The organism is Paenibacillus kyungheensis (assembly GCF_028606985.1).
Lineage (GTDB): Bacteria > Bacillota > Bacilli > Paenibacillales > Paenibacillaceae > Saccharibacillus > Saccharibacillus kyungheensis.
On the sequence record NZ_CP117416.1, the window covers coordinates 242,844 to 300,514 of the forward strand.

Annotated in this window: 47 protein-coding genes and 1 pseudogene (2 of these 48 cut by a window edge); 34 read left to right on the top strand and 14 right to left on the bottom strand. The window is 38.5% G+C overall.

Features of this window, described 5'->3' with window-relative positions:
• Positions 1-707 carry the 5' portion of an HD-GYP domain-containing protein gene (locus PQ456_RS01055; RefSeq protein WP_273614452.1) on the bottom strand. Its footprint begins 394 nt before the window's first position, so the window shows 707 of its 1,101 coding nt (coding positions 1-707); the start codon lies at positions 705-707; its stop codon lies beyond the left edge, outside the window.
• A gap of 450 nt (positions 708-1,157) precedes the next feature.
• Here PQ456_RS01055 and PQ456_RS01060 point away from each other — a divergent pair, with 450 nt between their 5' ends.
• Entirely contained in the window at positions 1,158-1,946 is a 789-nt protein-coding gene (locus PQ456_RS01060; RefSeq protein WP_273614453.1) for an SDR family oxidoreductase, read from the top strand.
• A 2-nt stretch (positions 1,947-1,948) separates the two neighbouring features.
• Here PQ456_RS01060 and PQ456_RS01065 read toward each other — a convergent pair whose 3' ends face one another.
• Complete coding sequence (locus tag PQ456_RS01065; protein WP_273614454.1) at positions 1,949-2,281, bottom strand: MGMT family protein; 333 nt, start codon at positions 2,279-2,281, stop codon at positions 1,949-1,951.
• 297 nt (positions 2,282-2,578) lie between these two features.
• Here PQ456_RS01065 and PQ456_RS01070 point away from each other — a divergent pair, with 297 nt between their 5' ends.
• Positions 2,579-4,090 (top strand): methyl-accepting chemotaxis protein, encoded by a 1,512-nt coding sequence (locus PQ456_RS01070; protein ID WP_420540656.1) that lies wholly within the window; start codon positions 2,579-2,581, stop codon positions 4,088-4,090.
• A gap of 98 nt (positions 4,091-4,188) precedes the next feature.
• On the opposite strand, the gene PQ456_RS01075 is transcribed toward PQ456_RS01070, so the two are convergent.
• Together PQ456_RS01075 and pyk are read right to left on the bottom strand one after the other, a co-directional pair.
• Positions 4,189-4,707, bottom strand: a complete 519-nt coding sequence (locus PQ456_RS01075) for a hypothetical protein (RefSeq protein ID WP_273614456.1) — start codon at positions 4,705-4,707, stop codon at positions 4,189-4,191.
• 184 nt (positions 4,708-4,891) lie between these two features.
• Positions 4,892-6,307 (bottom strand): pyruvate kinase, encoded by a 1,416-nt coding sequence (pyk, locus tag PQ456_RS01080; protein ID WP_273614457.1) that lies wholly within the window; start codon positions 6,305-6,307, stop codon positions 4,892-4,894.
• 293 nt (positions 6,308-6,600) lie between these two features.
• Here pyk and PQ456_RS01085 point away from each other — a divergent pair, with 293 nt between their 5' ends.
• Positions 6,601-7,383 (top strand): helix-turn-helix transcriptional regulator, encoded by a 783-nt coding sequence (locus PQ456_RS01085; RefSeq protein ID WP_273614458.1) that lies wholly within the window; start codon positions 6,601-6,603, stop codon positions 7,381-7,383.
• A 15-nt stretch (positions 7,384-7,398) separates the two neighbouring features.
• On the opposite strand, the gene PQ456_RS01090 is transcribed toward PQ456_RS01085, so the two are convergent.
• Positions 7,399-8,238 carry an AraC family transcriptional regulator gene (locus PQ456_RS01090; protein WP_273614459.1) on the bottom strand — a complete coding sequence of 280 codons (840 nt, stop codon included), beginning with the start codon at positions 8,236-8,238 and terminating at the stop codon, positions 7,399-7,401.
• A gap of 200 nt (positions 8,239-8,438) precedes the next feature.
• Between PQ456_RS01090 and melA the strand changes: the two genes are divergently transcribed.
• From melA to PQ456_RS01105, 3 genes are all read left to right on the top strand, one after another.
• On the top strand, positions 8,439-9,737 hold the full coding sequence (melA, locus tag PQ456_RS01095) for an alpha-glucosidase/alpha-galactosidase (protein WP_273614460.1): 1,299 nt from the start codon (positions 8,439-8,441) through the stop codon (positions 9,735-9,737).
• Between the two features lie 105 nt (positions 9,738-9,842).
• Entirely contained in the window at positions 9,843-10,883 is a 1,041-nt protein-coding gene (locus PQ456_RS01100; RefSeq protein ID WP_273614461.1) for a C40 family peptidase, read from the top strand.
• 286 nt (positions 10,884-11,169) lie between these two features.
• On the top strand, positions 11,170-13,575 hold the full coding sequence (locus PQ456_RS01105) for an arabinan endo-1,5-alpha-L-arabinosidase AbnB (RefSeq protein WP_273614462.1): 2,406 nt from the start codon (positions 11,170-11,172) through the stop codon (positions 13,573-13,575).
• 178 nt (positions 13,576-13,753) lie between these two features.
• On the opposite strand, the gene PQ456_RS01110 is transcribed toward PQ456_RS01105, so the two are convergent.
• A complete protein-coding gene (locus PQ456_RS01110; protein ID WP_273614463.1) occupies positions 13,754-15,382 on the bottom strand; it encodes a tetratricopeptide repeat protein in 1,629 nt (542 codons plus the stop codon).
• A gap of 199 nt (positions 15,383-15,581) precedes the next feature.
• On the opposite strand from PQ456_RS01110, the gene PQ456_RS01115 reads away from it, so the two are divergent.
• The 6 genes and pseudogenes from PQ456_RS01115 to PQ456_RS01140 all read left to right on the top strand — a co-directional run bounded on the left by PQ456_RS01115 (position 15,582) and on the right by PQ456_RS01140 (position 22,148).
• Positions 15,582-16,250, top strand: a complete 669-nt coding sequence (locus PQ456_RS01115; protein WP_273614464.1) for a TetR/AcrR family transcriptional regulator — start codon at positions 15,582-15,584, stop codon at positions 16,248-16,250.
• 30 nt (positions 16,251-16,280) lie between these two features.
• Positions 16,281-17,756: an efflux RND transporter periplasmic adaptor subunit gene (locus PQ456_RS01120; protein WP_273614465.1), complete on the top strand. Its 1,476-nt coding sequence runs from the start codon at positions 16,281-16,283 to the stop codon at positions 17,754-17,756.
• A gap of 1 nt (position 17,757) precedes the next feature.
• Complete coding sequence (locus PQ456_RS01125; RefSeq protein WP_273614466.1) at positions 17,758-20,853, top strand: efflux RND transporter permease subunit; 3,096 nt, start codon at positions 17,758-17,760, stop codon at positions 20,851-20,853.
• A gap of 140 nt (positions 20,854-20,993) precedes the next feature.
• Positions 20,994-21,236, top strand: coding sequence for an AbrB/MazE/SpoVT family DNA-binding domain-containing protein (locus PQ456_RS01130; protein ID WP_273614467.1), 243 nt, complete (start codon positions 20,994-20,996; stop codon positions 21,234-21,236).
• A gap of 111 nt (positions 21,237-21,347) precedes the next feature.
• Positions 21,348-21,623 (top strand): annotated as a pseudogene (locus tag PQ456_RS01135) (type II toxin-antitoxin system PemK/MazF family toxin); the annotation flags it as partial.
• A gap of 192 nt (positions 21,624-21,815) precedes the next feature.
• A complete protein-coding gene (locus PQ456_RS01140; protein WP_273614468.1) occupies positions 21,816-22,148 on the top strand; it encodes a magnetosome magnetite crystal formation protein family in 333 nt (110 codons plus the stop codon).
• A 235-nt stretch (positions 22,149-22,383) separates the two neighbouring features.
• Here PQ456_RS01140 and PQ456_RS01145 read toward each other — a convergent pair whose 3' ends face one another.
• Positions 22,384-22,827 (bottom strand): DUF6376 family protein, encoded by a 444-nt coding sequence (locus PQ456_RS01145; protein WP_273614469.1) that lies wholly within the window; start codon positions 22,825-22,827, stop codon positions 22,384-22,386.
• A gap of 138 nt (positions 22,828-22,965) precedes the next feature.
• Here PQ456_RS01145 and PQ456_RS01150 point away from each other — a divergent pair, with 138 nt between their 5' ends.
• The 3 genes from PQ456_RS01150 (at position 22,966) to PQ456_RS01160 (ending at position 24,160) form a co-directional block, all read left to right on the top strand.
• Complete coding sequence (locus PQ456_RS01150) at positions 22,966-23,211, top strand: DUF6953 family protein (protein ID WP_204826981.1); 246 nt, start codon at positions 22,966-22,968, stop codon at positions 23,209-23,211.
• Positions 23,212-23,443: 232 nt separating this feature from the next.
• On the top strand, positions 23,444-23,617 hold the full coding sequence (locus tag PQ456_RS01155) for a hypothetical protein (protein ID WP_273614470.1): 174 nt from the start codon (positions 23,444-23,446) through the stop codon (positions 23,615-23,617).
• A gap of 198 nt (positions 23,618-23,815) precedes the next feature.
• Entirely contained in the window at positions 23,816-24,160 is a 345-nt protein-coding gene (locus PQ456_RS01160; RefSeq protein WP_273614471.1) for a hypothetical protein, read from the top strand.
• A gap of 145 nt (positions 24,161-24,305) precedes the next feature.
• Here the strand turns inward: PQ456_RS01160 and PQ456_RS01165 are convergent, their stop codons facing one another.
• Together PQ456_RS01165 and pbp4 are read right to left on the bottom strand one after the other, a co-directional pair.
• Positions 24,306-24,530 carry a hypothetical protein gene (locus PQ456_RS01165; protein WP_069329692.1) on the bottom strand — a complete coding sequence of 75 codons (225 nt, stop codon included), beginning with the start codon at positions 24,528-24,530 and terminating at the stop codon, positions 24,306-24,308.
• A 183-nt stretch (positions 24,531-24,713) separates the two neighbouring features.
• Positions 24,714-26,765 (bottom strand): penicillin-binding protein PBP4(5), encoded by a 2,052-nt coding sequence (pbp4, locus tag PQ456_RS01170; protein ID WP_273614472.1) that lies wholly within the window; start codon positions 26,763-26,765, stop codon positions 24,714-24,716.
• Between the two features lie 194 nt (positions 26,766-26,959).
• On the opposite strand from pbp4, the gene PQ456_RS01175 reads away from it, so the two are divergent.
• The 3 genes from PQ456_RS01175 to PQ456_RS01185 are packed head-to-tail and all read left to right on the top strand — an operon-like array spanning position 26,960 to position 31,324.
• A complete protein-coding gene (locus tag PQ456_RS01175; RefSeq protein ID WP_273614473.1) occupies positions 26,960-27,646 on the top strand; it encodes an FHA domain-containing protein in 687 nt (228 codons plus the stop codon).
• A gap of 47 nt (positions 27,647-27,693) precedes the next feature.
• Positions 27,694-29,475 (top strand): ABC transporter ATP-binding protein, encoded by a 1,782-nt coding sequence (locus tag PQ456_RS01180; protein ID WP_273614474.1) that lies wholly within the window; start codon positions 27,694-27,696, stop codon positions 29,473-29,475.
• Between the two features lie 28 nt (positions 29,476-29,503).
• Positions 29,504-31,324 carry an ABC transporter ATP-binding protein gene (locus PQ456_RS01185; protein ID WP_420540657.1) on the top strand — a complete coding sequence of 607 codons (1,821 nt, stop codon included), beginning with the start codon at positions 29,504-29,506 and terminating at the stop codon, positions 31,322-31,324.
• 23 nt (positions 31,325-31,347) lie between these two features.
• On the opposite strand, the gene PQ456_RS01190 is transcribed toward PQ456_RS01185, so the two are convergent.
• Both PQ456_RS01190 and PQ456_RS01195 read right to left on the bottom strand, forming a co-directional pair.
• Positions 31,348-31,710: a DUF1304 domain-containing protein gene (locus PQ456_RS01190; RefSeq protein WP_273614476.1), complete on the bottom strand. Its 363-nt coding sequence runs from the start codon at positions 31,708-31,710 to the stop codon at positions 31,348-31,350.
• A gap of 155 nt (positions 31,711-31,865) precedes the next feature.
• On the bottom strand, positions 31,866-32,225 hold the full coding sequence (locus tag PQ456_RS01195) for a TM2 domain-containing protein (RefSeq protein ID WP_273614477.1): 360 nt from the start codon (positions 32,223-32,225) through the stop codon (positions 31,866-31,868).
• A gap of 288 nt (positions 32,226-32,513) precedes the next feature.
• Here PQ456_RS01195 and PQ456_RS01200 point away from each other — a divergent pair, with 288 nt between their 5' ends.
• Both PQ456_RS01200 and PQ456_RS01205 read left to right on the top strand, forming a co-directional pair.
• Positions 32,514-33,296 (top strand): hypothetical protein, encoded by a 783-nt coding sequence (locus PQ456_RS01200; RefSeq protein ID WP_273614478.1) that lies wholly within the window; start codon positions 32,514-32,516, stop codon positions 33,294-33,296.
• A gap of 59 nt (positions 33,297-33,355) precedes the next feature.
• On the top strand, positions 33,356-35,263 hold the full coding sequence (locus PQ456_RS01205; protein ID WP_273614479.1) for a TcaA NTF2-like domain-containing protein: 1,908 nt from the start codon (positions 33,356-33,358) through the stop codon (positions 35,261-35,263).
• Between the two features lie 58 nt (positions 35,264-35,321).
• Here the strand turns inward: PQ456_RS01205 and PQ456_RS01210 are convergent, their stop codons facing one another.
• Positions 35,322-35,825, bottom strand: coding sequence for an antibiotic biosynthesis monooxygenase family protein (locus tag PQ456_RS01210; RefSeq protein WP_273614480.1), 504 nt, complete (start codon positions 35,823-35,825; stop codon positions 35,322-35,324).
• Positions 35,826-35,983: 158 nt separating this feature from the next.
• Between PQ456_RS01210 and PQ456_RS01215 the strand changes: the two genes are divergently transcribed.
• From PQ456_RS01215 to PQ456_RS01270, 12 genes are all read left to right on the top strand, one after another.
• The gene (locus PQ456_RS01215; protein WP_273614481.1) at positions 35,984-39,070 is read left to right on the top strand and encodes a lantibiotic dehydratase; all 3,087 of its coding nucleotides are present in this window, start codon (positions 35,984-35,986) and stop codon (positions 39,068-39,070) included.
• Complete coding sequence (locus PQ456_RS01220; protein WP_273614482.1) at positions 39,061-40,899, top strand: ABC transporter ATP-binding protein; 1,839 nt, start codon at positions 39,061-39,063, stop codon at positions 40,897-40,899. The genes PQ456_RS01215 and PQ456_RS01220 overlap by 10 nt, the downstream gene beginning before the upstream one ends.
• Complete coding sequence (locus PQ456_RS01225) at positions 40,881-42,215, top strand: lanthionine synthetase C family protein (RefSeq protein WP_273614483.1); 1,335 nt, start codon at positions 40,881-40,883, stop codon at positions 42,213-42,215. The genes PQ456_RS01220 and PQ456_RS01225 overlap by 19 nt, the downstream gene beginning before the upstream one ends.
• Positions 42,216-42,305: 90 nt before the next feature.
• A complete protein-coding gene (locus tag PQ456_RS01230) occupies positions 42,306-42,476 on the top strand; it encodes a gallidermin/nisin family lantibiotic (protein WP_273614484.1) in 171 nt (56 codons plus the stop codon).
• A 177-nt stretch (positions 42,477-42,653) separates the two neighbouring features.
• Entirely contained in the window at positions 42,654-43,139 is a 486-nt protein-coding gene (locus tag PQ456_RS01235) for a NisI/SpaI family lantibiotic immunity lipoprotein (RefSeq protein WP_273614485.1), read from the top strand.
• Positions 43,140-43,185: 46 nt separating this feature from the next.
• Complete coding sequence (locus tag PQ456_RS01240; protein ID WP_273614486.1) at positions 43,186-43,902, top strand: lantibiotic protection ABC transporter ATP-binding protein; 717 nt, start codon at positions 43,186-43,188, stop codon at positions 43,900-43,902.
• Complete coding sequence (locus PQ456_RS01245) at positions 43,899-44,654, top strand: lantibiotic immunity ABC transporter MutE/EpiE family permease subunit (RefSeq protein ID WP_273614487.1); 756 nt, start codon at positions 43,899-43,901, stop codon at positions 44,652-44,654. Before PQ456_RS01240 ends, PQ456_RS01245 begins: the two co-directional genes overlap by 4 nt.
• Position 44,655: 1 nt before the next feature.
• Positions 44,656-45,423: a lantibiotic immunity ABC transporter MutG family permease subunit gene (locus tag PQ456_RS01250; RefSeq protein WP_273614488.1), complete on the top strand. Its 768-nt coding sequence runs from the start codon at positions 44,656-44,658 to the stop codon at positions 45,421-45,423.
• Positions 45,424-45,438: 15 nt separating this feature from the next.
• Positions 45,439-46,101 carry a response regulator transcription factor gene (locus PQ456_RS01255; protein ID WP_273614489.1) on the top strand — a complete coding sequence of 221 codons (663 nt, stop codon included), beginning with the start codon at positions 45,439-45,441 and terminating at the stop codon, positions 46,099-46,101.
• Positions 46,092-47,489, top strand: coding sequence for a sensor histidine kinase (locus tag PQ456_RS01260; RefSeq protein WP_273614490.1), 1,398 nt, complete (start codon positions 46,092-46,094; stop codon positions 47,487-47,489). The genes PQ456_RS01255 and PQ456_RS01260 overlap by 10 nt, the downstream gene beginning before the upstream one ends.
• A 182-nt stretch (positions 47,490-47,671) precedes the next feature.
• Positions 47,672-47,863 carry a PspC domain-containing protein gene (locus tag PQ456_RS01265; protein ID WP_273614491.1) on the top strand — a complete coding sequence of 64 codons (192 nt, stop codon included), beginning with the start codon at positions 47,672-47,674 and terminating at the stop codon, positions 47,861-47,863.
• A 253-nt stretch (positions 47,864-48,116) separates the two neighbouring features.
• Positions 48,117-49,358 (top strand): DUF445 domain-containing protein, encoded by a 1,242-nt coding sequence (locus PQ456_RS01270; RefSeq protein WP_273614492.1) that lies wholly within the window; start codon positions 48,117-48,119, stop codon positions 49,356-49,358.
• A gap of 87 nt (positions 49,359-49,445) precedes the next feature.
• Here the strand turns inward: PQ456_RS01270 and PQ456_RS01275 are convergent, their stop codons facing one another.
• A complete protein-coding gene (locus tag PQ456_RS01275) occupies positions 49,446-51,182 on the bottom strand; it encodes a glycoside hydrolase family 13 protein (RefSeq protein ID WP_273614493.1) in 1,737 nt (578 codons plus the stop codon).
• A 227-nt stretch (positions 51,183-51,409) separates the two neighbouring features.
• On the bottom strand, positions 51,410-52,825 hold the full coding sequence (locus tag PQ456_RS01280) for a family 43 glycosylhydrolase (RefSeq protein ID WP_273614494.1): 1,416 nt from the start codon (positions 52,823-52,825) through the stop codon (positions 51,410-51,412).
• A gap of 384 nt (positions 52,826-53,209) precedes the next feature.
• On the opposite strand from PQ456_RS01280, the gene PQ456_RS01285 reads away from it, so the two are divergent.
• Positions 53,210-54,001, top strand: a complete 792-nt coding sequence (locus PQ456_RS01285) for a hypothetical protein (RefSeq protein WP_273614495.1) — start codon at positions 53,210-53,212, stop codon at positions 53,999-54,001.
• Between the two features lie 16 nt (positions 54,002-54,017).
• A protein-coding gene (locus PQ456_RS01290; RefSeq protein ID WP_273614496.1) for an RHS repeat domain-containing protein crosses the window boundary here: on the top strand, positions 54,018-57,671 show its 5' portion. The gene runs 1,770 nt beyond the window's last position; 3,654 of the gene's 5,424 nt are visible here — the first part of the coding sequence; its start codon is at positions 54,018-54,020; its stop codon lies off the right edge, out of view.

The following is a 57,671-nucleotide window of genomic DNA, read 5'->3' on the forward strand; positions in this document are numbered from 1 at the left end:
GTAATACCACGCGGGTAGCCACTTCCGTTCAATCGTTCATGATGCTGATAAGCGCAGTGGGCAGCCAGTAGCGGAATGCCTGGCTCGTCTTTTAACATTTTGTACCCGTATTCGGTGTGTAGCTTAATTTCTTCGTATTCCATATCGGTTAATCGCTCTGGCTTGGACAATATCGAATTAGGGATTTTGATTTTGCCAATATCGTGTAACAAAGAACCAATTCCAAGCACATGCAGTTCTTCTGTAGAATATCCATGTACTTTGCCAAGTAAAAGGGTATAAATGCATACATTTAAAGAATGATGGTATAGATATTGATCTTTGGCATTGATATTCAATAACATAATCATTACTTCAGGATCTGAGCTGATATCATTTAGAATCGAATCCACTACTCCTGAGAAGGAACGTCCAATTAAAGGGTAATTCTTTTTTTGGGCTTGAGGATCGATCAGACTGCGGAACCCGGTCTTTATTTCTTGTAACGCTTTATGACGAGTCTCAGAAGTAATAATATCTTTGACTACGATATCTTCAGTATCTGCATCTTGAATGTACACATAATCGAGACCATGATTATGTAATTTACGAATAATACCGCTTGTTAATTCGGAGTCTATAGCGAGGAGTACGACTCCTTCATCATTGTGTATTTTTTTGGCTAATCGCATTCCCGGCTGTAGGGAGGTAACAGGTATCAACCTCAATAGTAGTCACTTCCATCTATTATAGTTTAAGGTAACAATTCCACTTAGACTGTTAAGTATTGGCGTATAAGAACACCTTATTGAATAGTTCGACAATCATTATAAACATGGTAAAAAAACCTTCGAACCAGCCGGATAGATAAAGTTCGCTTCTGTTATTTCGGTTCGTGTCTATATTGTATAGGTAGGATTTCAATAAGTGATACGTAATCTTCAATTACTGGTAAAAGAAAATCACATCGGATTCCGTGCAAAATGGGTATATTCATTATATCGACACTTCATACTTATTTAATAAATTCTGAGAGCAAATTTGTGGGAAATCTTAAAAAAAACGTCTTACATTTGAAATAAAGACCTTTCACTAAGCTAGATGAATTATATAGGGATTTTTCAAAATGAACCAGAGAGATTATGGAAATCAATAACACAATTTTAGGAGGGTTTGATATGGAATTAGGATTGCAGGATAAATCTGTATTTGTGGCTGCTGCTAGTAAAGGATTGGGAAGAGCGAGTGCGCTTGAATTTGCAAGAGAAGGTGCCCGCGTAACGATTGCTAGTCGGAATATCGAACAGCTTCAAGAAGCTCAACAAGAGATTGCTTCGGCAACCGGGGTAACAGTAGACATTGTACAAATGGATGTGAATGATGCTACACAGATCCAATCGGCTATAGCACAAGTAATCGAACGCACAAGTCGGTTAGACGTATTGGTCACCAACGCTGGCGGGCCTCCAGGAGGAACATTTACAGATATGGAAGACGAGCACTGGCAACAAGCATTTGAACAAAATCTACTCAGTACGATTCGTCTGATTCGTGCGGCTTTACCAGCTCTACAATCTGATGGTGGTGGACGGATAGTCAATATTGCTTCCTCTTCTGTCAAACAGCCTATCGATGGATTGATTTTATCAAATGTTTTTCGTGCGGGTATTCAGGCACTAACCAAGACATTATCTTCGGAATACGGGCACAAAGGAATATTGATCAATACCGTAGCACCCGGACGGATTGCGACTGATCGAATCTTAGAATTAGACAGTAAGCGTGCAGCAGATCAGCAGATATCTGTAGAACAATTGCAAGCACAAGCTACTGCACAGATTCCACTTGGACGGATGGGAACGCCGGAAGAATTTGCACGTATGGTTGTATTTTACGGTTCGTTTGCCAATACGTATGTAACCGGACAGTCTCTGATCGTCGATGGAGGAACGATCCGGGCATTATAAGATTACATTTCATCCACATGTTCAGATTCCACGTATTCATACCGATAGATAGAGAGATCGATAATAGCCTGGATACCGAATTCTACACCTTCTTCTTCAAGTAGCATTTGTTGAAGAAAACGAGATTCATCGTCTGCTATAGCGATCTCTCCTTTACTATTGACCACTCTATGCCACGGAAGATCATACTTCTTACTCATCGAATGTAACACACGCACGACCTGTCTCGCAGCACGCGGACTTCCTGCTTCTGCGGCGATCTGTCCATAAGTCATTACTTTTCCGTACGGAATAGCTTGAATAATTCGAATAACATGTTTAGTAAATGGTTGCATTATACCTCTCCTATCTTTTTCTGTTAGCACCATAGACATAAAAAGCAAAAATCAGTTTTATAGGACTACATATTATAAAAAGTCGATTTTTTTGTTAATTTAATGTCGAAAAATGTAATAAATAAGCTTTTTTTATAATAAAAAGATTGATTTTAAGATATGTTGGGTATAAAGTCTTATACAAAAAGAAGGTCAAATGTACGAAATAAAGGTAACAGCATATGAGAGACAGCGTTTATTAAGCACGTTATTTTTGAATACACAATTTGCATTATTGAAGGAGACAACAAAATGTCTATATTTTCCCCTAGAAAAACAAGCCTTTCGTTACAATCAGTTATTGAAGCCAGTCAAAACGTTATCACCCAAATTCAACAACAAAAAGAGTTACCTCAATTAAATGTTAAAGATGCTTCCCCAGAAGTACAAGAATTAGTCAAACATATGAATAATGCCTTTGCATTATTGTACGATCAAAAGCAAGATATTTCACTACGTTTGGATCTAGTCACTGAAGCGATTCAAGTTGGATTATGGGATATGAATGTAGTTGCTGGTGATCCGGTGAATCCGAATAATAAATTTACCTGGACTGATGAGTTCCGTCATATGATCGGTTATCGTGACGAAAGTGATTTTCCGAATGTGTTAGATAGCTGGGCTTCTCTACTTCATCCCGATGAGCAACAATTTGTATTAGATGCTTTTGCCACGCATTTACTAGATCACTCCGGTCGTACTCCTTATGATATCGAATATCGCCTCAAATTAAAAAATGGACAATATCGTTGGTTCAAAGCTACAGGTACAACGATTCGTGATCGTCAAGGTGTGCCTTTACGTGTAGCAGGAGCACTATTTGATATTCATGACAAAAAGTTAAAAGAACAAGAGTTGCAAGCACTTGTTACGCGTTATGATCTGATCAACAAAGCATTGATCGAAGCACCATGGGATATGGAAGTCATTGCAGGCGATCCAGTTAACCCTAATAATGCCTTCTGGTGGTCACCACAATTTCGTTCAACACTGGGCTTCCAAGATGAGAAAGACTTCCCTAACGTATTAAGCAGTTGGAGCGATCGTCTACATCCAGAAGATAAAGAATATTCCTTGAATGCTTTTGCTGCTCACTTGAACGATCATACCGGACAGACTCCGTTCGCTATCGATTACCGTCTACAATTGAAAAATGGAGAATACCGCTGGTATCATGCAGGTGGAGCTACAGTTCGAGATAGCAAAGGATTACCGGTACGTGTAGCTGGAACGATTCGTGATATTACATTTGAAAAAAATAAAGATGTTGTTGTAGAAGGCATGAATAGCCGTATGCAACAATTGTCTCAGTCGATCAGTGAAATGACAACCGCTATGGCATCGGTATCTGAACAAGCACAAGAAGTCGCTTCGGCTCAAGAGAAATCAACAGAAGCGGCAAATGAAGCGAAAAACAGTGCAGATGAAACCAAAAACATTTCTACCTTTATTCGTGAAATTGCTAACCAAACGAATCTACTAGGATTGAATGCAGCAATCGAAGCCGCACGCGCAGGCGAATTGGGTATGGGATTTGCAGTAGTTGCCGATGAAGTCCGTAAGTTAGCTGTAAACAGTGCTTCTGCAACGGAGAATATCGAAACCAGTCTAAGCGATATGAAAGAGCTAATCGAACAGATTCTAGAGCATATCGGCAATATGACAACGATGACCCAGACTCAAGCAGCATTAACACAACAGGTGAATGCTTCGATGGACGAGATTAATCATATGGCAGAGTCGCTTGTTGATTTTGCGAAACAAATTTAATAGTAGACTAAAAGTTTTGGAATACAGTCTATATAAAATGAACTACGAAAAAGAGCGCTCTATAGAGTGCTCTTTTTTTATTTCTATATATGCTTATATTAGTCGATCATAATAATCTTCCATTGATCTTGTGGATCTTTTTCAAAATAGAATGTATATACTGCTTCCTTTTCTGCTGTATCTCCTGCAACGGTTAGTTGACCGTGTACAGGGACAAGGACACGTTTTCCTTCTTTCAATGCCGTATCAATATGTGTGAATGTCATTGTATTGTCGAGCAGATAGTCATGAGCGGTACCCATACCTGTATCTATAGATTGATGAAATTGTTCTATATCTTTAGATACTATCGCATCAATTGCTTTTTTTAACTTGTTGCTCATTGGATCATCTATTAGTGGATCGTTCACTTTATCCCAATTAATTTCATCGCTACTTGATGCTTTTGACTGCTTTGTTGCATCATTACTATTGTCAGAAGTCGCTGGTGCAGTTTCACTGGTCGCTTTTGGCATTGAAGATGGTTGTGATACTAATGGTTCGTTCCCACAAGCAGATAGCAAACTAACAGTAAAAGTTAACATAGCGAGCATACATTTCATTTTGTGTATAATCAACACATCCTTTCTAATAGATATAGACGAATTTCATCTGAAAAAGTACACACTGCATCTAATTATTTATATTATGACTCAAACTTATAGATGCTCAAACAAAAAAAGACCTGTACACCGCCTACTTTTCACAAAGTATCGGGATACAGGTCTTTTTGCTATTTATTCAAATCATTTTAAAATTAAATTACACTTGTTGAACTTTCAGTAAGTTCGTATTACCAGACTGTCCAATCGGTACGCCAGCAGATAATACGATTACATCGCCTTTGTTGATATAGCCTGTGTTGATGGCATTACGTGTAGCCGATTCAAACATTTCATCAGTTGTGCTTACTGCATCGCCTTTAACAGGGATAACACCGGACAATAGACATACTTTCGCCATCACTGATTCGTGTTGAGTAACTGCAAAGATCGGCGCTTGTGGGCGGTATTTGGAGATCATACGAGCGGTAAATCCACTCTCGGTCGAGATAATGATCGCTTTAGCCGCTAGTTCAAGCGAAGCACTTACAGCACTCTGGCTGATGACTTCGGTAATATTAGTAGAGTGTTCAGCTCTTTTTTTAGAAAATTGCTCGTAGTAATCGATCATCGTCTCAGCGCGTTGTGCAACAGCCGCCATCGTTTGAACGGATTGTACAGGATATTTACCTGCTGCGGATTCACCAGACAACATCACTACATCTGCGCCTTGCAATACCGCATTCGCTACGTCACTTACTTCTGAACGAGTTGGACGAGGATTCACTTGCATCGATTCAAGCATATGTGTAGCAACGATAACAGGTTTACCTGCAAGGTTACATTTATCGATCATTTCTTTTTGCATCATCGGTACGTCTTGAATCGGAACTTCTACCCCAAGATCACCACGAGCAACCATAATACCGTCAGAAGCGACGATAATATCGTTCAAGTTAGTCATACCTTCTTGGTTTTCGATTTTAGAATAGATTTGTACATGTTCTGCATTGTTTTCAGCTAGAATGCCACGAATTTCGCGAATATCGTCGCCTTTACGAACGAAAGAAGCAGCGATCATTTCGATTTTTTGTTCTAATCCGAAATGGATATGCATAACATCGCGTTCTGTTACTCCTGGCAATGTTGTATGAATTCCTGGTAAGTTTACACCTTTACGAGGCTTGAGTGTACCACCGCTAATAATATCGCAGAAGATATCGTTGCCTCTGATTTCACGTACATTCAGGTCTACCAGACCATCGTCGATCAGAATGCGGTCGCCTGCTTTAACGACTTCATTTAATTCAGCATAGTTTACGCCGATACGTTCAGCATCACCTAGAATTTCTTCTGTAGTCAAAATTAATTGTCCACCTGCACGTAATTCACAGGAAGCTTCTCTTAATTTACCAATACGGACTTCAGGTCCTTTGATATCCATCATAATCGGTACAAATGTATTTAATTCAGCCGCAGCTTGACGTACATTCTGGATACGCATTACATGATCTTCTAACTCACCATGAGCCATATTTAGACGAGCTACTGTCATGCCCGCTTTGATCATTTCTTTTAACATTTCTACAGAATCACAAGCAGGTCCCATCGTACAGATAATTTTAGTTCTAAGCATTGGTTATCCTCCTAGAAGCGATTTTATTTAGTTTACATTGGAATGATTTTCGCACAATAAAATAGATTAACGATTGCGTTTAATATACTTAACTGTACGAAAATCATAATGCATATTGGCGTATTTCTATATGCGAAAAAACACTTTTCATAAATTATTGTAACTGTAATACACACAGTATGCTATGAACTATAGTACAATGATTAGACTATAGTACACTAAAAGTATAAAAAAGGATGTCGGAAATAGTCATATGAGCGGAGTAGACGTGCAATAAAGGAGGAAAGTCAGAAATGTTAAAGATTGTTGATGTACAGGAGCATCACACAGTGAATTGGTACGAAAAAGATCATTTAACAGGACAGATCTATTGTCTCAGTCTGGTGACTTATGGCAAATGTGTATATTGGGTGAATGAGCAGAAGCAGATTATGGAAAAAGGCGAAATGCTACTGATTCCAGCTCATCTTGCTTATTATGGCAAAAGTATTCCAACGATGATGCATACCAAATTAGTGATTTATTTTCGAGTAGAGCAACCGGATCTAGATTTATCGATTTTGCATCAGCCCGAGCCATTAAGGCTCAAACTGGGCTGTTATGATCTCATTCATGAGAAATTGAAAATGATTATTTTGCAATGGACAGAACATACTCCATATTATGAGTTGATGACTGAAACGTTGTTAATGCAGTTGTTAATTGAGATTAGCCGGGAATATGATCAAAAGCTAATCAGTGGCGATAAGCATCAATTGGTCGATATGATGAAGCATTATATTCAACGTAATTATAACCACCGGATTACCAAAGAACAATTAGGCGAAGTGATTGAGCGAACGCCGAATTATGCCGCTAACCTATTCAAAAGTGTCACCAACCAGACGATCAGTGACTATGTACATCATCAGCGGATGAAGCGTGCTGTATATATGCTAACCGAATCTCAATTAACGATTGCTGAAATTGCAGAATTTTTGGGTTATCGTGATCTGTCTTACTTTTATCGTGTATTCAAGCGGATGATGGGTACTGTTCCTTCTGAATTGATGCATGATCGTCCACCGATCTTGTAAATCAAATACGACCAACTACAATCGTTCACGAGTCTGCTTGGGCGATTGACCGATCACTTTTTTGAACATTTTAGAAAAAAGAAAAGGATCGGTATACCCGACCGAACGAGAAATATCGCTGATCGATAACTGACTATGATGAAGTAATTCTAACGCTCGTTTCATACGATATTCGATCATAAATTGTTGCAGAGATACGCCTAATTCTGCTTTGAAAAGCCCTGATAAATACGTACGATCCAGACCGACAGCCGCAGCAATATCCAGTACACTGATCTTTTGACTATAACTGTTTTCGATATATTCTATCGCTTGTTGCAGATAACGTTCTCTCGAAGGCGTGACCCGTATAGGGGTAGTCGATACTGGAGCACAAGCGATCAATTCATAGATTAACTGATACAACATACCTTGCGCATAGACATCTTCGCCTGGTTCATTGTAAGCCGCTAACAGTTGATCATAGAAATGCTGGAACCATGCTCTACCCTGACTATCGTATACAGGATGATCGAGGGTAAGATGTGCGCGCTGCATTAATGATTTGGCGTTGATTCCTTTGAATCCTATCCACGTATAGACCCACGGATCATCAGCATCGGCTTCATAATTCATAATAGTATCGGGAAAAATCAAAAATCCCTGTCCTGCTGTAAGAGAATATTCTTTGTCCTGAATACGCAAAACACCTGATCCGCTATGGATATAATGAAGAATATATGAATCCCTAACTCCTGGCCCCCACGCATGGCTTGCTGTACATTGTTCTGTTCCGAAAAATAATAAATTCAAATCCATCGGCGGATAAGATACGGAATGCGTGTAATGCGTATACGGTAAATGGTGAAGCAACATAATATCGATTCCTTTCCACAACACAATCTCTATCTATATATCATTAGTATATCGTACATACATCCTTTAGAGATATAAATATAAAATGGGATTATGCCATGTTTATGATCGTTTACTCTATGTTTTTATAAAGCGCTTACCTCTATAGTTAACTGTATCAAAGCAGTCTAATAAGGGATACCTATGGAGGAGTGATCACGATGTCTAAAATTACGTTTATCGGTGCAGGAAGTACAGTATTTGTCAAAAACGTATTAGGTGATGTAATGCTTACACCTGCACTACAAGGATTCGAACTGGCTTTATACGATATTGATGTGAACCGACTACAAGAGTCCGAAAATCTATTAACCAGTATCAAAAACACAGTAGGAAGTACATGTAATATAGTAACGTATACCGATCGCAAAGAAGCATTACGTGGAGCAAAATATGTGATTAATGCGATTCAAGTGGGTGGATACGATCCATGTACAATAACGGATTTTGACATCCCTACAAAGTACGGTTTGCGCCAAACGATAGCAGATACATTAGGTATTGGAGGGATTTTCCGTAATCTGCGTACAATTCCGGTGATGCTTGAATTTGCACAAGATATGCGTGAAGTCTGTCCGGATGCTCTATTTTTGAATTATACGAATCCAATGGCGGTATTAACAAATGTGATGAACACTTACGGAGGCATTCAGACTGTGGGATTATGCCATAGTGTACAGCAATGTATTCCGAACTTATTTGATGCGCTGGGTATAGATCAAACAGGTATTCAAGCGAAAATTGCAGGTATTAATCATATGGCATGGCTATTAGAAGTCACGCGAGATGGAGTAGACTTGTATCCTGAGATCAAACGACTTGCCGCTGAAAAGCAAAAAACCAAACATGATGATATGGTGCGTTTTGAGTTGATGTTGAGATTTGGGTATTATGTGACCGAGTCTTCTGAACACAATGCAGAATATCATCCGTATTTTATCAAACGTCAATATCCTGAACTGATCGAAAAGTTCAATATTCCATTAGATGAATATCCACGCCGTTGTGTAGAGCAGATCAAAGGGTGGAATGATATGAAAGAACAGCTATTTGCAAGTGAACATATTCAGCATACACGTAGTCTGGAATATGCTTCTTATATTTTAGAAGCGATCGAGACCAATACACCTTATAAAATTGGAGCTAATGTAATGAATACCGGTCTGATTCCGAATTTGCCGACTGAAGCATGTGTTGAAGTGCCTTGTCTGGTGGATGCTTCAGGAGTTACGCCTACGTACGCAGGTCATCTTCCACCACAATTAGCTGCACTGAATCGTACGAGTATTAACACGCAGTTGTTGACAATTGAAGCAGCGATTACAGGTAAAAAGGAACATATTTATCATGCAGCTATGCTTGATCCTCATACATCTGCCGAGTTTTCGATAGACGATATTGTAGCGCTGTGTGATGAATTGATTGAAGCACATGGAGATTGGTTGCCTCAGTATAGCTAAAAAAAGGTAAACAGAAATATAGGTAAAGTGGTACTCCTAGTGTGAACAGGCATGGTATGATGGATGCTAACATCACTTTTAAGAACACAGGAGATATTACAAATGATGAGTAAAAAATCTTGGTCGTTGTCGTTGCTCAGCGTGTTACTACTATATATAGGTCTAATTCCGACAGTGTACGGAGCCAGTGCAACATCTACATCATCTACAGACCTATGCTCGGCTACTACCAAAGTCCGCAAACATTATATTAATGTCTCTGTAGCTACGCTGTGGAAACAACCAGGTCTGGAACGTGCGATAGACGCACCTTCATTATCCAATCCGGTCGATATGAAAAAGTGGACATCCGCAATGTCTTCTGTCACGCAACGCAGATGGTTAACAGGCAAAACAGAAACTCAAGCTTTATATGGTCAAGAAGTACGTATGTTGCAAGTAAAAGGCGAATGGGCGCAAGTTGCTGTAGTCGGACAATCCACACCGAAAAGCAAATACGGCTATCCTGGCTGGTTGCCTAAAGCACAGGTAAGCACATTAAGTACTATGGATTATAGCAAATGTCCGATAGCGATTGTGAGTGCAAAAACAGCTTATGTCTACAAAGCAGATCAAACCACCAAAAGTGTAGAAGTTAGCTTTAACACACGTTTTCCAGTGATTGCGCAAGCTGGCAATTGGATTCAAGTCTGGACACCTAATGAGAATAAAGCATGGATGAAACAATCAGATCTAGTGTTATACGATTCATTACAGGATATAGCGAAGCCTACCGGTGCTGATCTGGTAGCGACAGGTAAGCAATTTCTAGGATTGCCTTATCTGTGGGCAGGCATATCTGCGTATGGATTCGATTGCTCTGGATTTACATCAACAGTATATGGTTATTATGGTATTGCTTTACCTCGTGATGCATCTGCACAGATCAAAGAAGGTACAGCAGTAAGCTGGAACCAGTTACAACCAGGTGACCTTATGTTTTTCGCTACAAATAATGGTAAAGGCAGTGTTCATCATGTCTCTATGTATATCGGCAATGGACAAATGATGCACTCACCCAAAGCAGGGAAAACAGTAGAAATCATTTCTATCCATACCAGTGCATATGCTAAAGAATTTGCAGGTGCTCGTAGATACCTTGATTAACATATTGCTTAAAATAAAAGATTAGTTAGAACTCTATGCCTTGTATGAGGTATAGAGTTCTTTTGTTTTCAATCAGTATAAAAATATAAAATAATATAATTCATATAAATATTAATTAATTACATATAAATAAATATTTGGCTTGAAATAATCAAAAATACACTATATTATCTTTGTAAGCGTTCTAATTAGTGAAAATATACAAAAAAATGATTGTAGATTACATCATAAGAGGTAATAAATATATTAACTATTAAACATCTTTTTATACAAAGGAGATCAAGTAATGACAAAAAATATGTGGACCAAAACAAGTCTACTGGCATTAACTGCTGCACTGCTTTTACCTGTAGGGCCGACATGGGCAAGTGATAGTGGTAGTCATCTATCAGCATCTGAGTCGGTACGTACAACAAGTGACAGCGCAAATAAACAAATAGCGCCTACGTATCAGGAAGCTTCTGTGCATGATCCGTCTGTGATTCGTGTAGGCGATGAGTTTTATATTTTTGGCTCCCATTTAGCATCTGCCAAGTCTAGCGATCTTATGAACTGGCAAATGATTTCTTCCGGTGTAGCTAACGGCAATCCGTTGATTCCTAATGTAAAAGAAGAACTAAAAGAAACGTTTGATTGGGCACAGTCAGATACACTATGGGCTGCGGATGTGATCCAGTTAGCAGACGGTAAATTCTATATGTATTACAACGCATGCAAAGGCGATTCTCCTCGTTCTGCACTCGGTGTAGCAGTCTCGGATAATATCGAAGGGCCTTACAAAGATCAAGGTATTTTCCTCAAATCAGGGATGTGGGGCGAAGCGGGAGCAGGCGGTACGATCTATGATGCAACTAAAGATCCGAATGCTGTCGATCCCGATACCTTTTTCGATAAAGAAGGCAAGTTATGGATGGTCTATGGTTCATACTCTGGCGGTATCTTTATTCTGCAATTAGATCCAGTGAGTGGTAAGCCACTTCCAGATCAAGGATATGGCAAAAAGTTAATCGGTGGTAATCACAGTCGTATTGAAGGGCCGTATATGCTGTATAGCCCTGAGACAGATTATTACTATTTATTTTTATCGTTTGGCGGACTGGATTCATTCGGTGGCTACAATGTGCGGATTGCTCGTTCTCACAATCCAGATGGCCCTTTTTACGATGCGCAAGGTAATGATATGACCAATGTACAAGCTGATCCTTCCAAGCCATTATTTGATGATGCTTCGATAGCACCTTATGGTGTGAAGATTATGGGGAATTATCAGTTTGAACGTGAAATTGGTGATCCAGGTCAAGGCGTTGGAGCTAATGCAGTCTCTCCAGGGCATAACTCTGCTTATTATGATAAGCAAACAGGCAAGTATTTTCTTATTTTTCATTCTCGATTTGTAGATCGTGGGGAAGAACATGAAGTGCGTGTGCACGAGATGTTTATGAATGATAAAGGTTGGCCTGTTGTTGCTCCTTACCGTTATGCAGGCGAACAAAATGTTGCTTCACCAGTCAAAGCTAGCGATATTGCAGGTGAATATCAATGGATTACACAGGATAAAGAAATCAGCGCCAATGTACATTCATCGGTATCTGTTGAGTTACAAGATAACGGTAAGATTACAGGGGCAGTACAAGGTACATGGACATTACAAGATGATCATAACGTACAAATCAATATAGATGGTGTGGAATATAATGGTGTCTTCCTCCACGAGACAAACCCGCAATCAGGTGATACAACGCTGACACTCACAGCATTATCGGAAAGTGGTATAGGTGTGTGGGGTAGCCAGATGGCACCCAGAAAAGACAAGCAATTCGTATCCGCTGTGGACAAAGATCTGGATCTCGGGGATATTAGCGCTGTGTTCTATAATCTTGATCTACCTGATAAAGGTACGCATAACACGCAGATCACATGGAAATCGTCCAAGCCAGATATCATTTCAGACAAAGGTGTGATCAAACGTCCTGAAGCAGGCAAAGGCAATGCCAAAGTGACGATGATTGCAACAATCACCAAAGGCGATGCAAAAAAGAACAAAAATTTTAAAGTGACTGTGCTAGAACAAGGGCGTGGGCCTTTGTTAGGTCAGTATGATTTTAACCAGACATCAGGTACAACTGTACAAGACAACACTTATAATCATTATGACGGAACACTTCATCATGGAGCCAGTTGGAGCACCGCAGGTGTACAAGGTGGAGCCGTAGCACTGAATGGAGCGGACGGATATGTACAATTGCCGGGTACAGTGACGGATGGACAAGACTTTACGTTTGCAGGTTGGGTGAACTGGCAAGGCGGAGCTGCATGGCAACGTATTTTGGATTTTGGCGATGGCATGAATAGCTTTATGTTTTTGACACCTTCTCAAGGGACAGGGATGCAGTTCACTATTCATCAGCAAAATACCGACCAGAATCTAATCACTTCAACACCGCTTCCGCTTCATCAATGGGTGCATGTAGCTGTTACGATTGAAGGAAATACAGGAAAGTTATATGTAAATGGAAAGTTATCTGCGACCAATGACAACATGACATTTAATCCAAGTGATTTGATGACACGCGAAGCTTATTTAGGCAAAAGCCGATTTGCAGCAGATGCGTACTTTAAAGGGATGATGGATGAAGTGCGAGTTTATAATAAAGCATTAAGCGAAGCAGAAATTCAAGTATTAGCCAAATAAAAAGTACAACTTACAACATCTAAGGATACAAAGAGATGGAGTACAATCAGCAGTAAGTTAAATCGATATACAATCTTTATCCCAAAACAAACAGCGTCGAGTGCTTTGTAGGCTCGGCGCTGTTTGTTTGAGTACACGCTATAACAAAATAGTATCATCGAGTATAACCATGACATGATTAGACAAGATGTAGATGTTGTTCAATCTGATCAGCTTTATGCCAATCTTGTTTGGCTTTGTCTGTTTCTCCTTGAAAATCGTAAATATAACTACGATTGCGATAGTATAATGCGTTTGTATCGGGATCACATTCTATAGCTTTACTGTAATCAGCTAGAGCTGCATCATAATCTTTGAGCCGTTGATAAGCATACCCGCGATTGTTGTACGATAAAGCATGGGTAGGATCAATAGCAACAGCTTGATCGAGATATTGGATAGTTAATTCATAATCATTGTTTTCTAGGCAATACCAACTACAGTCAAAATAAATCCAGACGGCTTCCGGTTCTATTTCCATTAAGCGATGATAATCGTGAATCACCCATGAACGATACCCTTTGGCTTTGTACAGCGCAATCCGGTTAATATAGGCTTGTGAATTGCGTTCATCCAGTTCTAATGCTCTGGCATAGTCATGTAGCGCAAGTTCATCTTCTTGCTGGCATTGATAAGCCCATCCACGACTGACATAGTATTTGGATGTATCAGGATAGAACGAAATCGCTATATTGTAATCTTGAATCGCCAGATCATATTGTTGTCGACCCAGATAAATCAATCCTCTATTGTTATAAGCTCGTGCTTGGTTCGGTTGTAATTCGATCGAGCGTGTATAATCTTCCAATGCTAGATCAGAACGTTCATACACTTCGTTGTAAATCCAACCCCGATTATAATACGCATCACCATAATGTTGCTCCAAAGCGATATAGATATTCAAATCTTCAAGCGCTAACGCATATTCTTGTAGATCGATATATAAGAGTGCCCGGTTGTAATGCATATCAATATTATAATCGCCACATTCCACTGCTAATTGATAATACTGTAGTGCTAGATCTTTATTGTCTATTTTTCCATAATAAATGCCTAGATTCACATAAGCATTAGCATAATTAGCATCCAGTTCAATCGTTTTCTCGTAATCAGCAACGGCTTGAGTATAGTCATCAACTCTTGCATAAGCGACACCACGATTGTAATAAGCATGTGCATCAGGCTGAAGTTCCACTATCGTATTAGCATATTCCAGTGAACGATAGACATCTTTCTGCACAAAATAAATCTGACAACAATGGTAATACGCATCTAGATGTGCAGGATAACGATCGATCGCCTGATGGTAACTACGCAAAGCTAAATCCCATTTTTGATCTTTTTCATACAGTAAAGCACGTGCGAAATAAGCAGTATCATTTTCAGGATGATTCCGAATCGCTTGTTGATAATCTTTGATCGCCATTGCAGGCTGGTGGATTTGTTCATATACTTCTGCACGTACAATATGTATTCTTGCCAGCAGATGACGATCGGTCGTCTGAGCAATAAGTGTATTTAGACGTGCTAGCTGATCATCGCTATACTCTAATTTACGAATACGATCTAACTGTTGCCCAACATCCTGATACAGATGAAGATTGTGAACCGCTTGCAATTGTATTCGTACAAAACGAACAAGCTTCCGTATCCCTCGCATAGCATAGATCACAAGAGTGATCACCGCAAAAACAATACCTATCCCAATAACGATCCATATCGGATTCCATAGATCAGGTGTACTCCAGACCAGAAGGTTATGATTCATCTGCAACATCCCTTAGTATTTTCAAATTTAGGAAATACAATAATTATATAATAAAGTTTTCCATATCATATACGAAAAAAGAATCTCGAACAACAAAAATTGTCGAAAAAACAGATCTTTCTATTTGACATTGCTATCAATTCATAATATGATTTGACCAGAAAACTAAATTGGTTTTTTGGTCATGGAGGTAAAGCCAATGAATGATATACTAAACCAGAACCACCATTTGGAAGAAGATTCTTGTTTGCAACAAATGGTGCCGCTATTCATTTTTGGATCACTGGAGGATATCATGATGGAAGAAATATATGTAGATGAGAGACGTTTAAAAATTTTAAAAGCAGCCAAACAGGTTTTTTCTTTGTTTGGATATAAAGGAACAACCGTAGAGCATATTGCCAAAACAGCAGGTATTAGCAAAGGCGCTATCTATCTCTTTTTTGAGACCAAAGAAGATATTTTAAAAGCGATTATTCAAAATGTGAATGATGATCTGGCTCAGACGATAGACGATAACATGGCGATCGAAGGAACGATTCATGAAAAGCTTCATCATACAATACAGGGGTGTATGCAGTTCCGCAAAGATCATGAGTTGTTAGGTAAGTTAGAACAAGAAGCGATTGAATACGCGACAGAAGCTTCCAAAAATGCGCTGGAAGAAATCAATTGTGAAACGATTCATATTATAGCCAGCCGTTTGGAAAAAGCAGAACAAGCGAATTTGATCAAAGTACCCGACAAATTATTAACAGCATTTTTATTATGCCGTATGTATGAAGCACTTGTATTTGAGTGGGAGAAGTTCGGAGACCCTTTATCAGCAGAAGAGATTTTGGAACAGATTAAGCGATTTATTTTATAATGATTTTGAGATGATAAGGAGCAGATGAGAATGAAGATACGCAGTTTATCTGCTTTGTGCATAGTCTTAATGATGACTATTTTGAGCGCTTGTTCTACAGTAGATAGCCAAGCGCAAAGTGAAGCGCAAGCAACCGTTGAATTAACAACTGTTAAAAAAGTACCTTTAGATACAACGTATGATCTATCTGGAACATTAGCGGCATCTGATGAATATCCGGTTTCTTTCAAAATTGCTGGTACAGTAGAAGCAGTTAATGGCAGTGTAGGCGATGCTGTGAAGCAAGGAGATGTACTGGCTACTCTCGATCCTGCTGATCTTCAGTTAAAAGTAAGCAATGCTCAGCAAGCAGTCGATCAAGCACAAGCAAGTGTATCCAGTGCACAAGCACAACTAAAAAGTGCTCAAGGTGGACTAAGCAAAGCGCAAGCTTCCAAGCAATCAGCAGCGGCAAGTGTAGCAGCGGCAAATGCCAAAGTCGACAGTGCTCGCGCAGCAGAGCGTGGCGTAACAGATGGAGCGCGTTCTCAACAGAAGAATCAAGCAATTAATGCGGTTAACAAGGCACAGACAACATATAATCAAAATAAAGCGGAAGCAGATCGAGCGTCTACTTTATATCAAAATGGATTGTTAACCAAGCAAGAATATGAGCAAGCACAGACAGCAATGCAAGTAGCTCAAGAAAGTCTAAATGATGCAAAGCAACAATTATCATTATTGGTAGAAGGAGCAAGCCAGTCTGATCGTGCGAGTGCAGCCTCAGCAGTGAAAGAAGCGCAAGCAGGTGTACAGTCTGCTCAAACAGGTATAGAGCAAGCAAATGCAGAGGTAGAGCAAGCGCAAGCAGGTATTGCACAAGCCCAAGCTGGAGTAGAACAAGCCCAAGCGAGCTATCAACAAGCGATCGTAGCGCAAAAAGAAGCTTCTCTTAATCTATCGAGAACTACACTCAGATCATCGGTTAGTGGTGTGATTTTGGAAAAAGAGATTTCAAGTGGACAGACGATCTCCGCAGGTACTTCTGTATTTACGATCGGCAAAGTGAACCAGCTTAAAGTGTTATTACCGATTGCAGATCAAGAATTGAAAAACTGGAAAGTGGGTCAAAAAGTCAGTATTAATCTATACGATCAATTACGTAGTGGTATTGTCAAAAAATTATATCCAGCAACCAATAAAAATACAGGATCTATCAATGCAGAAGTGGTAATCAATAATCCGCAACAAGATTGGAAACCCGGTCAAGTAGTCAAAGCTTCAGAGCAAGCTACAGGACGAACCGGCATCGCTGTACCTGCTTCTGCTGTAGTGAGCACATCGAATAAACCTTATGTATTTGTAAATCAAAAAGGAAAAGCAGTCAAAAAGACTGTTCAGATCGGTGAATTATACAATAATCAGTATGAGATCAAGTCTGGTCTACAAGTAGGTGATCAGATTGTCAGTAGTGGTGCAGATCGTCTGATGGATGGCGATGCGTTGCAAGTACAGAAGGGGCAATAACATGATTAATTATATCGTCAAAAAGCGCAAAATTACGTTGTTGTTCTTTATTGTACTTATTATTGTAGGGGTAGCCAGTGGACTTCAATTACCAAAGCAGTTAATGCCTGATGTAGTGGTCAAGCAAGCGATGGTGACAACAGTCTATGCAGGGGCTAATCCTGATCTGGTGGAGCAGACAGTTACCAAAGTCTTAGAACAAAAAATCAAAGAAGTACCTAATCTCAAAACCGTTACGTCTACATCAAGTGCAGGTATCTCTTCAATTATTATTGAGACGCAACCGGATGCTGATGCTCAGACAGTCTGGAATGATTTGCGCAAAAAAATTCAAGATGTAGAAGCTGATCTACCTGACGATGCAGATAAGCCAATCGTCAACGACAATTTAACCAAATCGTTTGTTCAATCGTTTGCTCTATATGGCAAATCTACGCAAGATATCTGGGCATTGAACGACTTAATGCATACATGGGAAGATCAATTGCGTTCGGTAGAAGGCGTTACCGATGTAGTGATTGATGGGATTCCTGAGCAACAAGTACGAATCGATGCCGATATGAATAAATTACAACAGTATGGCATTGCCTGGGAAAGTATTTTACAAGCGATCCAATCGTCTAATGATCGAGTGCCTACAGGAACGATTGATAATGGCAAACGAAGTTATGAATTGAATGTGCCGCTTAGTTATGATGTGAATAAACTCAAAAAAATCGTAGTGTATCGTTCAGATACCAAAGTTCCTGTATATCTAGAAGATGTAGCGAATGTACAAATGAGTCATGCCAAAGCTGAATATCTTTCTTATTATAATGGCGTGCCTTCGATAGCGATTAAAATTAGCAGTGAAGTCGGTTCCGACGTACCTACGATGTATGAACGTGTAAATGCCAAAATGACCGAACTGCAAAAAACATTACCTGCTAATGTCAAAATCACTTCGTTATTTGCACAAAAAGATGAAACAGATCGCATTTTCCATGCATTAACCGAAGAGACTTTGATTGCGATTGCTGTAGTTGTCGTGATCTGTATGCTGGGCTTGAATATGCTGACTTCATTATTTGTCGCACTGGCGATTCCAGTCTCGATAGCAATCGCTATGATTCTATTGCCTTCGATGGGGATTACGCTCAATCAGATGACAGTTGTCGGATTGATTATTGTACTCGGTATACTGGTGGATGATGCGGTAGTCGTCAATGATAATATTGAACGGCGATTAAGTCATGGAGAAAGTCCAAGTGAAGCTGCAATCAAAGGAACGAAAGAAGTCGCTATCTCGATTCTGACAGCTACGTTAGCAACGATTGCAGCATTTGCTCCATTGCTATTGTTAACAGGCGATATAGGAGAATTTATCCGTCCTATTCCTGTTATTATTTCTTTAGCGATGTTAGCATCCATGGTCATGTCGTTAACGATTATTCCTATTTTTCGTGAATGGTACGAGACCCGTCAATTGAAAAAGGGCAAAGCAACACGTAGTGACAAGCCTTCGGGATTACTGGGCAAACAGATTCAAGGAGCAACCAATGTCTATGCGCATCGCGTGATGCCAAATATTTTGAAACGTCCTGTATTTGTTGCTATTTTAGGGCTGTTATTTAGCACATTAGCATATGTATTGGTATTATTCACGCCTGTAGAATTGTTCCCCAAATCAGACAATGCAGAGCTGACGATCAGTGTGAAGATGCCTTCAGGAACATCGATCGAAGAAACGAACGATACTATAGAGCAAATGGCAGCATGGGTGAAAAAACAACCCGGTGTTACCAAAGTATCTTCTTCTGCTGGCGGAACCGCAGCACCTTTATTTTCAAATATTACAAGTGTAGATAGTTATGGAACGAATCAAGGAGCTGTTGTATTAACTGGGGATAAAGACAAGTTAAATGTCGCTACCGCTTCTACCCAATGGGCAGCAGCATTGAAAAAAGATTTCCCTGCGGTGACGACTTCAGTGAGTATGACAGAGCTTGGGATTCCAGTAGGTAAGCCTGTTTCTATTCGTATATCAGGTAATGACTTGGCTGAAATTCGCAAACTTACCGATCAGGTGAAAAGTGTAGTCGCGTCTACGAATGGAGCTACCAATGTCACCGATACGATGGGGATCGAAAGTTATTCGCTCGATTTTGTAGTTAATCAAGCGGCGATGGATCAATATCAAGTCACGTACAAAAACCTTACCCAAACGTTATTGATGATGGGTACAGGAGTCAAAATAGGCGACTTTGATACCGGTAAAGAATTAATAGATATGAAAATCTATATGAAAGATTCTAACCAACTCAATGCAGAGACACTATTCCGGCAAGCCAATGTAACCAATGAAGCCGGTGTACAGGTTCCCCTTTCACAGATCGGAGAGATGAAGCCATCCTTCTCGATCAAGCAAATCAATCATTATAATCTGGAACGAGTGAATACGATCGAAGCGGATGTATCCGGTCGTACCGCTACAGAAGTGATGGGCGATGTGCAAACTAAAATGGCAAGTGTATCGTTCCCGGATGGATACAAATGGGAAACAGGTGGAGAAACATCCAAACAAAGTGATATTTTCGTCGATCTCGGTAAATTATTTATCGTCGTTATTATGTTGATTATTATTCTAATTACGATGCAATTTTATTCGCTTTGGATTCCGGTAATCATTATGACGACTGTGTATCTAGCTGCGGCAGGTGGAGTACTAGGGTTATTTATTACTCGAACACCGATCGGATTTATGTCGATGATGGGTGTAATTTCATTAGCAGGGATTGTCGTACGGAACGGGATTGTGCTTATCGAATTTATCGAAGATGCGCGTAAAGAAGGCAACGAATTGAAAGAAGCCATTATTTTAGCTGCTTCGGCAAGATTCCGCCCGATTTTATTAACATCTCTGGCAGCGATTGTGGCTTTGATCCCAATGGCGACTGTTGGTGAACTATTGTTCCGACCGCTTGCGATCGCGATTATTTTCGGACTATTATTCTCGACTGTATTAACTCTGTTAGTCGTACCTTCGCTCTATATGGTACTTGTTCGCTCACAAGAGAAAAGAAAGCAACGCAAGTTAGCAAAAGAAACTAAAGTGTAAAAATAGCATAGATTAGATCATAAGGCGCTCTGAGGAGCGTCTTTTGTTGTATCATTATTTGCAAAAAGATAAAAAGATGTATACACAAAGGATATACTCAAAGCAGGAATATAATCTTTGTGAAAGGAGATGAAATAATAATGAGGGGTACAGTCAAAAAGTGGGGAAACAGTCAAGGTGTACGATTGCCTAAGTCTATTCTAGAGGAAACACATATCAAAGAAAATGATGAAGTCGAGTTCTATGTTGTTGATGGTATTATTCAGATCAAAGCTGTAAAACAACCGATCACCTTAAAAGAACGATTTGCTTCATATACTACAGAAGAATTAAAAAGTAGTGAATGGGATACAGGAAGTCCTCAAGGCAAAGAAGTGTGGTAGCTCATTTTAAAACGATTGGTTTATTGAAATCGAAATAATATATAGGAAGCGAGCATAATCATGAGCTATATACCTTCACAAGGTGATATTATTTAATTAGACTTTAATCCTACCAAAGGTCATGAACAAGCAGGTGATCGACCAGCAGTAGTGGTAAGTAATAATGAATTTCATCGTACAGGTATGATGATGGTTGTACCTGTAATTAACACTATTCGAAGACATCCTCTGCATATTCATTTAAATGAAGATAATAAAATTAAAGGCAAGATTATGTGTGAACAAATGAAGTCATTAGATTATAAAGCACGTTCTCCTTACAAAGTAGATGTACTACCATCTTCTATTCTAGAAGAAGTCATTGAGATTATCCAAAGTTGTTTTTGATAGTTGCAATAAGATAATCAAAATAAAAAAGAAAAGATAAGTCATTTTTTACCTACTCAAGTGAACACAGTAATGTTATAATTTGGATGATTTTCAAATGAGGCAAAGATTACATACAATATGCACTATTAAACTTCCAGACTGCCGCTAATCGAGAATTGTCACTTACATGATAAGAAAAGGGGTTAACCAATGTCTGACTTCCAACCGCCGTATCCGCCAAACGATTCTAAAGACGTGCAAGACAACAAAGTGATGGCTATTCTTGCGTATATCATTTTCTTTATTCCATTGCTTGCTGCTCGTAATTCACCATTTGCGATGTATCATGCGAATCAAGGATTGACGCTATTTTTAGTAGCTGTTGCGGCAAATCTAGTATTCTCGATTATTCCATTTTTGGGATTGTTACTTCCATTAGTGAGTCTAGCTATTTTCGCATTTATGATCATCGGTATTATCAATGCTTCCAAAGGCGAACGCAAACCTTTACCATTGATGGGCAATATTCAATTGATTAAATAAGAGATAGCTATCCAGCCTGATAAGGTACAGTTAAATCACAAAAAACCTTTACTGCTCTAGTATGCAGTGAAGGTTTTTTTGCGTAAAATAGCGCTGGGTAGTATAGGCGTAACTTCTCCTAGTGGAATAGAAAATTGAGGTGTGCGATAGCAGAGTATTTTACATCTTAATGAATGGTTAACATAGACAGATGTACATCGTATTTGTAAATAGATAAACAGAAATGATATTTAGATTATTGACCTAACTGTTGGAACTGATTCATCAGTCCATTGATCTGATCGATCGTCTGAAAAATTTGCGAATTATTTACTTTTTCCAGTGTAATCTGTCCGGCTTGAGCCTGGTCGATCAGCCCGTTAATCTCTGTACCTAATGTTTCGTTATAACCGATCAACTTTTGATGCAAATCTTGGGCGAATCCGGGTGCTTCTACATTGCTAAATTGATTGATTTGCGTCTGCATTTGTTGTAGTTCTTGTACAAGTTGGGTGCGTGCTTCTTTATCGACAACCGCTTGTTGCGTTAACTCAGGCAATTGACTGGAAAATTGAGAAGCTTGATCAATATACGAAGTAGCTTCACTCACATAATTTACCGATTGATTCACTTGATCTAGTGCAGAACATCCAGACAACAGACTTATACTTAAAATAAGCAATAATAATCCTTTTTTCATCATAGGTCACTCCTTTGACAGATATCAAAATCTTTTTGCAAAGTATCGTTATTAACGTATACTACTCTGAGAGGAACACAATGGTTTCATAAATATCAAAGTTATAATGAGTTCAACAACATAAAGGGGATAAAACCAATGACAGATTCAATAACGACCGAGCAGCGTATCGCTGAATGGATGGTAGAGCAGATCAAAAATCAAGGTACACTCAAACAAGAAGATGCGATCGCTTATGTACGTGCAGAGTATGGAGAAGAGTATTTATTTACAAGTGAAAGTGGAAATGTCTCGTTATCCAAAGAGATCAAAAAAGCGTTCCGCAAACACCATGCAGGCCGCGTCGCATGGGATCGAGACGGTTTTTTCTGGGCATGGACATAATAATCCGCAAATACGTATCTAGCTCTTAAAAGCAGGATAGTGCCGTAATTGTATGGACAAGTGAGATGAGTAAGAGTTCATTCCAGCTGAGCGAGGATCAGACCTGTTGTGGCGTGCTAAGGCAATTTTGCTTCTGTACAGATATTCGATATACTTTACTCTAGTTTGATTGAGATTATCATTAGATAACAGATGGCATATAGACCATCACTATCCATTGGAGGGAAATACATTGAATTCAACAGCAGTGTTAGAACGCCAAAATGAAATTTTACGACGCAATATTGAAACGATGACGATGAAAAACAACAAAGATGGACTAAGCCGTCAAGAAAGCAGTTTTTATCATACGATGGTTAAAGAATGGCATCAAAATCAACATGAGATCAATCATAAGCGTGAGTAGTCACGTTACAACAATAGCATAGAGTATCTATAAGAAGTGTCTGCCTCGGGTAGATGCTTTTTTTGTATCATTTGAAATAAGTACGCTCTAATATCTATAAAATATAGAAAAATAAAAAAAAATCATTTTCACTATTGCAAACCCGTATATTCCGAGTATAATACTTGGTATATAAAAAGAATGAAGGTGATGGTAACTGTGAATCGTATTCAAGCAATGATATCCGAACGCAATGATGATTATTTGGATCTATTGAATTACGCGATCCAATTGGATGATGTACAGTGGCAAGAGGAGATTTTGGAATCGATGCGTAAGTTGAACGCTTCAGAAGAAACGAAGCAGGAATGGGCTACAACCGAAGACCTGTGGAGACAATTTGATAAGATCAATTCCAGACTTACCGAAATCTATTATTCAATTCGTGCCAGTAAAGACGATGCAGATAAGCAGCGCCTTTTGGAACAAATGTGGGAACTTAAAATGCAACGCATTGATGTATCTCGTCAAATTAAATCCGAAACTTCTAATATAGAGTGTTAATTATTGATGCAAATGAATACAAAAAAAGTGCCAGATCATTTCGCACATGATCTGACACAAGTAATAATAGATGAAATAAGTAATAAGATGTAACCTATCTGATCAAACACAACAAGCTAGCTGTTTTTCACATGGATTCTGTGAATTACATGCTAGCTTGTTTCATGTCGCGCATCATTGTCATCATAGAAGTCATCATTTCGTCGCACTCTTGCAATTTACTCATCATCATATCCATATCCATTCCCATATCTTTCATGTTCATGTCCATGTTTTTACATTGTGTCATCATCATGTTCATGTTAGTCATTTTGCTCATCATATCTTCCATCGACATACCCATCATCATTTGCATACACATTTTATCCATTTGCTCATCTCCTCGAATTGTAGTATCTTGCCCCTTGACTATACTATATCGCTCAAGCAGTTACAATATAATTGGAAGATATGTTTCTTTATACCAGAACGAAGAAAAGTCTATACAAAAAATCTGCCTGAAGAAGATAACTCCAGACAGAGAAAATGTGTGTAATACTTAGGAAATTGATCCTTATTTATATTGTTGTAAAAAAGGATGAAGCTTGTTAACGACATAGTGACTGCCACCACGACCGTTTACTTTTTCGACAACTGCAGCAAGTACAAAGGAAGCATTGGAATCAAAAGTGATCACGAATCCATTCTCCTGTCCACTTTCACCTTTGGCTAACTTCAATTCTGCGGTACCTGTTTTGGCTGCTACCTGATAAGGAAGATCAGCGAGCGCATGTGCAGTACCACCTGAATTTTCAACGACTTGTAATAATGCACTTTTAACAGTATTAGCGACATCTGCTGTAATGATATTCGTGTTAGCAGGTGTTTTTTTATTCTGTGCTTGATCTTCAAATAAAATAGGGCTGATCAACTTGCCTTCTGTAATAAAAGGAGTAAAAGAAGCTGCCAAATGAATCGGTGACATCAACATTTCTCCTTGTCCATAAGCAGTATCTGCTAGAAGCACTTCTGAATCCAATGTGCTATGGTCTTTATTCGCATACTGACTGGGTTTGAGATAAAGAGCATCTAATCCAAAATTACTTCCAAAACCAAACTTCTGAATACCTTCGATAAATTTGGCTTTACCCATTTCAAGAGCTTCTTGAGCAAAGTAAATATTATCTGAATATATCAAAGCATCATTCATATTCACATGAAGCACATCTTTGACACGAGCTACATAATATCCGCCCCAACTGTTATCTTTACGCCATTGTAGACCTTGAATCGTATGGACTTTGTCTGGTGTTGTTACTTTTTCAGTTAAGCCTGCGGCAGCTGTAATCGCTTTGAATACAGAGCCAGGAGCATACCGGTTAGTAAATCGATTCGTAAAGGGAAGATTAGGATCGTTGGAATAAGCATCCCATTCTGCTTGCGATAATCCGGTCACCATTTTGTTTGGATCATAAGCAGGAGTGCTTACCAGAGCGAGCAATTTGCCATTGGTCGGATTCATCATTACTGCCGAACCTGCATCTTGATTACCCGACATAGTAGTATACAGTTCACGTTGTACCGATGAGCTGATCGTTAACGTGATCTTTTCACCATCGACCGCTTTATGTTCAGCAATAATGGATTTACTTTTTCCTGTTTTATCAACTATTTCGATACGTCCACCTTTGGTTCCTCGCAATTGCTTTTCCATGGATTGTTCAAGCCCTGCTTTACCAATCCAATCTTGAGCACTGTAATATCCTTCGGTATCTTTTTCCAAATCTTCTGCTGTTGCCTGACGCACATACCCGATAAGATGAGCTGCTGCTGTACCTAGAGGATAATTACGAACTTCTTTGGTCTGCATTGAGACACCGTTCAGTTCGGTCGGGATGGTCGGATCAGTAGTTGTAGCAATTGGAACAAAATAATCGTCTTTGACCCATGACTGCTTGAGTGCTTTTTGAATCTGTTCTTCAGGCACATTGTAATACTCACTGATTGCTGTCAGAGAAGCTGCTTTGGAAGCATCATCAGCACCTAATTTGCCGGGTACGATTCCCCATTCATAGATCGTGCCTTTGGTTGCTAACGGATATCCGTCTTTATCGACTATTTCTCCACGCTCTGGGTGTAGAATCTGTACTTTTACTTTATCGCCTTGCGCCATTTCAGGTAAAATCAGCGCAGGTTGCCACTCAATACGCCATGTTTTGCCATGATCGCTATCTTGCTGTACAAGCTTCATCTGATATTTTTTATCGATATTACCGAGAAAGGTATTCATTTGAGCTGAATAATTCAGTGTGTATTGCTGTTTGTTATCTGCTACAGGGGCAGGTAATCCGGCATCCACTTCGATCGAAGAAACATTCATCCCGTCAAAGATCGCTTGATATTTCTGCACAAATTGTTCTTTGGTCATACCGGATTGTTGAAGCGATTCTGGTGTCATTAAGTTGTACATTTCGTCATAATTTTTGGTTTGCAATGTGTTAATATACTTCTGTACTGTAGTGTCCGGCTGTTCCTGAAAGCGACTTTGCATATATACATACAGACCAAGCCCACTAGCAATAAGAAACGAAAGCAGACCATAAATAATAATATGTTTCGTTTTCAATCGAAAAACCTCACTTTAGTCCATATCAATCAGAATAAATCTGATTATCGGTAGGATTTGTTGAAATCACTTTAGTATAATAAGATAAGGCGATAACTAGCGCTTGTTTACACTATAAAAGGATGTACGTTAGCAAACAATAGAACAAATCTGATGAAATTATCATTGTTTACGTATAGAAGGAGAGAGATCCAATGCCGGACGTTATCAAAATTGTAATCAATACTGCCGGTCAAGAAGGCGATGGTTCATTTGTCTATATCCAAAGAGGGCAAAGTATTCAGATCGGTAGACATGTAGGAACAGGGCAGATTGATCTACCTATTTATAATCAATTGGTGTCCAAGCAACACTGCACAATTCACCTTGTAGGAGATCAGCTATATATCGAAGATTTGGGTAGTAAAAATGGAACAGAATTGAACGGGCAACGCTTGGTTCCGTATCAGCGCTACGCAATGTCTGCGCAAGATCAATTAACGTTAGTGAATGGTTTGGTAGGTTTACAAATAGAACAAGGCAACCAATTAGAAGAAACACGTGAATATGTACTTAGCGATCTGATCGATCATCGTATTCAACTACATGATTTTTTCCAGCGAATTGAAGTAGACGGGGAAAGTATTACATTATCGAAAAAAGAATACCAGTTATTCCGGTTATTGTACGGATGTCTGGATCACTTTGTTACACGTGAGCAGATTATCGAAGAAGTATGGTCAGAGCGTTATAGTGAAAATGCCGATTTGGTAGGGATCGACGAAGTCAATTCTTTGATCTATCGTACCAATAAAAAATTAAATAAACATTTTACGATCAAGTCAGTCTACAAAAAAGGGGTATATATGAAGAGAAGTGTTACTCCAACGATCCTTTCTTAGAACAGCATCGGTTTACATCATGAAGTCAATCACAAAGGGGACTACATATGACAGTACTTTTTTCGTTTTTGAAAAAATATCGGGTTGCAGCATTTTTGGCGCTGGGTATGATGTTAGTCGAATTGGCGCTTGAATTGTTACAGCCTTTTTTGATCTCTAAAATTATTGATGATGGTGTAACGCAAAAAGATATTTCGACGGTATTGTTATGGGGCGGTATTCTTACAGGTGGTACGATTATTGCTTTTTTTGCAGGTATATTCGGGTCATTTTATGCCGCTCATGCCAGTCAAGGGTTAGGTTATGATCTACGGGAAGCGGTCTATAACAAAGTACAATCGTTCTCGTATGCATTATTTAATCGCTTTTCTTCTTCCTCTTTGATCACGCGTTTGACCAATGATATTACCCAGTTGCAAGATATGGTGTTTATGGGATTGCGATTTATGCTACGGATGCCGTTGTTGGTTGTCGGTAGCAGTGTAATGGCTTTACTTGTTAATGTGAAATTAGGATTGTTATTAGTGGTCGGGATTCCGATTCTTTTATTTTTTGTTATTGTGATTATGCGCAAGGCATCAGGATTGTTCCAACAAGTACAGCGTCGTCTGGATACGGTTAATAGTGTGATGCAAGAAAATCTTACAGGCATGCGCTTGATTCGAGTATTTGTTCGCAAAAATCATGAACGTCAGCGGTTTGAAGAGCGCAGTAACAATTTGATGAAAGGCACCGTGTCGGCATTACGCTTAACGGAAACAACGATGCCTTTTATTTTATTGATTACCAATGCCAGTATTATTGCGGTTCTCTGGTATGGACACTTGGATATTATCGTGGGTCAAGCTTCGGTCGGTGAAGTGGTAGCGATTATCAACTATGCGATGCGTACGATGGGTGCTTTATCTGCCTTTTCAATGATTGTAGCTTCTTTCTCTCGTGCCAAAGCATCAGCAGAACGGATTCAAGAAGTGATGTTTACCGTTGAAGATGAACGTCCACAAGGCAATCAAGATCAATATGTTGCAGGTTCTGCTTCATCTGTAAGCGCATTACAAAAGTCTGATCCTTCTCACATTGGTGTAGCTTTCCGTCAGGTGAGTTTTCATTATCCTGGTACAGAAGCAGAAGTGCTCCAAAATATTGATTTTATAGCTCGTGCTGGTGTAACTACAGCGATTATGGGTTCTACCGGTTCAGGCAAGTCGTCGCTCGTTCAATTGATTTTGCGATTATACGATAGTGATCATGGAGAAATTGATGTATTAGGTAGACGTATTCAAGAGTTAGATGATAATCAATTGCGTGGATTAATTGGATATGTACCTCAAGAAATTGTGTTATTTACCGGCAGTATTCGTGAAAATATATCATGGGGTTACGAGCATGCCACACTTGAAGAGATTCAAGAAGCGGCTCGTATTGCACAGATTCATGACACCATTATCAAGTTGCCCCATGGATATGATACATTGCTTGGTCAGCGTGGAGTCAATTTGTCAGGTGGACAGAAGCAACGGATCTCTATCGCAAGAGCATTGGTACGTCGTCCATCGATTTTACTTTTAGATGATAGCACCAGTGCATTGGATGTACGCACAGAATCGTTATTGCTTGATGCTCTACGTGAATTATCATGTACGACATTATTGATTACACAAAAGATCAGTTCAACGATTCGAGCAGATCAAGTGTTATTGCTGAGTGACGGTCAATTGATTGCACAGGGCGATCACGATCATCTGTTAGAGACCTCCGAGCTATATCAACAGATTTATGCATCCCAATTTGGAAAGGAGGAACGAGAGCATGTGGAAAGCACTAACTGATCCTTTACGTTATCCCAAGCCTGCTGTCATGACGGAAGCAGTAGCAAACAAATCGACAAAAGTCGAACCTGTAGCTGGTAAAAAGCGTCGTGCAAAAGACTGGAAAGGAACGCTAGGAAGAATCTGGTACTACCTTGCTGAACGCAAACTGAAGTTAATGCTAGTACTCTTTATGGTGTTACTCACGTCAGCGCTCACGTTGCTCGGCCCTTATCTGATCGGGATAGCGATAGATGATTTTCTTGCTAGGGATGCAGGGCAGATGTGGGTCTGGTTCCTTGTTGGCTTAGCTGTCGTATATATTCTCAATTCGGTTACGTCGTGGCTACAAAATATATGGATGATTGAGATTGCGCAAGAAACAGTCTACCGGATGCGAGTCGATTTATTTTCCCATTTGCACCAATTACCTATTCCTTTTTTCGGCAAAAGACAGCAAGGGGAATTGATGAGTCGGGTGACCAATGATATCGAAAATGTCAGTTCTACACTTAATAGTTCAGCCATCCAAATTTTCTCCAGTGTATTGACGTTGATTGGTACATTGGTCGTAATGTTGTGGCTGAGCCCACTGTTGACGTTGATTACATTTCTCGTAGTGCCGTTGATGGCATTCGGTATGCGCTGGATTACAAGGCGTACAGGACCGTTATATCGTGAACGTCAGAAAAATTTGGGTGATCTGAACGGATATATCGAAGAGACGTTGTCTGGTGAAAAGATTATCAAAGCGTTTGCTCAAGAACAACGAGTGATCGGTGAATTTGGAGAGCGTAATGATCGCATCCGTTTATCTGGATTTTGGGCGCAGACGATCTCCGGGTTTATTCCTAAGCTTATGAATGGATTGAATAATTTGAGCTTTGGTCTGATTGCAGGAGTAGGCGGTATATTGGCGATCAAAGGCATGATTACAGTAGGTGTGATCGTTATTTTCGTCGAGTATGCACGTCAATTTACCCGCCCGTTAAATGATCTTGCCAATCAGTGGAATACATTGCTATCAGCGATAGCTGGGGCAGAGCGTGTATTTGAAATTTTGGATGAATCGGTAGAAGCAGAAGATGAACAACAAGCTGTTCAGGTGGATCATATCGAAGGTGCTGTCGTTTTTGATGATGTATCGTTTGCTTATGATACCAGTGAGGGTGGCGATACATTACAGCATATTTCATTTACAGCACAACCGGGTGAAATGATAGCTCTTGTAGGGCCTACCGGAGCAGGCAAAACGACATTAATTCAATTGATTTCTCGCTTTTATGATGCCGATCAAGGCAAGATTACGATTGATGGACGGGATATCCAAAGTATTAAGCGAGAAAGCTTGCGGTCACATACAGCATTTGTATTGCAAGATTCATTTTTATTTGAAGGTACAGTGATGGATAATATCCGCTATGGTCGACTGAATGCGACAGATGAAGAAGTGCAAGATGCCGCAATCCTAGCCAATGCGCACTCGTTTATCGAACGATTGCCTGAAGGATATAACCATCGTCTCAATCGAGATGGTGGTGGAATCAGTCAAGGGCAACGACAACTCATCAATATCGCACGTGCGTTGTTAGCTGATCCTTCGATTCTGGTATTGGATGAAGCGACCAGCAGTATTGATACGGTCACCGAGATCAAAATTCAAGAAGGATTACAGCGCTTAATGGAAGGCAGAACAAGCTTTGTGATTGCGCATCGATTGAATACTATTCGAGCAGCCGATCAGATTCTAGTATTGCGAGATGGTCAGATTTTGGAAAAAGGTTCTCACGATCAATTGCTAGACACCGGCGGATTTTATAGCGACTTATTTTACAGTCAATTGCATTCATCCGATGCCTTGCAAGCTTGATCTTAGGCTCATCATTCCAGCACTTACCGAAGCAGTAAAAAAAGCAATGAGAGCAGAGCAGGAGCACCTTGCATCAACCAGATTCGGCGACTGGCTGTAGCACCGCCGTATAGAGCAGCGATCAGTACACAGATAATAAAGAATAATTGAATCTGATAGCCAAAAATAGCTGTCGGATGAACCAATCCCCAGATTAATCCTGCGGCAAGAAAGCCATTATATAGCCCTTGATTGGCAGCAAGCGATTTGGAAGATTCGGCAAATTCAGGCGTAAGATTGAACGTTTTTAGTGTGCGCGGCTTTGTCCAAAGAAACATTTCCATCACCATAATATAAAGATGTTCAACTGCAACTAATACAACAAAGATGATAGATAGTAGATACATGATTGTTCTCCTTTCTTGTCCAAAGATACTGTTAGTGTAGCAGAATGAATTGCAATCATACATCATTCCACGAAAAAAAGATGCCGTTTAGTTAAGGCATCTTTTTTGCATTACATATGAAGCTAAGTATGAACGATCTATCTGCGAGTACGCTATTAATAATTAGAATAATTCGGCGGCGAAATCGGTTTTTGAATTAAGATTTGGTCGATAATACTACTTTCAACATAATCGTTACGCTCTTTTACCATGGTATGCAAAAGAAAAGCATCTACAAACCACCATATGGCTGTTATAAATGAGCCGAAAAACGTAAGCGTCAAAATCAATTGCGCAATAGCAGAACCTGTTTTGCCCATATAAAAGCGATGTGCTCCAAATATGCCTAAGAAGAACCATAGAATATAAGCTACTGTCATATCTTTACCATAGGCTCTAACTTCAGACTCAAGCAACATGAGTTCACGCGTATCTAACTGACTTTTACGTTGCCAATTGTTATAACTTAATCCCATTTCTATCACTCCTTTACTATCAAAATAGTCGTACCTCTCCATCAATAATGCCATTTTAACAAGATTATCCCATTTAATCTACTGTATTCTACGTTGTTAGATGAGGGAAATATTCATTATATGACATTGATTTTGAAAAAAAAGATGAGAGTAATTATTTCAAATCTCTTTTTCTGCCAATTGTAAAAATAGTTGGTAACTCTTCATTATACATGGTAATATAGACAACGAATTTAAAAATAGATAATATTACCTAGTTCATTTTAACTATTCTTAGGGGGAATAACAATGTCTTTTTGCACAAAATGTGGTACACAGCTTCAACCCAATGAAATACATACTTGTGTTTCTACAGAACAACCGATAGTAAATGCTGCTTCACCAACGTCTACACCATCACCGATATTAACATCAGCAAGAGATCATCTAGCACATGTAGACAAGCATAAGATTTTGAATCTACTCAAAAATCCGATGTCTGCTTTGCAACTAAGAGCAGAAAGCGATCTATTGTACGGAGTTTTAGGATTGGTTGTATCATTGTTAGGTTTTGTTTTGTGGGCATGGTCATTTAAGCATCAATTGATCAAGCTAATGATTTTAGGATTTGGAAGTTTGATAAGTGATGACAAAGAATCATATCGCGAAGCTAGTGAATATTTGCCTATCGTAAATCATATGTTATTGCTAGGTCTGATCTCGTTAATCGTACTGGTAGGTATAACATTTTTATTAGGCAACAAAATGGGATTACATAAATTACATTGGAAAGATAGCATGGTACAGCTAGGCGGATTACAACTTATTTCAGGTATTGGATTTATCGTAGCAGCTCTTATGATGTTCATATCTATCAAATTGTCATTTTTACTATTATTTACTACTTCGCTAGCTGCATTGGTTTTAACATTGGTTGCAGGTATCGAAATGTTCCGTATCCAGCGTGATCGTCTGGCTTTATTTATTGGACTTACTGTATTGATTCAAGTGTGTGCTATTCTGGTTGTCTTTAATTCCTTTGGTAGCGAATTAGTAGAAGAAGCACAACGGATTAGCCGTAATTTATTTTAAAATCATATAGAGCTACTCTAACTTAATGAATAGTGATCCAAGAAAGGATATTACCTGTTATGTATTGTGGAAATTGTGGAACAAAGACACAGCCAGATTGGGTATTTTGCAAAGAGTGTGGTCATCGATTACAACCAGAAGCATCTACAAATGAAATTAGAGAAACAGAACATGTACCTGTAGTTGCCAAGCCAGCACGTCAACCGATTCAATTATCGCGTCGAACCAAATTATGGGGCGGTGTTGGAGCAGGAGTCATTGTGTTGTTGCTAATTGCTTTTCTAGTATTACGTGCAACTTATGGTCCTTCATCTGCGGAAGAACTTGCTCAGCAAATGAAAGAAGCTGTTCAAGCCGGAGATGCGAATACATTAGCCAGTTATTTAGATGATAAAGATTCACCGTTACACCAGTCAGACAAAATATCTTTATTTGCTGAAACGCTCCAAACCGATGATGCTAAAAAAGCATATAACAATGGTATTGTTGAGGCATTAGATCGTGCAGAATATATTCAGAAAGAAAATGCTTCGCTAGCAGATGCAGTGAAAAAACAGATTCGGGAAAGTCTAGGCGGAGGTCAGTGGTTGACACTTGTACCTGTAGAATCATGGCGTGGAACCAAATGGACAGCACATATTGAGCCTGTACAGATTGAAGCGTCTTTACCTTATCTCAATGAAAATCTAACTACTTCGATGACGATTGGTAATGTAGCGGCGCAAGACAATCGTATTCAGGACTTGTGGCCTTCTGTATATACGTACAAAGGCGTAATTCGTGGAGAGTTCGCTGAAGCGCCTGTTACTGATACAGTAGAAGCTTTTAATACGACTGAAAATAATAAAGCGATCTTGGATTATACCCAGCTTGCTTCACTAGAAGTTCAGCTTCCGCCGGTAGAATCGACCATCACATTAAATGATAAACCGATTACAGGTACACCTGGAGATTATCTAGATATTTTACCTGTACCCGCGCAATCCAAATTTGTAGTCACTACACAAGCACAAGGATCAGAGATTACAGGAGAGACCACTCTTCAATCGGGTGAACAAGATCGTTATGATTTGAATACGATTTTGCAGAAGCCGATCGCAGATAAGTCACTAGATCTTATCTATAATGCTTCGACCAGTCTGGCAGAAGCGATTAATACAAGCAACGCCAAAGCAGTCAAAGGTGTTAATCCCAATTCAGATTATTACAATCGTGCCACATGGGAAATGAATAGTTACTTTACGCAACCGAAATATACATTGCAAAAAGTAGTAATCGATCTCGATTCTATTCAAATCAACAAAGAATCGATTGAAATCACAGCTACACAGGTATATACAGCCAAAAATGAAGATGGCACGTCTAATGATAAAAATGTAAGTTGGACTTACCAGATTACCCAACAGCCCAATCAAAAACAATGGTGGATCGATTCTGCATCGACAAGTTGGAGCAATGCAATAAATGCTAAAAATACGATTGAAAAAGCAAGTAGTGCAACGACTACATCAGCAGAAACAGACTCTACAGATCAAGTATCTGCCAATACAGCCTCTACAAGTACGGCATCTACAGATGAAGCATCGTTAGAAAGTGCAGAAGTAACAGATACATCGATTCATGATTTTATGACCGACTATCTAAGCACTTCGGTAGATGCTATCAATGCAGGCGATTTTAGTATGGTTTCTTCATTATTGGATGCAGACGGCCCGGTGTACAAAGAATCATCCAGTTATATCGATCATCTTCAAAGTAAAGGAATCACCGAAGAATTGGTTAGTTCAACTGTCCAATCATTCAAAGCCAATACGGATAATATGTATACTGTACACACTACAGAAACATACAATATTATAGCTAAAGATGGTACAACACAGAAGAAATCGTTCAACTCGGTATATACGCTGAAATTAATCGATAACGAACTCAAAACGTATCAATTGGTTAGCACGAAAGAAATATAATTATCCACAAAGAACCTCTCCTAACATAAATGGAGAGGTTCTTTTTTTGCAGCATGTATTAGACAACGACTGCATAATTTTTAACAAATGAAGGGCGAGGGAAAATAGAAGGTTGCTGTGCAGTAATGCCTTCAGACGTATCCCGTTTACGATGAGCATGGCTGTAAGCTTGAGATTCTTGCCATGCTTTGAAATGCTCTTCCGATGCCCAGAGTGTCATAATGACATACGTATCATCATCAAGCGGACGCATCACTCGAATCCCCACAAAGCCAGGTTCGTCTTCCACTTTACGCGCACGATTGCTAAACCGCTCTTCAAATGCAGATCGACCATCTGCGGTTACTGGAATATTGTTCAGTACAGCATAACTACCACCAATATCCCCACTATGATCCAGCACCTCATATCGTGATGCATTTTCAGTGTGAAAATCCAATGGTTCATCGATCTCTAATACATACCGAGTCTCATCTTCATGTTGCAACGTAATCGTCTGTGGCAATTCAGCCGCTTCAGGAAAATGTTCTTCAAATTGATGCGAGCTAATATAAATATACATCGTGATCCACCTTTCATATTGGGAAAATAGTTCAATATTTTTTAACTATCTTGATAATTACTTGATATTTATAATTTAGCATGTTTATAAGTTCTATCCTATAGATTACCAGTATATACAAATTATAACCTTACATTATAGAAAGAGAGGTAGAATACATGGATAGTCTCTATCATCACATTAACAAATATATGATCCGTATTCCACTTTCCCCTAATTCAATTGCAGAATTACAACCAGATGAGCAAGAGCAATGGTTGAAAAACTTATGCCAAAATACATTATTTAGAGAACAAATTTTGATATCTAGTAAAACACTGTATGACACAATGAATAGTTATTTACTTTCGCCAGATAAATTATCGACTAAGAAAAAACGTAATTTTATATTGTCGATTGCGAAATATGCTAATCGCAGATCAACACGTACGACTCCTTTTGGATTATTTTCTGCGGTAGGTGTGGGTTCATTTGCTTCTCAACATAACAGCCATTTTGATCAGTCCACATTCTATAAAAAAGCTCGAGTGGATTTGGAATGGTTATTTCGCTGTATTCAAAAAATAGAAAAGGAATATGCTACTCATCTTTCTTTCAAATTAAATCCAGCTTGTTATGTAAAAGGAGATCGTGCTTTTTTATTGTACAGTACAGATCATGAATCCAATGATATTCATATTCGTGCAACACCAGTATTTGCATTATTACATCAACAATGTCAGCAATTGACCCGTTTCGATCAAATGCTTGCTATATTACAAGCTCAATATCCAGATACTCCAGCGGATCGAATCCAGATGTATATAACAGAACTTATTAATAAAGAATTTTTGATTTCTAATCTCCGTCCACCGCTAACTGTTCATGATCAATATCAATATGTGATTGATCAACTTCGGATGAGCAGTGTCGACCCTCTCTGGTTAGCACAATTGCAAGACATTCAATCGCAGATTGAAGTGTATAACAATCTTCCTTTGGGAGAAGGAGAACATCTATACATACAACTGTTACAACACATGAATCAGGTGATGAAGTCTACTTCACCGTTACAAGTCGATCTGGGATTAGCAGATGAACAGATCACGCTAGATGAGCAGCTAGCACAAACGATTCCTGAACTTGCGAGTATGCTTACACGATTAGCAGCTCCATTTTCTAAACAATCCACGTACTTGGAAGAATACAAAAATAAATTTATAGAGAAATATGGAGTTGATCGTGAGATCCCTTTGATGGAAATGTTAGATACAAGTTCTGGTATCGGCGCACCTGTATCTTACCAGCAACCTCAAAATGATTTCTATGAAAATGTAAAACTGAATGATCAGTATACAGCACCACTTAAAAATTTCTTTTTATTAAAATATTGGGAAGCTGTCAAAAACAAACATGAGATTCAGTTGAATGATCAGCAATTGCAAGATTATCTGGATCAGGATGTAGATCATCAGGAAGTGCCTGTTTCGTTAGAACTTAACTTTATAGTAAGACAGCATGATGATACTCCTGTTTTGCATTTAGGTCCTAATGTAGGATCGATTTTGGCAGGTAAAACGTTTGGACGATTTTCACATTTATCATCACAAATTACAGATACATTAGAAACGTTACATCAACATGAATTGAGAATTCGTGATGACAATAGCACATTATGTGAATTGAGCTTTGTTCCTAATCAGATTCGTTCAGGTAATGTGACTCGTAATGCCAGTTATCGTCATAAAGAGATGTCTTTATTTACAAATAGCTCCAAATCAGATTCGGAGTCAGTGAGATTAGAAGATATTCGAATTGGAATCGATCAGAATACGTTTTACGCTCGTGATCATAAATCAGGAGATATTATCGTATTTGAATCCAATAATATGTTGAATCCATTAATGAGCAGTAATGCTATTCGTTTTTTACAAGAAATTAATGAACATGGCAAGCGTCAATGGAACAAATTTGTATGGGTAGATCTGTATCAAGATTTTAAATATGTACCAGAAATTAAATATAACGACATTATTTTATCCAGTGAGCAGTGGTATATTACCCAACGCGATCTGGAAATGACAGATAAAACAGATGGCAAAACGTTTGTAGAACAATTTTCTCGATTCCAGCAAAAATACGATATTCCACAGCAATTTTATATTGCGAATTCGGATCATCGTTTATTTATTGATACTCATAATCAACAGACGATGGATATTTTATTTTCAGAAATCAAAAAAATTCAAGATCATGCGCTTCATCTAGTCGCTGTTGAAAAAGATGAGAATCTATTCAAAGATCAGCATGAGCAAAGTTATGTTGCAGAAATCGTAGTGCCACTTATCAAAATAGAACCAGAGCTCACTCGGACTATACCTAATCGTGATCTACAAATGATTGATCTACATCAACGAATCAAAATACCGTTTGATGACTGGTTATTTATTAAATTGTATGGAAAACAATCTCGTGAAGAAGAATTGATTGCTTTTGAAATGGAGCGTTTTTTTACGGAGTTAAATCAGAATTATGATGTTAAACACTTTTTTATGAGATACATGGACCCCAAACCTCATATTCGACTAAGAATAAATAGTCAGACTCAGCAATTGTTAGAGATGTTCCCAATTATCCTTTCATGGTTACAGCAACTGCAACAACGCGATATTGTATCTGATTTTGTTATTGGATCATATGATCGTGAGATTGAGCGTTATGGTGGGGTCGACTTAATGCCTGCTGCTGAATATATATTTTGTATGGACAGCATAGTAGTAGAGCAATTAATCGGAGCAGTTCGTACCAAACAACTGGATATAGATATTGAATTGATTGCGATGATTTCTATTATCACCTATTTAGAGCAAGTAGGTTTGAATTTTGAAAATCAATTGAGCTTAATTCAGCGCAATACAGATCATACTCGGTATCGCCAAGAGTTTAAAGAGAACAAAGACAAGTACCTTCAGATGTGCAATACAGATCGTAATTGGGAAGCATTAAGACAGACCGATTCGGGTCAAAGATTGCTTGAGATTTTAGAACAACGGAAGACTGCGGTTACCCAGTATATTCAACTGATGCAACAGCAACCTGTAGTTACATCAGGTTTGGAAGAAATCATTTCTAGTATTATTCATTTACATTGCAATCGTTTATTAGGGACAGATCGAGAGCTAGAGTACAAGATTATGAACTTGGTAGCTCATACACTTTATGCCCACAGATATCAAAAGACAGAAGGGAATCTATTATGGAAGTAAAAGAACAACTTCATTTTAAAGATATCATTTCTACACTCTGTCAAATGCCCAAAACGCTAAAATTAGTATTTACAATGGAAAAAAAGCTGTTTATCAAAATTGTTATATTGAGCTTGATTACAGGGCTTATTCCTATTGTTTCTTTATATGTATCTCAGGAATTGATTAACTCTTTGGTTCGTATTCAGACAGAATTACAAACAGTTCTTATCATTTTCTGCATCTATATTGCGGTCTCTTTTTTTTCTGATATTATTTCGCAGATTTCGGAATATTATAATACGAAATTTCAGTTCAGTATGAATTACAAATTAAACTACATCATTATGGAAAAGAGTAGCAAATTATCGTTAGAAGATTTTGAAAACCCTGAAGTGTATGACAAATTAGAGCGTATCACTCGAGAAGTTGCCTACAAGCCTTATCAGATTTTTCAGGCGGCAATTACGATGATTACGGCAACCGTTACATTAATATCGGCACTTACATTTTTGATGGTGTGGAATCCTACCATGTCGATGTTGATGTTGCTTGTCCCTGTTATTTCTTTATTTTACTTTTTGAAAATAGGTCAACAAGAATTTTTTATGCAATGGAAACGTACAGGAGAAGAAAGACGTTCCTGGTATTTAAATTATATTTTGACGCATGATTTCTCATTCAAAGAAGTAAAATTGTATCGTTTGAAAGATTATATATTAGAAGGATATTGGACGATCAAAAAGAAATTTATGGCGCAAGATACGTATATTTTGCGTAAAAAAACAACGTTTAATCTGATCTATGAAGTACTAGTCCAGCTTGTAGGTGCTGTTGTCATTGTGGTTGCTATCTTGGCAGCCTACACTGGAAAAATCATGGTCGGTAATGTGCTAAGTTATATCCGTTCTGTAGGCTTAGTTCAGAGCAATTCTCAAAGTATTATTAACAATATTTATTCTATTTATAATAGCAATTTGTATATGAATCAATTGTTTGAGTTTTTGGAGTATAGAGAAGAACATACCAACGATGATCAGACGACCGAAAGATTAGAACAAGCTATTTATGCAGTCGATATCCAAGATGTTAGCTTTCAGTATCCGAGTAGCGAACAATGGTCTTTGCAACATGTTCAATTATCTTTTCGTGCGGGAGAACGGGTTGCGATCGTAGGGCCGAATGGTTCAGGAAAAAGTACATTGATCAAATTGTTGGCAGGTTTGTATCAAATTCAAGAGGGAGATATTAAATTAAACGATACTTCTATCAAAAAGCTAAATCAAGAAAGTTATATGCAACAAATGGCTGTCTTATTTCAAGATTATATGAAGTATGAAATGACGTTACAAGAAAATATAGGATTCGGTCAAATTACAAAAATGGATCAAACAGATCAAATTAAAAAATCACTTCATAATGTACGTGCTGACTTTTTGAAAAATCAATCGGATTATGATTTAGATATGCAATTAGGATTGTGGTTTGATGAGGGTCGACAATTATCTGGAGGACAATGGCAAAAAGTAGCTTTAGCTCGGACATATTTTAGAGAAGCATCGCTATATATTTTAGATGAACCCAGTGCTGCACTTGACCCAATAGCGGAGAAAGAAACATTTGATACGTTTTTCAAACTGTCACGAGAAAAAATAGGAATCTTTATTTCGCATCGTCTTATTGCAGCTCAACAAGCCGATCGGATTATCGTTATGGATCAAGGAAAAGTAGTCGGGCAAGGTAAGCACAATGAGTTAATGCAAAATTGCCCTATTTATAAACATATGTATGAATCAGAAAATTATGAGATCGATACAAGGGGGGAAGCCGAATGGAAAGAAGCGCTGTAACCGATATTCAATTCGATATAGTTGCTACAGTTAAAGATATAGCTACACGTATGAAGCAGTATGATTCTTTACTACAAGTCGTGAATCACCCTCGTCAGCAGTTATCTGTTAATGGACAATCGATTAATCCGTGGAATCCTCTTACATTAAGTCATGGGATACCTGGCGTCTGTATGTTATATGCGGAGTTACATGCTCATTTTCCAGAAGAAGGTTGGGATGAGGTTGGACATCAGTATCTGTCTATTTTGGTCAATGAAATCACGCAGCAAGGAATCCATAGTAGTTCTATGTTTTCAGGTGCAGCTGGTATTGGATTAGCAGCTATTTGTTTATCACAAAACTTTCAGTACTATCATAAATTTATCGAACGTATAGATGATTATTTGTATAATCATATTCCTGAAATGATTGCCAATTGTCAGCAACGAGATGTGTTTATTAGTGATTACGATGTAATTGAAGGATTAAGCGGAATTGCTAACTATTTATTGGTACATCCAACAGATGAACGGATTCAGCAATTACAGACGAATGTTTTAGAGTATTTGATTCAACTTAGTCAGGACAAAGAAGTGAAAGGCTTACAAGTACCAGGCTGGTATATTCCTTCTGCTCATCAATTTACAACACAAGAAAGTGAACTCTATCCAGATGGTAATTTTAACTTGGGATTGTCTCATGGAATCGCGGGTCCTTTATTAATTTTATCCAAAGCTTGGAAACAAGGAATACGACTTCATGGACAAGAGCAAGCTATCCGTAAAATGGCAGATTTTTTGTTACAGTTTGCTAGTGAAGACAATGGTCATTTATTTTGGAAAGGATTTATTAGTTGGGATGAATATAAAGCCGGTCATGCTTCAACAGAGGAAAGTTTTAGAAGAGATGCATGGTGTTATGGTAATCCAGGAATAGGACTCGCTTTGTGGTATGCAGGTACAGCTTTGGAAGAATCATTATATCGTGATCTAGCTATTACCAATCTAAAAGAAACTGTTAAAGATATTCATAGTATTTTTTCACCTACCTTTTGTCATGGTTATGCTGGTATTTTGCAAATTTTACAAACGATTGATAAACAATCCACTGTACCGCAGTTTGAAAAGGAAATTGAGATCGTAAGCAAAACGATTATTAATTTTTATGATAAGCAGTATTTATTTGGATTTCATAATTATGAGCATTTTGAAAATAGTGGATTGGTGCCTGTTGATTATATAGGCTTGCTAGATGGGGTTACAGGCGTGTGCTTACCATTATTGGCAGTAGAACTTACACAAATGACACCCTGGGATCAATCGTTTTCATTATAATTACAAATTAGGAAAAATATGAAATCTTGATAGAATCTTGATAAATGGTTCTTATAATAAGGGTATCCCAAAAGAAAGGAGCTAACCCCAATGGCTAAATTCAACGATTTCGATCTTGATTTGGTTCAAACACCTAAACCATCTACTCAAATTGAACCACAATGGAAAAGTCAAAGTTTCTGTACGCCTGGATGTGTAACTGGTGTTCTACAAACATGTTTCATTCAAACTGCAACATGTAATTGTCATATCAGTAAATAATATGCTACAGGTATACATACATATGTATACACATAAAGGATAGAATATATCATTCCCGAACTATACTCTATCAGATAGCGAGTGAGAGGAAGAATACGAACCAGATTTCTAGGGGAGTGGTCTTTTATCTTCACTCGCTTTTTTTATCTTAGTTTTCTATAAAGGAGAGAAATAATGATGAACAAAAAATGGTTTTGTTTTTTGGGACTGACTGCTGTGTTTACTTTATCAGCATGTCAAAGTATAGATGAATTTACACACAAGGTCGTTACAGAAACGCAAAAAACAGCCCATTATACGGTGGATTCCGACTCTGCTCATACCACTACTATTCAACAACTGATAGATGAAGGAAAAGTAGATCAGTTTGTATTTGAAGATAAAACGTATCAATTACAAGACAAAGTGAATAACAGCAGTAAAGGATCACTGATCGGAACGATAAGTCAGAGTTATTATGTTGATCAAAATGGAAAACGATGGACTGATGATGAACTTAAAAAACCGTATGTATATAAAGATCCTAAAAAGATCAGAGAAAAAAAACCAATGGTTTATGGATCTGTCTACAGTCTTACATCGCAAAACAAACAAGATAGACAAGAAATTATCGTAGATTTCAATCATCAATTGTATAAAGCTACTTTAATTTCACAATCGTAAAGCATCATCTGTCAATCGATAGATATAAAAGAGAGAGGGAAACAATATGACAACTAATCTACTTGAAATTGAGCATCTTCAAAAAACATTTGGTAAAGAAAAAGCGGTAAAAGACGTATCCTTTCAAGTTCAAAAAAATAGCATTTTCGGATTGTTAGGCCCTAATGGTGCAGGTAAATCGACAACTTTAAAAATGCTAACCGGTTTGTTACACCCTAGTGCGGGAAATATTATATTTGATGGGCATCCTTGGAGTAGAAAAGATTTAAAACAGATTGGAGCACTTATTGAAGCTCCACCTTTGTATGAAAATTTAACAGCTTACGAAAATTTGAAAGTACATGCCACTTTATTAGGCCTTCCAGATCAACGTATTGTTGAAGTATTAGAACAAGTAGATATGACACGTACAGGTAGAAAGCGTTCTGGACAATTTTCGATGGGGATGAAGCAACGATTAGGTATTGCAATTGCTCTAATTAATCATCCTACACTACTTGTATTGGACGAACCGACAAATGGACTTGATCCTATCGGAATTCAGGAACTTCGAGCATTGATTCGTTCTTTTCCACAGTCAGGGATCACTGTAATTTTATCCAGTCATATTTTATCAGAAGTAGAGCAAATAGCAGATCATATTGGGATTATTAGCGATGGTATTTTGGGATATCAAGGTGTAGTGAATCCTGATGAAGATATGGAACAGCTATTTATGAATGTTGTGAAAGAGAGCAGAGAGAAAGCAGGTGTCGTTGTATGATCTCATATGTAAAGTCAGAGCATCTTAAATTTAAAAGAACCTTTTCACGTAAATTATTAATTGCTGTTCCTTTATTTAATATTGGCTTTTCTTTTTTTATGAATCCTTCTTTTTTAATTACCAATACATTTAACTGGTGGTCTATTCTTTTTGTGCCGTTAACGATTGCGATTCTATGTTCGTTGTCTCACCAAAAAGAACAAAAAGCTGCAAATTATAATGGTATTTTTACGTTACCTGTATCCTTACCAGCTATCTGGTATAGCAAAAATATCGTTATTGCTCTATATATGCTAGTCATGCTTTTATTTTTTATTATTGTTATGTCTATAATCAGTATATTACTTCCGGGGTATTCTACACCTTATATCAAAATTGTTGAAGCTAGTGCTGTATTATGGATATCTACATTATGGCAGATTCCTTTTTGTTTGTTCCTAGCCAAACGGTGGGGATTCGTAGTCACTTTAGTCGTGAATATAGCAGGTGGGTTCTTACTAGGTATAGCTTTGGCAACACACTTTCAATGGTGGATAAGCCCCTGGAGTTGGTCTATTCGTATGATGAGTCCTATAGTAGGTGTTCATCCTAATGGAGTCCCTTTAGCGGTAGGAAGCCCTTTATGGAATCTACAAGTAGTTCCAGTCGGGTTGGTACTATCGATCTGCTTGTTTATTATTTTAATGGTCTGGACTGCGAGCAGTTTTAATCGCGTAGCAACAGCTTCTGTGAAACAGCAAGGAGGAGTCTAACATGATATTATGGAGACATTTGGTGGCAGATATTCAAAAAGTAAAACATACTGCTTTTTTATGGGCACACCTTATCGCTCCCTTAGTAGGATCAGGGCTTTTTCTCGCATATATCAGTGGTCGTGCTTCAAAGCCACTGAATACATATTCTAACTTCCTTGAAGCCATTGGTGTGATATTGCCTTTGGTGATTAGTATTTTGTGCGGTATAGTAGCTTCTCAAGAAGAGAAAGCAGGCAAATTTCAAGTGTTGTTAGGAAGTTCGATACGGAGAGAAACGAATTATATTAGCAAATTATTGTTTTTGATGTTAGGCAATATTTTTGCTATTTTGCTAGCAGTGCTTACGTTTGTGTTAGGTATGAAATATATTTTGCATATCCCTAATATTCCTTACCTTGTTTTTTTTCAAGGAGCAGGATGGTTGATTGGTAGTAGTGTTATACTATATATAATCTATTTATGGGTAAGTTTTACATTTGGATTAGGTGCTTCTAGTTTGTTAGGTGGTTTAGGATTGTTGGTCTCTGCACTGATGATTACAGGGTTGGGTGATGGCATATGGAAATACATACCCTGGGCATGGGGCGTTCGATTTGCAGATACTATAGGAGTATTGCAACTAGGCGATTTTAATTCAAATATTAAATCTGCGGTGCGAGCCGAGTTTGAGCAAGGGCAAATTATATTTATACTACTAACGATCATCTTATTTGTTGTGAGTATCGTATGGTTTCGAAAATGGGAAGGTAAAAAGTTTTATGAATAGTTGAGGTGTATAACCATGGCGAAAATATTGGCAATTGATGATGATAAAGATATTCTCACTTTAATTCGTAATATTTTGCAACGTGATCATCATCTTGTTTCTATTGAAGATCAGGCTGAATCTTTAACGATTGATAAGGTACAAGGATATGATTTGATTTTACTCGATGTCATGATGCCGAATATGGATGGCTTTACATTTTGTAAAAAAATCCGTTCATTTGTTGATTGCCCTATTTTATTTTTAACTGCCAAGTCGGAAGAAGAAGACATTGTTCAAGGTCTTATGAACGGCGGCGATGATTATATTACCAAACCTTTTGGAGTACAGGTACTTAGTGCTAGAGTGAATGCTCATTTAAGACGAGAACACCGAGATCGAACAGGTTCCAAACAAACGATTTCTGGATTCACTTTCGATTTTGATAGTAAAGAAGTGTGGTTTGCAGAGGAAAAGTTATTGTTAACAAAAAATGAGTATAAAATATGTGAATTTCTTGCCCGGCATAAAGGTAGAGTTTTTACGCGTGAAGAAATTTATGATGAAGTGTATGGTCTAGATGGAAATGCACTACATTCTACGATAACAGAATTTATTCGGGCTATACGTAAAAAGTGTAAAGCTTGTAATGAGATCCCTATAAAAACAGTCTGGGGTGTAGGATATAAGTGGGAATAAAATCAAAGCGTCATTATCGCAGAACAACAATGCGTAGAGAATTATTCAAATATATCTCTGTACTAGGTATTAGTTGTGTAGCGATGATTATATTGTATTTAATTTTTACATGGGCAGCGATGGCAATAGGATTTATTTTGCCTGCCAATTATAATGAACAATACATTAATCAGATCGCACCCAAAGTGAAATCTGCAAAAACAGTTACTGAAAATATTATTCCGCCCGGTTCTCTTTATATCGTGGTAGACAAACAAAATATGAACAAATTCTACGGCAATATGGAAGAGAAAGATATAGAAGTAGCTAAAAAAGTAATAGAGGGGCTTGTTCCTACGTATTATGGACAAAAAGTGTATACGGTCATTGAGCGAACTCAGGATTATTGTGTGATCCAATCATATCTACGTCCACAATTCAGCTCGCCTGTTCTCAAAAAATATTTACCCGACTTTGAGTGGTCCAGTATCGTTATTTTAATAGGTATGATTATTATTGCTGCTTTTATTATTACAACGATATTTGCAAAACAATTCAGCCAAAATCTAAATGTACTGAGTAAAATGACCAAAAGTATAAAAAATCAAGATTTAGATTTTGAACAAGAACATTCCAATATTCAGGAATTTGATGATGTTATGGTATCTCTGATCGAAATGAGAGATGCACTTAAAAAATCGTTAGAAGCCCAATGGAAGTTGGAGCATACCAAAAAAGAGCAGATTGCTGCTTTGGCTCATGATATTAAGATTCCAGTTACGATCATCAAAGGAAATGCAGAACTGTTATCATTATCAGAACAAAGTGAAGAGCAATCTTTATATACACGTTATATTTTAAGTGCAGGCAATAAAATTGAACAACATATTCGTTTGTTGATTATGATGTCCAAAACGGAAGAAGCGCTTGTTGTTCAAAAAGATACCGTTCCTTTATCAGCATTCGTAAATAATTTAGTTGAAGACACTAGAGCATATAGTAAGTGCAAATCTGTCGAAATTGTACACGAAACCAATCAACAAAGTGATGTCGATATTTATGTAGATCAACCGTTATTGCATCGAGCATTAATGAATATTTTGACTAATGCGGTTGATTATACGCCAGAGCATAGCCAAATTATGCTTCATATCGTATATCAAAATCAAAGAGTCTTTTTTACAATTACAGATCAAGGTGAAGGTTTTTCGCCAGAAGCATTAGAAAAAGGTGTGCAATTATTTTATAGAGGCGATAAAAGTCGAAACTCTGATGGACATTATGGAATGGGGTTAACTTTTGCAGAATACGTTATCAAATTGCACAACGGTACACTACTTCTCCAAAATGATGCCATCACAGGTAGTGGACAAGTGAAAATTGATTTAAATGTAAGTTCTGTACTCTAACCGAAATAGATGGTTCTTCCAATAGGTATAAGCTACTGTAACAGATATTTGTATTCTAATTGCAATCTGACTAGTATGATCCCCGACTAAAGTCCAAATCACAAAACCGTCCTTAGGCGGTTGGAAAGAGGACGCTTATTTTCTATGATATAAGAAAGAGAATAAGAAAGAGGAGATCAATGATGAGAAAATTGTATCGTTCGAATCGTGATAAATATGTTAGTGGTTTAATCGGTGGAATGTCAGAAAGTTGGAATATCGATGCAAGTCTGTTACGGATTCTATTTGTGATTAGTGTGTTCGCTACGAGTGGTGCTAGTTTACTGGTGTATGTACTTGCTTTATTATTTGTACCCAAAGAATCAACGTATTAATGCATCATAATTAAAAGTGATCAAAAGTCGCATTTTCTTCTACAAGTAGAAGAGTGCGATTTTTGATTTGTGTAATTATTAGAATATTGATAAGCCTTTTCTAACTTTCTCCATGTTCTCTATTGATAAAGTAGCTATGCCATCTATGCATTAATCTGCCTGATAATTTAATATAGTATCTGCTCATATGCTATACTATGGAATGGAAATCCCGGCAGATTCATGCGCTGTCACCATCAAGAGGAGGAAAGTTATGAAATCAAAATATTTGGCGGGTGGATCTTTAGCGATTATGGCGCTTGGATTTATAGCCACTCTGTTTTTTCCAAAAACAACGCTATTGTTAATTATTCAAGGCGGTTTTGAAGCCGGTCTTGTCGGAGGGATCGCAGACTGGTTTGCGGTGACTGCTCTATTTCGTCATCCACTCGGTATTCCGATTCCGCATACATCACTTTTAACTCGTAATCGGGATAAGATTATCCGTTCTTTGATCTCGGCGATGGAGAATGAACTGTTAAACAAAGAAAGTATCGAAAATAAATTGCGTCAATTCCGTATTTTTCCGTTTGCACTTTCTATGTTGACCCGTCAATTGGGCAAAAAGAAAATACGGCGTGAGTTATTAAATATGATGATTCCACCGATCGAACGGTTGCCTCTTGAACCGGTTGCTGCTTTTATCGGTAAAGGATTAGCAAATTATACGCAAAAAGCAGATTTGCAATCGGCTGCGACAACGGTGTTAACGAATGCACTTAACGAGCGTTATGATGAGAAAGCATTAGACCATATTTTAAAAGAAGTAAGAACATGGGCAGCACGTCCACAAAGTCGTGATACGATGGGTAAAATTGCTCACGAACAATTAGCAAATGTGAATATGGGCGGACTAAAAGGATTTGCTTTTCAAGCTTTTGCAGGCATGATGAATGAAGAGAGTCTGGGTAGTATTTTGCAAAATATGATTATTTCCGGTGTAGGTAAATTGCAGGAAAAAGATAGCGAATACCGCGAAGCAATTATCCGCGAACTACGTATCCAGATGTTCCAGGTTGTTGATGAAGAAGATAACTGGATGAAGATCAAAGACTGGACAGCAGAGCTAATACAAGGCGAATTTGCAAATACATTTATGATCGAGCGTCTGGAAGAATTGCGTCGTCTATTGGTATCTATGTTAGAGCAAGAACGAGATGGCGGTGGTCGTCATGTATTTGCGATCTATCGTTCGATTATTCGTGATCTTGGCAAAGACCCGCAAAAAGTTGCTGTATGGGAAGATCGTTTGCTACAAGGCATCATTCGTACAGTAGAGAAAAACCATTATCGTATCGGAATTTTGGTCAAAGAAAACTTAGACCGAATGGACGATGCGCCACTTGTCTATATGTTAGAAGAAAAAGTAGGACAAGATTTACAGTGGATTCGTGTCAATGGTGCTGTCTGCGGTTTCTTAGTCGGTATTGTATTATCACTGATTCAATTGATTTGATCTATACCCCCAAAAAAAGGTATCTTCGCTGTTATATACAGTAGAAGATACCTTTTTTCTTAATTATTTTTTAACTGATCCCAAATCTTATTGATCTAAAATCGACAGACCGCGGAAAGCTAATGATTCGTAAGGATGTAGTGTTGCTTTTTGCGCAGATTTTAGTAGCTGTGCGATTTCTTCAGAATGTTCTCCATGTGTAGCGATGATGAGTTCGGATTGCTCAATACGTTCTACCAGTTGATCGGGTAGTTGAAGCTCTGTCGATGATTTGGAGAAGTTAAGAATAATCAACCAGTGCTCATCGTTCCACTCACGAGTATACGCGAAAATATACGGATCATCTGAAAGTTCACAAGCGTATTTACCATAGATTAATGCAGAACTTTGTTTGCGAATGTCAATCAATTGACGGTAAAAATGAAAGACCGAGTCTGGATCTTCAAGTTGCTGGGCAACATTGATTTCACTTTTGTTTGAATGAGCAGGTATCCACGGTTCAGCAGTCGAGAAGCCAGCATGTTCACTATCATCCCATTGCATCGGGGTACGTGCATTATCCCGAGCTTTGGCACGAATACGCTCCATAATAACTTCAGGATCTTCGCCTTTATCGTCTACCATTTGTTTGTAATATCCTTGAGCTTGTTGTTCTTTCACATCTTCGATCGTTTTCATATGTTCGGCATTGGTCATACCGATCTCATCACCTTGATAAATATAAGGTGTACCACGTAAAGTGAGCAAGAACATCGCTAGCATTTTGGCAGAGTCTGCGCGGTATTCTCCTTCATGCCCTAGATAGGAGACTAGGCGAGGGTGATCATGGTTACTGAGATAGATTCCCATCCAACCTTGTCCGTAAATATCTTCTTCCCATTTGGCGATAATTTCTTTGAGATCATGCAGTGACCATTCTTTGCTTTGCCACATATCGTCATCTGCATCACAGACTTTGGACGCTTCGATCATTAATACCATATTCATTTCTTCACGTTCAGGGTTGGTATATAATTTGACGTCTTCGATCGATACACTAGAAGCTTCGCCTGCGGTAAACATTTTATAATTTGAAAAGACTTCAGTATATAGCTCATGCAAGTACTCATGTATACGTGGTCCATTTTTATAAAATTCTTCAGCATTTCCTTGTAATTTGTTAGATGGTGGGGCGTCTGGAAAGCTTGTATCTTTGGAGATCATATTTACAGCATCAATCCGGTAACCATCGATCCCCAAGTCTAGCCAAAAGCGCATCATGTCTTGCATTTCTTGACGTACTTTAGGATTTTCCCAGTTTAGATCAGGTTGTTTTTCACTATACGAATGTAAATAATATTCATTGGAGTTTTTGTCTAATTTCCACATCGAATCGCCGACATAAGAAAGCCAGTTATTCGGTTCAGACCCATCTTCTTTGGGAGCACGCCAAATGTAGTAATCGCGATAAGGGTTATCTTTGGAAGAAAGAGCTTCTTGAAACCATGGATGTTGATCTGAAGTATGATTGACAACCAGATCCATAATTAACTTCATGCCACGATCATGTACCTCTTGCAGTAATGTTTTCCAATCGTCCATCGTGCCGTATTCCGGCTGTATCTCTCGGTGTTCTTGAATATCGTATCCATAATCAGCATTAGGAGAAACATAAACAGGAGTGAGCCATAATATATCTACTCCAAGTTGTTGTAAGTAATCCAGCTTCGACCGAATTCCGGGAATATCGCCAATTCCATCATTATTGCTATCCATAAAGCTACGAGGATAAATTTCGTAAACAACACTTTCTTTCCAGAATTCTGGCTTCATAATCGTCTTCATTTGTCGGTCTCCTGTTCTGTTGTAACATAGGCAGTTACTTACTGAGTATTACCCTTTCAAACATAACAACAATCGCAGGCGGTCTAAAAGAAATAACGGTTTGAGTAGAAAGTATTCTTTATATGTATATTTGTATTATTACTTCTATATCACTACATCGTAGAAAAGCAAAACCTCTCTCCGCACGATTGGCGTAAGAGAGGTTCTTTGTTATACATCTATTATTGTTAATTACCCATCAAGCGTACTTCATGTAAAGTAGGCGTATACCAATTATTTGGATTGTTATGGAGTACAGCATTGACCATATTAATTCGTACATAACGAGCAGTGAATGAAACCGCATCTGTTGTAAATCCATAGGTTGTATTGGTGGTGCGGTCGATCGTAGTGTAATTTACACCATCGGTACTGTACTCGATTTTGTATTTGTAATAAGCTTCAGAACCTTTGTACATAAACCAGGAGATATCGACTTCGCTGATCTTTTTGGCAGACCCTAGATCGACTTGCCACCAAGCAGGCCATGTGGCCGAAGATGCTGCCCAAGACGTCTGAGCATTACCATCATTGGCATTGGTAGTTGCAGAAGAAGAAGCGGTCGAGATCGCTGTAGCAGGCTTGCCTAGAGCATGATTCGTCAGAGCAGGCAGAGTCACTGTACCTGTAGCGGCATCCATATTCCAACTACTATACCAGTTGAGTGTCGCTGTACTGTTGCTATCATTTAATGTCAAAGGCAACCAGATAAACTTATGGTCACTTAAGTTTAGTGGATTCCAGCGATCCCCCATATAAATATAGCTTGTACCTGCGCTACCTGTAATCGTTGCAATCGAATGAATCTGTGTGGCATACGCAGAAGGATCGCCAAAAGGAGACAGCGCCGACCATGTTCCTGTTATCGAAGAAGACGTTGCATAACTGCCTTGATTCGGATACCAGCCCGAAGCCTGAGAAGTAAATAGATAATATTTGCTTCCTTTTTTCACAACCGCAGGCGCTTCCCGGTAAGCACCTTCGAACACCCAGCCTACAAAAGAAGCCACTCCTGTATAATCATCAGTTAGGCGGAAGATGGCCATTGAGTTGTTGGCACCGCCATTATTTTGACGGGATGCTGTAATTAGATAAGCTTTGTTATCTGTATCTACAAATACCGTCATATCACGGGATTCATAATCAAGTGGACGAAAGCTTCCTTTATACGTAAAATTGCCATCCGGTGTATCGCTAGTGGCGACAGCTACACGAGCTAGTGAGTAATCACTACCATTTTCATAGTGTGCCCATAGAATATACTTTTTGGTTGTTGCGTTGTAGATGACTTTGGGGCGTTCAATTTTGCTAGTATTGAGTTCGGTTGCGGAATTTTTGGTGAGGATACTATTACCAAACTTCCAATTTTTGAGATCGGTAGAGGTATACACATTTACTTTATCAAAAGTACCATTGGTCGCATGTTCACCGTACCAGTAATATGTAGAACCGACTTTGAGAATATTACCACTGTTCGCTTGAATCGGGTTCCCTGCGATGTCTGTCCAGTTGCCACCATTGGTAATCGTAACACTTGCAGCCTGAGTAGACGTTCCCCCAATACCGATTCCAGTGATAACAAGTGCCAGACTCAGCCACAACATAACGGTTTTGCGTGAGAATTGCCAAGAGATTTGTAAAATAATAAAAACCTCCTTCGGTCATTCTAAGATAGCCTCGATAGCAAAAGAAGCGAGACTTCAAGTTTATTTTAGATATTTTTGTAAGCGTTTACAATAAAATAATAGCGAAATGTTGACATAAAAATACAGTAGCTAAAGATTGCGAATGGTGGTTATAATCTATTTTGGTAACATATTCTATAATAGAAAAGAGAAGGAGGGTAGTCTAAATTGCACCATTTCAATATACAACAATATACGTTAAATGCTGTACAATGCTAACTTGCTGTCTGGACAATAAAATATCATATCAGTCTCAAGCTTTATCGCAGAAGCGAGACGATTAAAGGGGAAACGTAGAAACACATGAATAAGCACAATACTACTCCGATACATAGGATTCGGAAAATAGCTCTATCCGCACTATTAATCAGCAGTCTCACGTTATCATTCGCGTCCACAACATGGGCAGCCGCCAGTAAAATCTATGAGTACGATATCAATGGAAGACTCTCCACTACGTATACCACGACCGAGAAGACCACATTTACGTACGATACCAATGGAAATCTATTACGCAAGCACGTGGAAAAAGGGGATTACAGCAGTAAAGTCAATCCAGCAGGAACTATTGCTAAAGCCACTTCTGTATCTACAAATGTGTCAACCGAATCATTTGATACACCATCCATAGCTGAAAATGGAACAGATACCTCTCTTTTAGATCCTTCTATTACACCGCCACCCTTATCTATACCTAGTAAACAAGACTTACCTATCCGCTCGAAACTTCATAGAGTCATTTATCAGCAAGCAACAGCAACTATTCAAATCAAGGGATGGTATTTAGATCCTATAGGTATTGCTCAAGTTCAAATTCATGTAGATGGTGTGGACGTAGGAAGAGCAAATATGGGAAGTGCACGTTCGGATGTAAATCAAGCATATCCTGATTACAATAATCCATTAGCCGGCTTTGATCAGCAAGGAATCGAAATTGTAACTAAAGGCCTGCCACATAAGGAAAAAGATAAAGTAACAGGAAAAATGAAGATTATCGCAGATTCTTTCGATCATAAGATTAAAGTGGTTATTGTAAATCAAAAAGGCGAGAAGACCACCATAAATCAAGTATTGACTGTTTATTTGAATAGATAAGGGGAATATATCGAAAATGATCAATCAAGTTACTCAAAAATATATTATGTTCGTTGTAGCACTTGTCCTGTTATTAACAACTGTAGTTAGTCCTGCGTATGGAGCTACTACAAAGTCTACCAATCTTAACAAATCATTGCTTTCAGTTAAACCACCTAGTAAAACAATTGGTGAGATAAAATTAAAACCGGATCAATGGACAACGGTAGCCAAAAATGTATATGGAGATGTTTATCAAGAAGCAGATCCTGAATTGAAAGAAATCAAATCTAAACTAAGCGAAATTCAACAACCTCAAATGCAAAGTTTTTCTGCTTTTTCTCGTTCTTTAAAAGCATCAACTACAGAAGTGCCAAGTGAAATGAGCTTAGAACAAGTGTATGAAGTGATGGATATAGGTGCAGAACCTGTTGATGTCTATTGGATTGAATACTTATATCGATTAACAGGAATAGAACCTATTGATTTGTGGAATAGGCACCACGAAGAAAATAAAACGTGGGAGCAAATGGAGCAATCCTACTCTTCAAAAAATACAGAAACTTTAATGCCGAATGTAAATGAAGATGTATATTCTTCTGATGAAGAACAGTATCATGTCCAACAGCCTAAGCTACAAGCAAATACGAGTACTGCTTCTAATATGACTCTATCTGCCAAAATTGCGAGTGCTATTGGAGATGTTACAGAGAATCAAAATATTCAAGATTTAGGCAAGCAAGAGTATGCAGATCATGCAGTAGATGCTGAAGATATTAGTACTTCTACAGGTAGTCTTAGTTGGAAATCTACTCAGATCGCATTACCTGGTCGAGATGGTTTGGATTTGAATATAGGTATCCGTTATGATTCTATGGATACTTCTCCATATACACGTGGAGCTTCGGATACACTTTCTGCCAAAATGTATAAGCGAAGTTTTAGCTATGCTAGAAACGATCTAGGAATGGGATGGTCTTTTCAATTTCCATCTATTGAAGGGGCGGATATTAATGGGAACAGCTCAAGAATGGTTTATCATTCAAGTAATGGAGCAAGTTATGTAGCTCATTTTATGTCCAATAGTTATGTAGACATTAAAGCTGAAAGTGGTACTCATTTACGTTTTGTTTTAGATCCAGAGCGTGCTTTTACAAATGGTCAATACAAATCTTATTATTATGTTGAGCATATTGATGGTAAAAAAGAATATTTTAGTGCAGAAGGTATGTTGATAGGAGAAACAGATCGATACGGGAATACGATCAAATACAACTATCAATCTCGCACTGTGAATGGTGATTCTCCTGGCTATGTTTTATCTTCTATCACAGATACTTTGGGTCGGAAAGTAACTTTTGATTATGAGACTACTTTAAATCAAGGTTCTGAATTTCAAGGAGAAAATATTGCAGTCACCGTATATAATCTTCAAGGTCAAGCAACGCAAAGAGTAGTATATACTAAAAGCAGAGTACAGATATTTAAGGATGGAGTCTCAGATGGATATGTTCCATTACTTCAAAGTATTACTAATAACCTGCAAGAGAAACAGTCATTTCAATATAGTAATGTTATAGCATCATTTCGTTTCAAAAGTACGAAAAAATATGCAGAGGAACCTTACTTTTTATTAAATCAAGTTAATTATCCACGTTCGATAACTCATTATAGTTATGAGACGGTTATGCGTGGTAAAAAGGGAGATTCGATTGAGTATAGAATCAACTCAAGATCAGATCAGTTACTTAAATCTGATGGGAATGGATCAGATACAGTAAATCGTATAGATTATACGTATGTGGGTGACTATACAAATTTCCCTAATCGGTATGGGAATGGTAGCCCGGAACAACTTGCTTACCGCTATTCACAAACAGCCCATATTCGTAGCAATACATTATCTGGAGACTTTACAAATACTACGACATATAGTGGAGATCATTTAGTACAGTCTACAGAAAAGCGTTCTTCAAAAGGCGAATCTATTGTATCTAATAATCTAGTCTTTGATGCAACTTATTACTATAATCCAACCAAAACTCAAACTATCCAACAAGATGCAGATGGAACGATTACTCGTACAAGTGAAAATAAATATACTGATTGGGGCGAAATTCAAAGTCAGACAGATGCTTTGACAGATAGTGATTTCAATAATGCTACGACTAAAGCACAACATACCGTAAATTATACGTATCAAGATCAATATAAATTATTAACCAGCAAGTCATGGTACCAAGATGCTAACAAACCTGTGAGTGAAAAGTACACCTACACCGCAGACGGTCGACCACAAAGTATAACGAATGCTGCTGGTGAAACGACAACGTATAGTTACGAAGCTTCCCCTTTGAATGCTCATCAGATTCAAAAGGTGATCGTATCCAAACCTGTCCGTTCAGGAGTAACATCTACCACCACAACAGCGTACGGAGAAGCGACGAACTATGCTTATCCGACAGAGCAGACACAAAGCATAACCAATACAGCCAAAGATGGTAGCAAAAATACACAAGTGATTCGTCAACAAACGAAGTACGATATGGGTACAGGCTTACCTACCCAACAAATCGACAGCAACGGCAAAGCCACGATCACAACATACGATGCGCTAGGTCGTCCGGTCAAAATCGTTTCGCCATCTATCACCAACTTGGATGGAACCACCTATGCGGTAGAAGATCAATATGGCTATACCAATCGTGCGTATAGCACAGAAGCCGATAGCACCAATGCAGGCATCTTAACGATGCGTGTCGATGCGATTCGTCAATACACCAACACGGCTACAGGAGCCGTTACCGTACTGAGTCGTCAATCATCGTACTATGATGGATTTGGATTTTTGCGAGTGGATGAGACGTACAACGAAAGTAACGGCTGGACGCGTTCTCAGTATCATCCTGATGATCAAGGACGCGCCATTTATGCGATCGATCCACTAGGGAATACGCAGACCGCTAGTTATGACGCATGGGGACAACAAGCCGAAGCGACCGATCCATATGGCAACCTGTATATTACGTCCAACCATATGACCCAGCGGAAAAACAATCATTTTGCGATTGCCGCCGCCGATATATCCGCTTATCGTGCGAATGCAGATAACCGTAGTATCCGTCTCAATGCAGTGGAACAATCTTATGATGTCTACGGCAATCTAGCGACGACAACTGCATTCAAAGACGGCGCTTCTCAAAGCCAGCCGATTCAAGAAAGCTACACTTATGATCTACAAGGCAACATCCTAAGTTATACCGATCCGAACCAGACGAAAAACAGCAATGGAGTCACCAGCAACTATTCCTACGATGCTCTGAACCGACTCACGGCTGTGCAAGATGGGATCGACCAGACGACTCGTTATGCGTACGACGGTACAGGCGGGCTAACGAAGATCACTGTGAACGACTCTGCTGGCAAAAGCGAAACATTATACACCAAAGCCTACAACGAAGCTGGACAATTGACCGACAAAACCGATACGTCAGGCAAAAACACAGCCAATAGCTACAGCTCTCGTGGCTTAGTCGAAGAAATGCGAGATCGCAACGGAACAATAACCAACTACCAGTACGACGAACGAGGTCAACGTACGGTAGCGACACTAACCGCAACCAACGGCAATACCTTACAAACGAAAACTATTTTCGGTAGTGGAGGTAACATCCTAACCGACCGACACGAA

Bases quoted from the DNA above. Each gene is read 5' to 3' on its own strand.
- PQ456_RS01060 (WP_273614453.1), top strand. From the start codon at position 1,158: ATGGAATTAGGATTGCAGGATAAATCTGTATTTGTGGCTGCTGCTAGT.
- PQ456_RS01255 (WP_273614489.1), top strand. From the start codon at position 45,439: ATGGCGAAAATATTGGCAATTGATGATGATAAAGATATTCTCACTTTA.
- PQ456_RS01225 (WP_273614483.1), top strand. From the start codon at position 40,881: ATGGAAAGAAGCGCTGTAACCGATATTCAATTCGATATAGTTGCTACA.
- PQ456_RS01220 (WP_273614482.1), top strand. From the start codon at position 39,061: ATGGAAGTAAAAGAACAACTTCATTTTAAAGATATCATTTCTACACTC.
- PQ456_RS01280 (WP_273614494.1), bottom strand. From the start codon at position 52,825: ATGTTGTGGCTGAGTCTGGCACTTGTTATCACTGGAATCGGTATTGGG.
- PQ456_RS01210 (WP_273614480.1), bottom strand. From the start codon at position 35,825: ATGTATATTTATATTAGCTCGCATCAATTTGAAGAACATTTTCCTGAA.
- melA (WP_273614460.1), top strand. From the start codon at position 8,439: ATGTCTAAAATTACGTTTATCGGTGCAGGAAGTACAGTATTTGTCAAA.
- PQ456_RS01140 (WP_273614468.1), top strand. From the start codon at position 21,816: ATGTCTGACTTCCAACCGCCGTATCCGCCAAACGATTCTAAAGACGTG.
- PQ456_RS01270 (WP_273614492.1), top strand. From the start codon at position 48,117: ATGAAATCAAAATATTTGGCGGGTGGATCTTTAGCGATTATGGCGCTT.
- PQ456_RS01215 (WP_273614481.1), top strand. From the start codon at position 35,984: ATGGATAGTCTCTATCATCACATTAACAAATATATGATCCGTATTCCA.
- PQ456_RS01240 (WP_273614486.1), top strand. From the start codon at position 43,186: ATGACAACTAATCTACTTGAAATTGAGCATCTTCAAAAAACATTTGGT.
- PQ456_RS01110 (WP_273614463.1), bottom strand. From the start codon at position 15,382: ATGAATCATAACCTTCTGGTCTGGAGTACACCTGATCTATGGAATCCG.
- PQ456_RS01235 (WP_273614485.1), top strand. From the start codon at position 42,654: ATGAACAAAAAATGGTTTTGTTTTTTGGGACTGACTGCTGTGTTTACT.
- PQ456_RS01230 (WP_273614484.1), top strand. From the start codon at position 42,306: ATGGCTAAATTCAACGATTTCGATCTTGATTTGGTTCAAACACCTAAA.
- PQ456_RS01065 (WP_273614454.1), bottom strand. From the start codon at position 2,281: ATGCAACCATTTACTAAACATGTTATTCGAATTATTCAAGCTATTCCG.
- PQ456_RS01275 (WP_273614493.1), bottom strand. From the start codon at position 51,182: ATGAAGACGATTATGAAGCCAGAATTCTGGAAAGAAAGTGTTGTTTAC.
- PQ456_RS01120 (WP_273614465.1), top strand. From the start codon at position 16,281: ATGAAGATACGCAGTTTATCTGCTTTGTGCATAGTCTTAATGATGACT.
- PQ456_RS01150 (WP_204826981.1), top strand. From the start codon at position 22,966: ATGACAGATTCAATAACGACCGAGCAGCGTATCGCTGAATGGATGGTA.
- PQ456_RS01180 (WP_273614474.1), top strand. From the start codon at position 27,694: ATGACAGTACTTTTTTCGTTTTTGAAAAAATATCGGGTTGCAGCATTT.
- PQ456_RS01205 (WP_273614479.1), top strand. From the start codon at position 33,356: ATGTATTGTGGAAATTGTGGAACAAAGACACAGCCAGATTGGGTATTT.
- PQ456_RS01145 (WP_273614469.1), bottom strand. From the start codon at position 22,827: ATGAAAAAAGGATTATTATTGCTTATTTTAAGTATAAGTCTGTTGTCT.
- PQ456_RS01285 (WP_273614495.1), top strand. From the start codon at position 53,210: ATGAATAAGCACAATACTACTCCGATACATAGGATTCGGAAAATAGCT.
- pyk (WP_273614457.1), bottom strand. From the start codon at position 6,307: ATGCTTAGAACTAAAATTATCTGTACGATGGGACCTGCTTGTGATTCT.
- PQ456_RS01175 (WP_273614473.1), top strand. From the start codon at position 26,960: ATGCCGGACGTTATCAAAATTGTAATCAATACTGCCGGTCAAGAAGGC.
- PQ456_RS01250 (WP_273614488.1), top strand. From the start codon at position 44,656: ATGATATTATGGAGACATTTGGTGGCAGATATTCAAAAAGTAAAACAT.
- PQ456_RS01130 (WP_273614467.1), top strand. From the start codon at position 20,994: ATGAGGGGTACAGTCAAAAAGTGGGGAAACAGTCAAGGTGTACGATTG.
- PQ456_RS01100 (WP_273614461.1), top strand. From the start codon at position 9,843: ATGAGTAAAAAATCTTGGTCGTTGTCGTTGCTCAGCGTGTTACTACTA.
- PQ456_RS01125 (WP_273614466.1), top strand. From the start codon at position 17,758: ATGATTAATTATATCGTCAAAAAGCGCAAAATTACGTTGTTGTTCTTT.
- PQ456_RS01265 (WP_273614491.1), top strand. From the start codon at position 47,672: ATGAGAAAATTGTATCGTTCGAATCGTGATAAATATGTTAGTGGTTTA.
- PQ456_RS01245 (WP_273614487.1), top strand. From the start codon at position 43,899: ATGATCTCATATGTAAAGTCAGAGCATCTTAAATTTAAAAGAACCTTT.
- PQ456_RS01195 (WP_273614477.1), bottom strand. From the start codon at position 32,225: ATGGGATTAAGTTATAACAATTGGCAACGTAAAAGTCAGTTAGATACG.
- PQ456_RS01165 (WP_069329692.1), bottom strand. From the start codon at position 24,530: ATGGATAAAATGTGTATGCAAATGATGATGGGTATGTCGATGGAAGAT.
- PQ456_RS01115 (WP_273614464.1), top strand. From the start codon at position 15,582: ATGAATGATATACTAAACCAGAACCACCATTTGGAAGAAGATTCTTGT.
- PQ456_RS01090 (WP_273614459.1), bottom strand. From the start codon at position 8,238: ATGTTGCTTCACCATTTACCGTATACGCATTACACGCATTCCGTATCT.
- PQ456_RS01190 (WP_273614476.1), bottom strand. From the start codon at position 31,710: ATGTATCTACTATCTATCATCTTTGTTGTATTAGTTGCAGTTGAACAT.
- PQ456_RS01185 (WP_420540657.1), top strand. From the start codon at position 29,504: ATGACGGAAGCAGTAGCAAACAAATCGACAAAAGTCGAACCTGTAGCT.
- PQ456_RS01105 (WP_273614462.1), top strand. From the start codon at position 11,170: ATGACAAAAAATATGTGGACCAAAACAAGTCTACTGGCATTAACTGCT.
- PQ456_RS01085 (WP_273614458.1), top strand. From the start codon at position 6,601: ATGTTAAAGATTGTTGATGTACAGGAGCATCACACAGTGAATTGGTAC.
- PQ456_RS01200 (WP_273614478.1), top strand. From the start codon at position 32,514: ATGTCTTTTTGCACAAAATGTGGTACACAGCTTCAACCCAATGAAATA.